Here is a 53,884-nt window from a genome sequence, read left to right on the forward strand (position 1 = left end):
CAGGAGCAAAGCAGTTCGCCAACTCATCCGTTCGGTCGGCGCCAAACTCTTCTTCCTGCCCAAATACTCGCCCGACCTGAACCCGATCGAGCAGGTCTTGCCAAGCTCAAGCATCTGCTCCGCAAAGCTGCCGCGCGAACCGTCGACGCGGTCTGCGCCGCAATCGGCCACGCACTCGATGCCTTCACCTCCGAGGAATGCGCCAATTACCTGAAAAATTCAGGCTATCGAACTTAATGCCATCACGCTTTAGCAGGCGGTGTGGGGACTGGTTCGCGGGGGCAAGACGACCGATGGAAATTTGCTTGCGAAGGCGCGGGTCTTGGGTTGAACGCGCGATCCGTCGATCACCTCGAGCCGGCCGCAGCGGTTCAGCGTGTGCAGCTTTCTGCCGGGCCATGCCGGTCCGGGTCTGAGGGAGTGGCGCACGACCTGCTTGAACGTCGTCGGAGACAGTTCGATCACTTCCGCGAGGCCGAGCGCGGCGCCATATCCGTCGGCGCAATCCTGCACCGGCCGCCACAATTTGCCATCGATGGTGACGAAATTCCCCGCGGGTCGCGTACTTGCGCGATCGATCAGGACGGGGTTGCTGGCATGGGGCAACCAGGGGCCGAGCAGGTGCTCGGCGCAATAGATCGCAAGCGAATCCGAATAGCCGCCGGTTCCGTCTCGCCAGGCTCCGAACAAATAGTTCAGACCGTTGTGCTGCGTGATGGTCACATCGGCCAGTTCGAGGCCCGAGAGCAACGTGGCGTGTCGCTCCCATTTGTCCGGAAACCGAATGCATTTGTAGAGCGCGACGTCCCCGTGGAGCGAGCTCTCCGGGATCATCCACAACTCGCCATTGTCCTCGATCAGGAACGGATAGGACAGGTGCCAGGCCTCCTCCAGCACGGGCACGACCTCTCCGACCGGGCCGGCGTCGCCGAACTCGACGGCCGAAATGATGCCTTTTCCAACCCGATGATCGAGATCTTCGAAGTAGACGAATGTTCGTCCCTGCCATGTGATCGGGAAGGGATCGGCGTAGAAATGATTTCCGGGATCGGCGAGAACGTTCCAGCGAGGCCCGGAGAGATCTCCCGTCTGCCAGACACCCGCGCCATCATTGAAGCGCCATCCGACATGCCAATGCGGCGCATAGCAGCAGAGGCGGTAGATCTCCTTGGCGATCGATACGGCGAGGCCGCGCACGACATAGGCCGCCGGCGGCAGGCCGTTGCCGGCTCGGCGTGCCAGCTGAGGCACGATACGCGGCCGTCCCGACAGGATGGCCGCCACCATGGTCAGGGTTCGCGCCATGACCGTTTCGAGTCCACCGCTCAAACCGGCCGCGATCTCTGCGGAGGGATGGCCGCGATCGAGCACCGCGCCGTCGACCTCGTTGACGATCTCGATCACGGGCAGGTCGCCGGCGAGAATCGCCGCGAGTGCCGCGTTTTCACCTGCAGTTCCGTTGAACTGCGGGCGGAGATACAGCCGGGCCGAACAGTCCGGATCGCGCGCGGCGCTCGTGAAATCGACGATCACATCGGCCGTGCCGGTGCGGGCCTGCGTCTGTTCCGGATCGATCTTCAGCCCGTCGGCGCCGCTGTGCCTGCCTTTACGCAGCACCACGCGCTCGAGCTCGAACAGGGCGTCGAGCCCCGCGGGCCGTGGCTCCGCCGTTGCAGTCAACGCGATTTGAACCGGAACGTCCCGGCCGTCGATCGACAGCGTCTGGCGGTGCATCCACCGCCGCGCATGGTCACGTTCGCAGCGAAACTCGATGATCATGTCGAGCCAACCTATTCCAACGCATCGGTTCAGACGACCCGGTTGAGGATTTGAACGTATTCCTCAACCATCGCATCGACCGAATAGCGCAACCTCAGGCCTTTGGCGTTCTCTTGCAGTTCGTCGCTCAGTGCTTGGTCGGTCAGAAGTCTGGAGACGGCAGCCGACAGCTTCGCTTGATCTGAAGCATCGACAAAGAGGGCAGTGGGCTTTCCTTCGAAAGACAGCACCTCGCGCAGCACGGGAAGATCGGTGACGACCGAGGGAACGCCGGCGTTGGCGGCTTCGACGGCGGCAAGGCCAAAGGTCTCGGCCTGCGTCGGAAACACGAATATGTCGAGACAGGCGAGAAAATCCGCGATCTGGCGTGGCGCGATTTCACCGAGCAGATGCAATCGGTCCGAGACCTTCAGCTCGTCCGCGAGCTGCCGCAGTCGCGCCTCATCGGCGCCCTGGCCGGCGAGTGCAAGGTGCCACGACGGCTCGTCCGGCAAGAGGCGTATCGCCGCATCGAGCCGCTTGTGCGGATGCAGCCTCGCCGCGCAGCCGAGCAGGACGCGGTCCGGCGGCAGGTTGAATTTCTGTCGTGCGGCGCCCTTCGGCAGGATGAGGGCCTTGTCCTCGAAGCCGTGCGGGACATGCACCATGCGCGACCGGTAGGCCTGAGGGTAGCGCGAATACTCGCGCTCCATGTCCTTTGAGTTCAGCGTGATGCGGTCGAAGAAGCCGACGCTGCCCATGACGATGTCGGCCGTGCGGATCGGCCAGCTCATCGACAGCGCGGATGAAACCTGGTTGGCGACGACAGGGGCGCGGCTGACGAGGCGCGTCACGCCCGCGCCGATGACGTTGCCGAAATGCTGGAAGGTCAGGACGGCGTCGGGCCGCGTGGCTCTGATATGACCGCCAAGCGTCCACAGCATCCGCAGCAGCGCAACCGGATTGCTCGGCCGGCTCGATGCGCAATAGAACGTCTCGGGCGGCTCGTCGAACGAATCCGATTTGCGGAAGAAAAACAGGTTGGAGACGCGATGGCCGCGCGCGGAGAGGCCGGCGCCGAGAAGCCTGGAGATCTCCTGCGCGCCCGCGTTCTCGGCCTGGGTCTGTACGAGAAGGACATGCAGCTTTCGTTCGCTGCCGTTCAGCCGCGCCAGTTCTGTCGCGGTCGTCTCGCCCAATTCCTTGTTCGGCTGGTAATGGAGCACGGATCCCGACCGCTAAAGAAACGAAATCTTCACCTTCTTAACCCCGTACCTATCATGCAGGCATCGGGCAGACACCGACTAGCAACAAACGGAGTTAATGCGCGAGCCGCCGATTGCCGCGTTCTCGCGGGAATTCTGCCGATTCCCGGATGGTGCGCAGCGAGCGCGTTAACCAACGGGACCTGCACGCGCCGTCGCGGATCAACCAAGCCGATCGTACGGCTGACGCCTATTCGGCGGAGTCGGCGCCGCGAACCGCATAGCGGCCGCGCCGCCACGCCGAGAAGCGCAACAGCACGAGAACCGAAGGATCGACCCCGGTTCGCCGGCGGCACAAGATATTGAGCGCGATGGTCGTGAGCGCCAGCGACACCGTGGCGGCAATCGCCGCGCCAAGCACGCCGAGCCAGGGGATCAGGACGAGGAATCCGACCAGTCTCAATGCGACATTTGCGGCGACGACGGGGACGTAGATGCGTTCATGGCCGGTCAATTGCAGGATCGCCGCCGACGGACCGCCCGCGGCCTGGATGGCCGTTCCGATCGCCAGCACGATCAGCACCGAGTGCTGCTCGGTGAAATGAGGCCCGAACAGGTTGAGGAGATAGGGGCCGCCGATCCAGATCATGGCGAGCCCCGCGACCACGCAAAGCGCGGTCACTTCCGCCATGAGCTGCAGCGTCCGCTCGAATTCCTGGTGATTTTTGCTGAAGTAGAGCGAAGGAAGCCGGCGCGCGCCGAACGAGTACAGCGCGGCGGAGAGCATGGCGAAGATGTTGGCGAGGCGTGACGCCGCGAAGTAGATGCCGGCGGTCGCCGGATCCAGCATCCAGTAGACCAGAATGACGTCGAAATACTGGTTCGCGACTTCAAGGATGGACGCAAGCCAGAAATGCAGCGCGCTCGATCGCCAGCGCGATGCTTCGGAATTCGCTGCTGTCGTGCGCAAATCCGGCAGCACCCGTACAATCGCAATGATCTGTGCGACGAGGCCCACCGACATCGCAATCGTCATTGCGGCGATCAGCTCGGCGGGATCGAGCTGCCGATGCCCGAACAGCATGGCGAGCAGAAACAGCACGACGAAAACCCGCCAGAAGAACTCGCGGTTGCCTTCGCCCATGATAATGCTGACCAGCGAGCGCGCGATCTGGCTGCCGAGCATCAATCCGGCACTCACGGCGGTGTAGGCCGAGACGGCGAGGATCAGCAGCCACAAATCCCCTCTGAAATGCGCAACCAACGCAACCGCGGCGATCGCGATCAGCATCGCGACGGCGGAATTCCTGAAGCTGGAGAGCAGGAGGCCCTTGGTGAGGTCGGGCCTGTCGCCGACCTCATACTCGTTCAGGAATCGCACCAGCAATGCTTCCTGACCGACCAGTCCTACGACTGCGGCGATCTGGGCAACCGAAAGCCAGGTCGCAAAGATACCGAATCCATCGGGCGTCATCGTTCGCGCGGCCAGCGAGAACAACGCAAACGCGAGCGCGCCGCTGCCAACCTTCAGAAGGATGGTCCCGACGACACCGCGCGTGACGTCACGCCGCAGAAATTGAACAATGGAATCGATCATCGAAGATGCGGAGCGTTCCCCGAAGATGGGCGTTGCAAGGACGGCGAGAGCCTAGCATGCCGGAAAAATGCGAGTGTTAATGCGCGGTCTTGAGGTCCCGTCGTCTGTCGTCGACGAAGGTCGTACGCCGCTGCTTCACTGCGGAACAGCCGCGTCCCCGATGTGCCAGATTGACCGGGCACCGGCTCGATCGAAAAGCGGCGCGATGTCGTGCCGGTGCAAGATGCGGGGCGAAGCCGGCCGGCCTGCGGCTGTTCGAGCATTGGAATGGCCTCTCTGGAACGAATTCGGACGCTTGGTCTGACGAGACAGCAGTATTTCGAGGTCGTTCTGAGCAAGGCGCGTGCCGGGACGGATGTGTCCGGCGACCCGTTAACCTCAATCGCCGGAAATGATCGCGTTTGGCTCTGCGATACGACATCAGGCGAGGGAATTGCACATGGAACCACCGTTAACCGTGGAGCCCTAAACCATGACGACGGATAGACCCGTGACCGAGCCGAGCGATGCAGCTGCGACTGCGGCCATCGTCGCAGACATCGCGATCGTCGGTGGCGGCCTTGCGGGATCGCTCGCCGCGTCCGTGCTTGCGCGGGCGGGGCATCGCGTCGCACTCGTCGACAAGCGCGCGGTGCATCCGGACGAATTCCGGGTCGAGAAGCTCGGTGGCCAGCAGCTCGAGATGTTCCGCAGGCTGGGCTTCCTCCATGCGCTCGAGAACGTCGCCTGCCGGTATGACCGGGTGCTCAATATCCGGGAGGGCAAGGTCGTCGATGTCAGCGTCGGCCAGGCTTACGGGTTTTCCTATGCCGGCCTCGTTGCGATGGCGCGCAGCCAGCTGCCTGATCCGTCCAATCTGATCGTCGACGAAGTCATCGCAATCAGCCCCAGCAATGATGTCCAGCATATCGAGCTTGCGTCCGGACGACGCCTTGAGGCGCGGCTCGTCGTGCTCGCCACGGGCATGGCGGGAGCTCTCGGCTACAAGCTCGGCATCAAGCGGCGCGTGCTGGCCGAGCGCCATTCGGTGTCGTTCGGCTTCACGATCGCCCGCCGCGATGGCACGCCGTTCGATTTCGAGGCGCTGACCTGTTACGGCGAGCGCACCACTGACGGCATCGACTATCTCAGCCTGTTCCCGGTGCCATCAGGTATGCGGGCCAATCTGTTCATGTTCCGCGACCCGACCGATCCGATCATGCGCGAGCTGCGCCGCGAACCGGAAGCGACCGTCCCGCGGCTGCTGCCGGGACTGCGGCCTTACCTCGGCGACTTCCACGTGACCGACAGGGTGCAGAACTGGGTGATGGATCTGACCGTGGTGGAGGGACACCTTCAGCCCGGAATCGTCCTCATCGGCGATGCGTTCCAGACCAATTGTCCCGCCGCCGGCACGGGCGTCGCCCGCCTGCTGGTGGACGTCGATCGCCTTTGCACGGAGTACGCGCCGCGCTGGCTCGCAAGCGCCGGCATGGGCACGGAGAAGATTTCGCAGTTCTATTCCGATCCCGACAAGCTCGCGGCAGACCAGCGGTCGCTGAAAATGGCGCGCTTCCGTCAGGCCCTGACGTCCCGCAACGATATCGAATGGGATGTGCGGCGGCGGTTGCACTTCCTGCGGCGCAGTCTCACGCATCGTGTCGATCAGATGCATCCGGGCTGGCTCGGACGCGTCCGCGGCGCGCTCCGCGCGTGAGCTCTGCGCTCCCTCGCTTGCGCTTCGGCTAGCGCGTGGGCGTCGGGGTGCGGGCCGGCAGGAGCCTGAAATCGGACAGCCGCTTGGCCGCCAGTTTGAGCCAGGGAGCCTGCTTCAGCGCGAACAGGCTGATGGCGCCCGCGGTGCTGCCGGCCTGCGTGACCATCCACATCGGCGAAGGCTGGCCGCCGAACAATTTCTTGTACGGCTCGTCGCCGATCGTGAAGTCGAGCATCTGATCGCCGCGCTCGATGCAATCCCGCGCCACTTGCTCGAACATCAGAGAGCCCAGGGATTGGCTCTTGTAGCCGTCGATATCGAAGGCGCTCATGATGACGAGGAAGCTGCCGCGATGGCGCAGTCCGAGCACGGCGGCGATCACGCCGCCGTCCATCTTCATGGCGTAGAGTCGGACGAACGAGCCGAGACCGCGGGCCGCCACGTCAGAATAGAAGCTGTAATATTCGGGGCGCTGGAGCAGGTCGCCGTCGCCCTGGGCGTGAAAGCGCGGGCCGCGATATTGCTTCATCGCGTCCATCGCCTCGGAGATCGAGGCGCTGTCGTCGCAGCATGAGAAGCTCAATGCTCCCTTCTTCTGGAGCTGGCGATATTTCTTGGCGAGCTCCTTCTGATAGGAGCGATCCAGCGCGCTGGCACGCCATTGCTCGAACGGGGCGACGAGAACGGTCGCGTAGGCGTTCGTCTCCATCGAGACGCGGCGTGGCGCGCCGAGTAAGCTCTCGATCGGAAGCCGTCCGTCGGGCAGCTTGGTCATGCGGAGCAGATCGAACGGGCGGACGAGGCGCCGGATCTCTGCGCAGGCCGCTTCGTCCTCCAGCAGGCTGGAAAACACCTCGGGACTGCAGACCGGCGCCAGATAGTCGGATACGCGCAGATCGGCGAATTCGATGGTGCGGATCGGGCCGCGGCGGATTCGGAGCAGGGGCAGCACCATCGCCAGTGCCCCCGTCGTACGGCGGCGGACCACGACGACCAGCGGCGTCGCGCCTGCATGGGATGCGAGCCTGGCGTAGAGGCTGTCCAGCCAGAGCGGATGCTGAAACGCGGTCGCGGCAGAGCTGTCGAAAAGCGCCGCGTATTCCGAAGACAGGAAGTCGAACGCCTGCTCGATGGCGATATCGAATGTATTGCTCGGCTTATTCATGCGTGACCACGGAAACCAGATAATCCGGAGAAGTCGATCGAGCCGGATCCCACGCTTGTATAGCAGGGTCGTGACGGCCGAGGCACCAGCGGGGTGCGATTTGCATTAACGCATCGAGCAGGGGCCGTATCGTTATCAATCCCCGAAGTTTCGAGATTTCGTGGTGCCGGGGCCCGGGAGATCAACCCGCAGTAGTAGATAATTAACCAAGCTTAAGGGAAAGTCACCGCATGACCATCCTGCAGACCGAGAGAGACTCCGAGGCACTCACGAGCGCGATCTGGAAGACGCGCAGTGCCGGCGTCGAGAAGATCGCCAGGCTCGCCATCTGCGTATCGATCACCGTCAATGTCGTCGCGTCGATGGGGACATTCAATACGGCGATACTGCCGGCGGGACTGACTTATCTGCAACAGGCGGTCGCTCTGCTGATGTGGAGCGTCCTGATCTACGCAAGCGCGTTCGTGCGCCCGCGTCTGCAGCTGGCGTTCAATCCTGATCTGATCGCGCTCCTCGCATTCTACGCGCTGGCGGTCGTCTCGGTGTTGTGGACCACTCTGAATGCCGCAGCCATCATGAAGAGCGCCGCTCTTGCAATGACGACGTTTGGCGCGTTCTGCATGATCACGCGGATCGATATCGACGATGTCGTGAAGGCGACGTCCTCCGGGCTCTTCATATTGGTCGCCGCATCGGCGCTTTGCGCGCTCGCCGTGCCCGATATCGGGATAGATCATAGCTGGATGCACAATGGTCAATGGCAGGGCGTCTATGAATCGAAGCAGACGCTGGGCTTTGTCGGCGCGTATCTGATGTTCTTCTCCTGCTACCGGAAGATGACGGGGCAGGGGTGGTTGGCGTTCCTCGTCGCGTTCCTGCTGGCGTCGACCTGCGTCCTCGCGTCGGAATCGCGCGGCGCCGGTGCTGTCGCCCTGGCGGCTTGTGCGCTGCTCGTGACGTCGATGTGGTCGGTCGGCTGCATGAGGCTCTATGCGATCCTGCCGTTCGTCATGTGCGTTATGGCCGGCTTCCTGATCGTCTATTTTTATGCGACGGGATACGACGCCATCCACATTGGCGATGCGACCGTCAACTTCACCGAGCGGACCTTCATCTGGCACTACGCGATAAGCCATTTCGACGATGCGCCGCTGCTCGGCTTCGGAATCAACGGTTTCTGGACGATCCCGTCGATCTACGATTATTTCGAGCAGAACCACGGTTGGGTGCTCGACAACTATCATAGCGGTTATATCGCGATCCTGATGGAAACAGGATTTCTGGGCTACGTGCTTTTCGCAGCGAGTGTTCTTCTGTTCTCGAACAAGGTTCTCTATTTGATTTCTGCACGATCGATCCACCGGGCGCACTGTGCCCTCATCATCGGATTTGTCGCCCTCAGCTTTCAGACCAATTTCACCGAGACGACGTTCCTTCGCTCGACCATGTTCACGTCGGTGCTCCTCGTGGCGTTCCTCCTTGCAACGTGCAGGCCGGTGCCGGAGACCGATTTCTAACCCTTACGGAATGGAAGCAAGATGACCGCCCCCCGCGCTCGCTGGTCGAGACGCTTCAATCTTGCCGCAGTGGCTTTCGTCTTCGCATCGCTCTGCTCCGACGCACACGGCGCGGGGCAGGTCGTGCCTCGTGATGCCGCAAAATTGGGACGCGGGATCAACATTCTCGGTTATGACGGAATCTGGGAAGGCGGTCAGAACGCGCCGTTTCGTCTGGACAATTTGACGGCGATCAGAAAGGCCGGATTCTCGCACGTCAGGATCAATTTCTTCGGCTTCAAGTTCATGGATCGCGGGAATGTGCTGGATGAGGTCGTGCTGAGAAGGCTTGATGCCGTCATCGAGGAAATTCTCGCCAGGAACCTCGTTCCCATCGTCGACGAGCACGACACGCATGTCTGTCAGCGTGATGTCTCCGAATGCGGCGAGAAGCTCAGGGCATTCTGGCGGCAGATCGCGGAGCGCTATGCCGGAAGATATCCCGGGCTCGTCTTCGAGGTCTTGAACGAGCCGGGGGGACAGATGACGTCCGCCAGCTGGAATTCGCTCCTCAACGAATGTATCGGCATCATCCGCCGCACCAACCCCGAGCGGCGGGTCATTGCTGCCGTTCTCAACACTGACGAGATTCCCATCGACGATCTGGCTCTCCCCGCCGACGACAGGAATCTCATCGTCACCTTTCATTATTACGCGCCGATACGCTTCACGCATCAGGGTGCGCCATGGTCCGAGACGTTCGCGCGCATCGGGCCGCTGGATTGGGGCAGTCCGGACGACGAAGCCAGGGCGGCCGCTGATTTCGAGAAGGTCAGTCGGTGGTCGGAGCGAGAGAAACGCCCGATTTATCTCGGCGAGTTCGGGGTCTACGAACGGGCTCCATCCGAGAGTCGCCAGAGATACCTGTCGTTCGTGGCGCGTAGCGCCGACAGACGCGGCTGGGCATGGGCCTATTGGCAGTTCGACCATGATTTCGCGGCCTTTGACAGCGCCCGTCAGGCCTGGAAGCCCGACATCCTGCGCGCCCTGATCCCGCCGGCCCGTTGAAGCCGCAGTTCAAAGCCAATATCGGCCGGATCACGATCGCCTAGCGGTGACGGCTAACCGCCGTCCCTCGCCCGGCAGAACAGATCGATCCCGCCGACCTGTCCGCCCTTGAGCGCGATCTCGATGTTCGCATGCGCGCGATCCGATGATGCGCGGTTGAGTGGCGCGCCTTCTGCGAGAGGGGCGATCGCGGTCAGCGCATAGATGCCCATCGCCTGCAGCGCATGGCCGGACGTGTCGCCGCCGGCGACCACGGCGCGCGGGAGCCGCGCGGTTTCCAGAATGGCGTCCAGCGCCTGGCCGAGCCCCGCGCCGATGCGCTCGTTCACCGCACTCGCCGTTGCGCCGCTCGCCTCGATGGCTGCGTTGAGCGCGCCGATGGCGGGATCGTCGGGGCCGCTTGCGGTGATCAGGAGCGCATCGCGCCCCGACGCGAGCGCCGCGACCGCACGTTCGGCAGCGCGGCCGATCTCCCTGGTCCATTCAGCCGCGTCGACCGCGCGCGTCGCATCGAGCCGCTCGACGTCGAAGCCGTTGTCCGCGGCATGCGCGATCTGCGCGGCGGTGACGGGCGAGCAGGAGCCGGAGACGCACGCGATGCGCTCGACGCCGGCAAGGCGCAGATCGGGCTTGCTGTCGGCAATCAGGCCGGCCGACCGCCAATAGGCGACCAGGGCCTGCTCGACACCTTGCGAGCCGGCGACAAAGAGGCGCTCGCCGCGATATTCCCAGATCAGGCGGCCGGCTTCGATCAGCGATGCCTGGTCGAGCACGTCGAGCGAGATGATCTCGGTGCCGGCGCCCCTCGCGCGCATCAGCGCCAGATCCGCGCCGCCATTGGCCATGGTGACGAAGTCGATCAGCCCGATCGATCGCGCCGTCTGTTTTGCGAGATGCCGGCCGAGATCGGACTCGTCCATCGGCGTCACCGGATGACGCGACATGGTCGGGTGCCGGTCGAGACGATGGCCGACGCCATTCACGGCCGCGAACAGGTGGCCGAACATCTGATAGCGGCCCATCGCCGGCGATCCCACGAGGAGGGGATGCCAGGCGCCGCCGAGTTGCGGCACCGCGAGGTCGATCGCACGCCCGATCGAGCCGATCTGCGGCGAGGAGTCGAAGGTCGAGCACACTTTGTAGTGTGCGATCGGCGCGCCGATACCTGCGAGCACCGCGAAAGCCGGGGGAAGGTTTTGCTCCATCCAGGCCGGATCCTTCGCGCGCGCCGTGCCGGCGATGCCGATGCCGCGGTACTGCCCGATAGAAGCGAGACGTTCGGGCGTCGGAGTCTCCAGGAACAGGATTGTCGGCAGGCCCGCGAAGGTGAGGGCCTCCATCGCTGCGGACGAGCCAGTGTAATCGTCGCCATAGAAAGCAACGAGTGGACCGTCGGGCAGGGCGGACGCGCCGCTCACGGCTGTGGACTCGCCATCGCGGCGTCCCATGCTGCGCGCAAATCGGCAACGCCGGCGGCCGGTCCGTCGGGATGGGCGAGAATGCCGCCGCCTGCTGCGAAGATCAGATCTGTCGAGCCGAGCGCGCGCCAGGTCGGCGCGGCCTGGGCCGGCGTCTGGCCCGACGAGAACACCGGCATCGCGGTGCACGGCTTGTGCGCGAACATCGGCGTCAGCGCCGCCTTTGCGGATGTGACCACGCTGTCATCGGTCTCGCTGAACTTGTTGCCGATGCCGTTGACGTGCATGTGGTCGGCGCCGGCCAGCCGCCAGATCCTGTGCCACGCCGTATAGTCCCAGCCGAGTGCCGGATGACGATTCAGCGCGCCCCAGCCGTTGCGATGCGCATGAACGGGAAGCTGCGTGTGGCGGCCGAGCTCGACCATGCCTGTGAGCCCGACCGAGTTGATGCTCGCCATCACGCAGGTGCCGCCCTCGCTGAGCACCAGATCGTGCCGGCGGCGCATCTGGTCGATCTCGCCGGTGAGGTTGAAGGCGACCATGACCTTCTTGCCGGTTCGATCAGCGTGGTCGTTGACGACGCGCATCACGGCGCGCACACGCGCGTCGAACGGACAATAGGCGCCGTCCGATTGCAGCTCGTCGTCCTTGATGAAGTCGATGCCGGCCTCGCACAGCGTGGCGACCAGATTGGCCGTCTCGGCCGGGCTGAGCCCGATGCTCGGCTTGATGATGGTGCCGATCAGCGGGCGACCGCTGACACCGGTCAGCTCGCGCGTGCCGGCGACGCCGAACTTCGGTCCGGGATAGGCGGCGGCAAACGCGAGCGGCAGGCGCAGGTCGAGCAGCCGCAGGCCGGTCAGCTGGCGCAACTCCCAGAGATTGCCGGCGATCGCCGTGACGAGATTTGGCAATGACGCGCCGATATTGTCGAGCGGCCATGACAACGTCACGCGCGCGCGATTCCAGGGGCCATCGGGGTTGATCGGGCGGGCGACCGGGAGCGACGGCGCGGAGATTGCATCAAGCAACTCGATGCTCTCGACGCGGGCGGCCGCACGCGCTTTCAGCTCCGGCGTTTCGCCGGGCACCGCAACGAACGTGCCGCTCGACTGCTCGCCCGCCATGGTTTCCGCGGCAAGACGCGGATCTTCAGGCGTTTCGATCAGATAGTCGGCTTCGATGCGAACGGGATTTTGCGTCACGGGAGCGCAGACAATCTAGAGCTTGGTCAGATCGGGGAACGGCCGCACGGGGTCGCGCCCGTCCCAGCCCCTGGCGGCTGCGCGGATGAGATCGAACATCTTGCCCTTGGGTCCCGAGACTTCAGACAGTTCGATCACCGTTCCCGGATGATACTCCGTGTCGAAATAGACGAAGCGACCGCGCGCGCCGACTTCGCCGCTCATGACCGGCTTGAAACCCTCAGCTTCGAGACGGGAGAGATCGGCGTCGTAGTCTTCGGTCCAGTAGGCGACGTGCTGCAGACCCTTATGTCCGGCTTTCAGGAAGTCGGCATACATCGACGGCGCATCGTTGCGGATCTGGATCAGCTCCATCTGCAGCGGACCGGAATTGGCCAGCGCCACCGAATTGTGCGGCTCATAGGCCTTGCCGCGATAGTGGTAGTTCACGATTGGAACCCGCGGATTATAGAACCACGGCCCGATGCCGAGCTCGCGGCTCCAATAATCCATGGCCTTCTCGATGTCGTCAACGACGTAGCCGGCTTGCCGGATCTCACCAAAAAAACGGCTCATTGCATGATTCCCATGATCTTCAGAATTTGAGGAAGCCGATCGACAGCCACGGCACGGCTGCGACGATGGCGAGGCCGATGAAGAGCGCCGCGACATAGCCCCAGATGTGCTTGAGGCCTTCGTCCGGCGATATCTTGCTGATCGCGCAGGCGCCGTAGTAGCCGACGCCGAACGGCGGCGCGAACAGGCCGATGCCCATCGCGAGGATCACGACCATCGCATAGTGCACTTCATGCACGCCGGCCTGCTTGGCAATCGGAAACAGCAATGGGCCGAACAGCACGATGGCCGGAATGCCTTCGAGCACGCTGCCGAGCACGACGAAGGCCACAATCGAGATCGCGAGGAAGCCGTAGGCGCCGCCGGGGATCGCCGCCATCGCCTTCGCCAGCTGTTGCGAGAAGCCCGATTGCGTCAGTCCCCAGGCCATCGCCGTGGCGCAGCCGATGATGAAGATGATTGCGCCCGTCAGCGAGGCCGTCTCGACCAGCATGGATTTCAGCCGCCGCCAGGGAAACTGGCGGTAGACCACAAGGCCCATCAGCACGGCGTAGGCGATGCCGATGGTCGAGACCTCCGTGGCAGTGGCAACACCTTCGACCACGGCAGTGCGGATCACGAAGGGCAGCAGGATGGCGGGCAGAGCGATCATTGTGAGCTTTGCGATCTCGCGCTTCGAGGCACGCCGCACATGGCTCAGATCCTCGTTCCGGTAGCGTCGCCACACCACCACGCAGAGCGCGGTGCCCACGACCAGGGCCGGCAGCAGCCCGCCCGCGAACAGCGCTGCGATCGAGACACCGGTCACCGAGCCGATGGTGATCAGCACGATGCTCGGCGGAATGGTCTCGGTCTGCGCGCCGGTGGCCGACAGCAGCGCGACGAGGTCGCCGGGCTTGGCGCCGCGCCGCTGCATCTCCGGCAGCAGCACCGGCGCGATCGCGGCCATGTCGGCGATCTTCGAGCCGGAGATGCCGGAGACCAGATACATGGCCCCGATCAGCACGTAGGACAGTCCGCCCCTGACATGTCCGAGCAGGCTGGCCAGAAACTGGATCATGGCCCGCGCCATGCCGGTCATCTCGATCAACGCGCCGAGGAAAATGAACAGCGGCACCGCGAGCAGGATCAGGTGCGACATGCCTTCATCGAGACGGCCGACCATCACCATCATCGGGACGCTGGTTGTCAGCGCCAGATAGCCGAAGGTCGCGAGCGCAAAGGAGAAGGCGATCGGTACGCCGGCGAACACGTTGGCTGCGACCACGCCGACGAAGAAAATGATGAGATTGTAGCGTCCGAGCGGGGCGAGCAGCGGTCCGGCAAGCCAGAATGCGGCAATCAGGACGGCTGTGATGATGAGGGCCGCGACGATCAACGCGGGGCGGTGATGCGTCGCGAGCCGGATCGCGGCGACGACGGCCATCAGGGTCATCCCGACGGGAATTGCGGCTGCGCGCCAGGCATTGCTGATCTCCAGCGCCGGGGTGACGATGACCTGTTCCTCGCTCGCATAATCGAAGGCGGGATGCAGGATCAGCGCCAGCAGGGCTAGCGGCGCCACCGCCGCGATCGTGTCGAGAAAGGCGCGCGCGCCCGGGCCGACATGGCTGACGAGCCCTGTCATGCGCATGTGCTCGCCCCGGCGCAGCGCGATCACCGCGCCCAGCATCGAGAGCCAGAGAAACAGGATCGAGGCCAGCTCGTCCGACCAGATCAGCGGGCTGTGGAAGACGTATCGCATGATGACGCCGGCGAGCATGATGCCGATCTCGACCAGCACGACACCGGCCGCGGCGGTCTCGACCACCGCACCGAGCCAGCGGTCGACGGTGCCAAAGGCGCTCGCAAGCTTGCGCGTGCCCGCAGCGGAAGCAGGGTGCGCGGCCGCCGCCAGATAGTCCGTCATCTGATGCTCTGCGATCGTCATCGCGCTCAGGCCAGCTTGCCGACGGCGCCTTCGAGCAGCGCCCAGGCTTCGTCGCCGAAGCGGCCCTTCCATTCGCCGTAGAAGCCGGAGTCGCGCAGTTTTGCGCGGAACGAGTCCGGTGAAGGCGTGGTGAATTTCATTCCATTGCGCTGGAGATCGGCCTGCACGGTCGCATTGAACGTCTTGATGTCCTCGCGCTGCTTCAAGCCGGCATCGTTGATGGCGTTGCTGACGATGGTCCTGAGATCGGCGGGAAGGGCGTTGAAGGCGCGGGCGTTGGCGATGAACCAGAAGCCGTCCCAGATGTGGTTGCTGATCGCGCAGTACTTCTGCACCTCGTAGAGCTTCGCCACCTGGATGATCGGCAGCGGATTTTCCTGCGCGTCGACAATGCGTGTCTGCAGCGACGAATAGACCTCGCTGAATTGCAGGCTGGTCGGCGAGGACGAGAGCGCCTTGAACATGGAGATGCTGAGCGGAGACACGGGCACGCGGATCTTGAGGCCGTCCATGTCCTTGGCGCTCTCGATCGGCTTGGCGCCGCTGGTGATCTGGCGGAAGCCGTTGTCCCACATCTTCTCGAACGTATGGAGGCCGACCTTGGCCATAGCGGCACGGATATGCGCGCCGAGCCCGCCGTCCATCGCTTTCCAGACCTGATCGTAATCGGCAAAGGCAAAGCCGACCGCATTGATCGCGGCGATCGGCACCAGGGTCGCGACCACGAGCGCGGAGGGCGTGAAGAAGTTCAGCGCGCCGTTGCGCACCTGGGCGAGCATGTCGGTGTCGCCGCCGAGCTGGTTGTTCGGGAAGATGGCGATCTCGACCCGGCCATTGCTCTCCTTGGCGACGCGGTCGGCGGCTTCCTGGGCGCGGATGTTGAGGGGGTGCGTCAGCGGCAGGTTGTTGCCGTATTTCAGCGAAAAGTCGGCCGCCCGGGCCGGGCGCGAGAGACCGCCGATCAAGCCCGCGGCGGGGAGGACGGACAGGGCTTGCAAGGCGCGCCGACGGGTCAGGGACATGGGCTTCTCCTCCAACAGCGATTTGATGTTATTTGATGTTTCTGTGACAATGTTGATGCGAAAATTGCGACTTTGAGCTAGCATGTCAAACGATAAAGGTGATGGTTTTTGATGTATTCGACGATTGGGCCCCGGAATGAATAAACCAGTGGCTCCTTCGCTGAGCCGCATCGTTGACGTGGCGCGCCGGGCCGGCGTCTCCACGGCGACGGTGGACCGCGTGCTGAATCGTCGGCCCGGTGTGCGGGCGATGACGCAGCAGCGGGTGCTCGCTGCCGCGTCCGAGCTCGACTACATGCCGGCCGAGAACCTCCTGGCGGCGATGCGGCCCAAGCCGATGCGGCTGCTGTTCCTGCTGCCGGCCGGCACCAACCGCTTCCTGTCCACGCTCGGGCAGCTGATCGCGCATTCCGACGGCCGGCTCGCGCCCTTCAACGTCCATTGTCAGGTCGACACCATCAAGGGCTTCAATCCCGACCTGCTGGCACGTCAGCTCTGGCGGGCCCGCGACAAGGCCGACGGCATCGCTTTCATGGCGCTCGAGCATCCCGTCGTGAGGGAAGCCGTCGACCGATTAGCGGAGCACGGGGTGCCGACGGTGACGCTGATCTCGGATATCCTGAATGCGCGCCGCGCGGCCTATATCGGACTGGACAATCGCTCGATCGGACGCACCGCCGGCTATCTGATCGCGCGTTTTCTGGGCGAGCGTCCGGCCAAGGTCGCGATGATCGCGGGCAGCCGCAGCTACCGCGCGCACGAAGAACGCGAAATGGGCTTTCTGCACGTCTTCGAAGAACTATTCCCGGCGATCAAGGTCGTGGGCCTGCGTGAAGGCCACGATGACGCCGACCGCAACTATCGCCAGACGCGCATGCTGCTGGGCCAGCATCCGGATCTTGCCGGAATCTACAACATCGGCGGCGCCGCCGACGGTGTCGCTCGCGCCCTGAACGAAATGAACCGGGCGCACGACGTGGTCTTCATTGGCCATGGTCTGACCTCGGATACGCGCAGCTTTCTGCTCGATGGGACGATGGATGCCGTCATCACTCAAAATCAGCTCAACACGATGATGAGCTGTGTCGGCATCTTCGACAATTTGCGCGCCGGCCGCAGCGCCATGCACGGCATCGAGGCGCCGCGCAGCGAAATCATCTTTCGCGAAAATATTCCGGCGCTTGGGGGCTAGGATCCAAGGAGGCGGCTTGCTGGACCCATGGTCGGCCTGGTCGAGCGCATCCATGGCCTGATTGGCACGATGCAATTTTGCCGGTGTTTTGCCCGACGAGTCAAATGACCGGCGTCTGAAGACATCGGACTCGTCGAGCGGCTCAACGTGCGTTGCAGGAGAGATGCCTCTCGTTCTGCGCGCGCAAGGCAATTCACCCAAGCCTCATCTCGACTTAAGCCGCGCCACCGCGACCAACCGGCCAAGGGCGGTTCTACTGTGCATGGGGTTGTTTTTCAGTTTTTTGTTTGGCGAGGCGCCGGCAGGCGCTCTACAGGCCGGCCGCGACGCCCAGGCGGCCGATGCCGGGGAGCTTGAGCGCCGGCCGCCGGATGTCGATGCCCAGCACCGCGCCGAAGAAATTGATCTCGAACCCTTCGACCCAGCCGATCGTCATGCCGAGGTAACCCGATAGCGAGGCGTAGGCGCCGGTGCGGGAAGGGGTGATGCCGGCCCAGCGTCCGCTGTACGGATAGTCCTTGCCGACCGCGGTGGGTGGAAGGACGGCACGAAGCTCGGGAACGGCGTCCAGCGCCGCCTGCACGAAGGTGTTGGAATTCGGTCCGGGCCAGGCGCTGTAATCGCCGTAGGCGCGGAACTTGTAGGTCTCGACGACGTGGCGGATCTTGGGGATCAGCGCTTCGGCCCGTGCGCCGTCGACCGCCACGACGGTTTCGGGCATGGCGCCGAACCAGCGGCCGTCGGGTGCAAATCCGTTGCTCCGGATCGGGTCGCCCCACGCCGTGTAGTCGTATCGGCTGTAGGTGCTGGCACCTTTCTCCTTGACGACGATCCAGCTGTGGACGGCGAAAATGCTGCGCCACCGCACCGTGCGCGCGGCAAAGACCCGGATCAGCGCGTCCGGATTGGCCGATGCCGGCGGCAACAGGCCGGCGCTCGAGCGATCCGCCGTCTGCCAATTGCCCCGGCCATCGCCGAACAGATAATAGCGTCCGGCCGACAGTCCTATCGGCACGGAGACCAGCAGCAGGAAGAGAATCAAGAGTTTCCTCAAGGGCAGACGGGGGCAGGCGGGACGACACGATATAGTTCGCCCGGCGGGTCGCGCCAGCACGCTTCCGCTCTTGCATTTGGGAGGTGCGCCCCCATGTTCCCGATTATGATGAAACTGTCCCTCATCGAAGACCAAGCCATCCAGGCGCGAATCGCGGGCATCGCGGGCGCCGAGACGTTCGATCGCATCTTCGCCGGCATCCGATTCGACGAGATCGACGGCAATCTGCTGTTCGCCATTGCCAGGGACGAAGACTGCGCGAGCGAGATCGAGGACGAGTTCTCGCATCACCTCGCGGTGGTTGCGACTCAAGTCCTCGGGCAGAGCGTCGACGTGGTCGTGGTGCTGCCGAAGGTCCTGCAGTAGGCCTTATTTTGCCGTGCAAGCGGCCTCCCGGGCTTGCATCCATGCTTTCCAACGCAATCGTGAAATTGTAATGACGTGCTTGGGCGCTTAGGCCCAGTCCGCGTTGTCGACCGAGCTCTACGGCAGGGCTCGTCGGCGCGCGACTCTATTTCTAAAACAAAATTGGATACACATTGGCGTCCACCAAAAAAGCCCGGGCCGCGACCGGCGCGAAAAAGACCAAGGCCAAAAGCTCGAAAGGCGAGAGCCCGAAGACCAAGAGCTCGAAGAGCAAGGGTTCAAAGAGCAAGGGTTCGAAGAGCACAGAGAGCAAGGGCTCGAAAGGCAAGAGCGCGTCGCGTTCTACGGTCTCGTCCTCATCGCCGCTCGGCATGCTGGCGCTGCATCTGCGCGAGCAATGGGAGAAGTCTGGCCGCGACGGCCTCGTGTTCCTCTGCGACAATGAGAACAGGGCGGAGCGGCTGGGCGGCGTGATCCACGCGCTCGACCCTTCGGTCGACGTGCTGGTGTTCCCGCGACTGAACAATCTGCCATTCGATGGTCTGGAGCCGTCGCGCGAGATCGCGGGCAGGCGGAGCTCGGTGTTGCGGCGCCTTGCCAAGGCAAGGAAGCCGGTCTTCCTCGTATCGACCGCAGAAGCCATCATGGAGCGGCTGCCACTGCCGGCGAGCTGGTCAAAGACCAGCCTCAGCCTGAAAGTGGGCGCGGCCTATTCGGAAGCCGAGCTGGAGCGCCGTCTGGAAGCTCTCGGCTACGACCTCGACGAAGAGGCAGAATATCCGGGCGGCGTCCTGTTCCACGGCAAGACGTTCGAGGTGTTTCCCGCGGGCGGACTTGGTCCTTTCAGGATCGAACATTCCGACGGTGTTATCCGTAAGATCGTTGCCGTCGATCCGGTCGAGCATGAGGTCGTCTACGAGACCAGGGAATTGCTGATCGATCCGATGTCCGAACAGATTGCGCTCGGAGGCAAGCGCGGACAGCGGGCGACGCTGCCGGATTATTGCGCTCGCGCGCGGTGGATCGTGGATGCCGGCGTACCGGGCCATGCCGATATCTGGCTGGGCACCATCGAGGAGGCCGCTGGCCGCAGGGATGCGGAGCGCGAGTATCTCGGACGGGCGGACTGGAAGCGGCTGAAGAAGAGCATCAGCGTGCTTCCGCAAAAATCGGCCTTCACGCCGACGCCCGATTTCTCGAAAGCCTCATCGCCAAGAAAGATCCTCCGCGCATTTATTGACGACATGCAACGCGCCGGGTCGCGGGTGCTGTTCGTCGCGGCCGTCGAGGATGACCTTCGCGCAATGGAGCGGATGAGCGGCATCAAGGCGGAGCGCTGCGCCGATTGGAGCGAGGCGACGGAGGGACGGGATCGCGAAACGGCGTTCCTGGCCGACTTCGATGCCGGCTTCGTCGGGGCCGGCCGCAAGCCTCTCGTCATCGTCACCGCGTCCGACGTGCTCGGCAGCAGAGCCCATCATCCCCAGCCCATGGCGAGAGCCTGGACGGCCGCGTTCGATCATCCGGACGTCCCGGAGCGCGGCGCGGCGGTGGTGCATTTGCAGCGTGGGCTCGCTCTGCTCGACGGCTTGCAGACCCTCGCCATGGGGACGGGATCGCGGCGCGAGATGGTCAGGCTTGCGTTCGCGGGAGACAACGCCGTTCTCGTGCCGCCGGCCGATCTTGCCTTGATCTGGCCGTATGCGGCCGAGCCCGGCAAGCTGGCACGGGACAAGGCGGACGGAAGCACATGGTGGGCGCGGCGGACCGAGGCCGAGGCGGAGATTCAGGTCGCCGCCAAGGCGCTCGCGAAGCACATCAGCCAGCGCCACCGCCGCCGCGCGCCGAAACTGGTCGCGCCCGGGCCACTCTATGAAAGGTTCGTTGCGCGTTTTCCGTATTTCCCGACGGTCGATCAGGCGAAGGCCATTCAGGACGTGCTCGATGATCTCGCGGTAGGTCATCCCATGGACAGGGTGGTGTGCGGCGACGTCGGATTTGGAAAGACCGAGGTGGCGTTGCGCGCGGCAGCCGCCGTGGCGCTGTCCGGGAAACAGGTGGCGATCGCGGTGCCGACCACGGTCCTGGCGCGGCAGCATGTCGAAACCTTCCGCAAGCGCTTCGGTCCTCTCGGTATCGACGTCGGAAGCCTGTCGCGAGCGACCTCCGGCCCGGAGACGCGAGGGATCAAGGAGGGCCTGCGAAGCGGCAGGCTGAAAGTCGTTGTCGGCACGCAGGCGCTCTCTGCAAAGGATGTGAAGTTCGCCGATCTTGGCCTCGTCATCATCGACGAAGAGCAGCACTTCGGAGCGGCGGAGAAGGCGAAGCTTTCAGGCCTGGCAAAGAATGCCCATACGCTCTGGATGAGCGCGACGCCCATCCCGCGCACGCTCGCTGCTGGTCTTGCGGGCTTCCGGGATCTCAGCGTGATCGCAACGCCGCCGGTTCACCGGCTTCCGATCGTGACCAAGATCGCTCCGCTTTCGGATGCGGCCATTGCCGGAGCATTGCTTCGCGAGCGGCGGCGGCACGGACAGAGTTTTCTGATTTGCCCGCGCATCCAGGATCTGGAGCCGATGCTGGCGCGCGTGCAATCACTGGCGCCCGACCTCCGCATCGTCTGCCTTCATGGCAAGATGCCCGTCGACGACCTCGACGACCGCATGATGAGTTTCGTCGATGGCGAGGCGGACGTCCTCCTGGCGACCAACATCGTGGAAAGCGGTCTCGATATCCCGCGCGCGAATACCATCGTGGTGTGCTGGCCCGAAAAGTTCGGCCTCGCACAGCTCCATCAGCTCAGGGGGCGGGTGGGACGCGGCGGAACGCGCGCCTTCGCCTATCTGCTGACGGAGTCGACCTCGGAACAGTCCGAGAAGCGTTTGGCCGTCCTCGAGGAGTTCAGCAAGCCCGGCGCCGGCTTTGCCATCAGCGAGCGCGACCTGGACCTCAGGGGCGCCGGCGATCTGTTTTCCGAACAGCAGTCCGGGCACGTGCAGGTGTTCGGACCGGTGCTCTACAGTCATCTCCTGAAGCTCGCCTCGGAAAGAGTGAACGACTCGGGCGCCTTTCTGTGGGTGCCGGATCTCAATCTGCCTGTCGGCGACATGTTGCCTGAAGGTTATGTGCAATCGGAAGCAATGCGGCTCGAGATCTATGGTCGCGCCGCCAGATGCCGGAGCGACGACGATCTGGAAGACCTGGAGGAGGAGACCTCGCGCCGTTTCGGCAGGCTCCCGCCGGAGGCGCGCGATTTCTTTGCGGCCGCCAGGCTCAGGATCGATTGCAAGCGGCGTGGCATCGTCAGGCTCGATGTCGGGCCCGAGGCCGTCGCCGCGACTTTCCTCCCCGGGCGGCTGCGGAAATCCAGGGCGCGATCGCTCCAGCGCGACGGCGATCGCGTCGTCTGCGCCGCCCGCGGGCACGCGGACCCGTTCGGCCGGATCGAGGAATTCCTGGAGCTTCTGGACGAGTGAAGCAGGCGGGACCTACTGCGGTTCGATTCCGGCTGCCTTGATGATCCGGCCCCATTTGGCGATCTCCGCCTTCAGGAAGGCTTCGAGCGCAGCCGGCGTCGCGCGCTCGGCCTCAACCGGAGCCATGCTGAGCTCGGCGAAGCGGCTGATCAACGCAGGGTCCTTGAGTGCCGTCTGGAGCGCGCCGACGAGCTGGTCGATCACGGGCTTCGGCGTGCCGCGCGGCGCGTAGAGGCCATACCAGGTCGTCACATCGAATTCGGGAACGCCGGCCTCGGCCGAGGTCGGCACGCCAGGCAGTGTCGCGACGCGCGTCTTGCTCGTGATCGCGTAGCCCTTGATCGTGTTCGACTGGATATAGGGCGTCGGTCCCGTCGCGGGATCGCAATAGACGTCGATATGGCCGGCGATGACGTCGTTCAGTGCGGGCCCGCCGCCCTTGTAGTAGATTTGCGAGAGTTTCGTATCGGTGGTGCTCATGAACATCAGGCCGCAGAGCTGCGAGGCTGAGCCGAGACCGACATTGCCGAAAGTCATCTTGTCGCCCTCGCTGCGGATGCGCGCGATCATCTCGCCGAGATCCTTGGCCGGGAAATTCGGCCGGGCCACCAGGATCATTGGTACGTCCGTGACGAGCCCGATCATGGCGAAGTCGCCGACGGGATCGAACGGCAGTTTTGCGTAGAGCGCGGGCGCAGTGGCCTGGCCGACATGCATCAGGAGCAGCGTGTAGCCATCAGGCGCGGCCTTGGCGACACGGTTGGTGCCGAGTGTGCCGCCGGCACCGACGACATTCTCGATGACGATGGACTGCTTCAGCGTAGCGCTCATGGCGTTGCCGAGAATTCGCGCGATGACGTCGCCGGGGCCGCCGGCGGAGAACGGCACGATCATCGTTACCGGGCGGGTGGGGTAGTCGTCTGCGATTGCCGCGCCGCAGGGCAAGAGCAGGAGACACAGGATCAGCGATCGTACCAGAGACAACATCGAACACTCCCTGAATTCTTGTTTTTCTAGTCGTCGGAAGGCGCCGTCTCCTTGGCGGCGTTTCGTTCAATCATGTCGAGCGCGGCCACCGCAGCCGCATTGATGTGATCGACGCAGCAGCGCTCGGCGAGATCTGGATCGCCGTTCTGGATCGCGCGCCAGATCGCGGTGACCTCGCGGAGGCTCTTGTTGATCCGTTTCGGCTGCGACATCGACGTGATCCGCAACAGTTGGATCCGGTCGTGCAGCGGCTTGAGCATGCGCTCGATGAAGGCGTTGCGGCAGCCGCCGATCAGCGCGGCGTAGAAGTCGGTCTTGGCTTCGAGGCTTCCGACGAGATCCTGCTTGGCCGCGGCCGCCTTCAGCCGCGTCAAGGCTTCCCCGATCCGCCGAGCCACTTCCGGATCGTGGATTCTGGCGCATTCGCGGCCGGCGAATCCTTCGAGCACCGCGCGCGCCGCGTAGAGCTGCCGGGCTTCCTCGAGGCTGATCGTGGAGACCACGGGGCCGCGGTGCGGGACGATGTTGACGAGGCCGTCGGCTTCGAGGGCGCGCAGCGCTTCACGGATCGAGGGCCGGCTGACGCCCATCATCTCGCAAAGCTCGCGCTCGACCAGGCGCTGGCCCGGTTTGAGTGTTCCGGACATGATCGCCTCGCGCAGCTTTTGCGCGACCATCGCCCGGACGGTCGGGACGTCCTCGATGCGGAGTGTCGACTGCAATTCGCTACGTCTTTCCATGTCCGGACCCTGGTTGGGAAAAGTCAGTACCGGTTTACAGGCAGAATCATCATTTCGGCAATTTGAACGTGCGCGGGCTGGTCCAGGGCGAAGACGATCGAACGGGCAATATCGGCAGGCTCGAGCGCCATCCTGAACTGGTCGAAATAGTCCTTTTCCTTCTGCCTGTCGCCGCGGTAGCGGGTCAGGATGATGTTGGTCCGGGTCAGGCCTGGCTGGAGTTCGGTGACCCGGATGCCGGTTTCCGCCAGTTCGCCCCGCAGCGTCTCGGTGAACATGTGCACGCCCGCCTTGCTGGTGCTGTAGGCGGCCATATCGGGGACGATGCGGACGGCGTTGATGGAGCTGATGTTGACGACATGGCCGGCGTTGCGCCTGACCATGTCGGGCAGGATTGCGCGGGTGACGCGCATCAGGCCGATCAGATTGGTCTGGATGATGTTGGACCAGTCGTCGGCGGAGCCGGCATCGAACCGCGTCCGCCCGCCGATATCGTGCCCGGCGTTGTTGATGAGGACGTCGACCGGCTTGAACTGCGCGGGAATGGCGTCCGGCAGGCGATCCACGGCCTGCCCATCGCTAATGTCGAGCTGGATCGGAAACACCGCGTTGCCCGCCGTGGACGCGAGTTCGTCAAGCGCCTTGGCGTCGCGATCGACCAGCACGACGCGGCGGCCGCTTTCCAGCAAGGCCTTGGTGATGGCGCGTCCCATGCCGCCGGCGGCACCCGTCAGCACGACGCTCTGGCCCGATTGTTCAGTCATCGCAACACTCCCAATGCTTTCATGCGACCGACCAGCCGCCGTCGATCGGCAGGCTGGCGCCGGTGATATCGTTTGCTGCGGGCCCACAGAGAAAGACGACCATGGCGGCGACCGCATTCATTTCGACGAAACGCTGCGTCGGCTGGCGCTCGCCGAGATATTCCTTGGTCACATCGTCGACGGGACGGCCGCTGTTCGACGCGATCGTTGCGATCTTATTCAGGATCGCGGGCGTCGGCAGCGTGCCCGGGCAGAGCGTGTTGCAGGTGATGCCGCTCCGCGCCGTCTCGATCGCCACCGCACGGGTCATGCCCAAAATCGCAGTCTTGGTGGTGACGTAGTCGATGCGGTCTTCGACCGCGCGGCTCGAATAGATCGAGCCCATGCTGATGATCCGGCCCCAGCCGCGCTGCTTCATCGCCGGCAGCGCCAGGCGGATCAAATGGAACGGCGCCGAGAGATTGACCGCCAGCGCCTGCTCCCAGCGATCGGGCGGAAACTGCTCGATCGCGGAGAAATGCCTGACCACGGCGTTGTTGACGAGGATATCGATGGCACCGCAGCGGGCGAGCAGATCGGCCATCATGGCCTCGATCGCCTCGCGCCGGGACAGATCGACGGCGGCCGAGACGACCTCGACGCCGAAGCGGGCGCGGAGGTCATCCGCGGCCTGCTTCGGCGCGACGAGATCATGAAGGACGATATTGGCGCCCGCGCCGGCAAGGCCTTCCGCGACGGCGAGGCCAAGGCCCGCGGTCGCACCGGTCACGAGTGCCCATTTGCCCTTCATCGTCGTCACGCTCCGTTATTTCTTGTCGAGCTCGACGAAGACTTCCTTCGCGTTCCGGAACGCATCCACGCCGGCCGGCACGCCGCAATAGATCGCGACCTGCATGAAGACCTCGCGGATCTCCTCCTTGGTGGCGCCGTTGGCGAGCGCGCCGCGGACATGGGTCTTCAGCTCGTGTGGGCGGTTGAGCGCGCAGAGCATCGCCAGATTGAGGAAGCTGCGGGTCTTGCGCGTCAGGCCGTCGCGTCCCCAGACGTAGCCCCAGCAATATTCCGTGGTAAGGTCCTGCATCGGACGGTTGAACTCGTCCGCGGATGCGATCGCCTTGTCGACGAACTCGTTGCCGAGCACGCTCTTGCGGATTTCGAGCCCGCGGTCGTAGGTCGCCTTGTCCATGTTGTCCTCCGTTTCTCTTTCCGGCGTTGTCAGTTCTCAGTTCAGTTTTTGGGCCAGAACGGCTGCGCCAGCGCGAGCTGGGGCGGGAACACCGTCACCGGCACGCCGGACTGCCACTGCACGATGGTCATGCCGGCGCCGACGCGGCGGCCCTTCTCGTCGAACTTGATCTCGCCCAGCGGATAGTATTTCGAGGGGCCGGCATCCATGGTGCGCAGCGCCTCGCCGACGGCAACGCGGTCGGCCTTGCCGGCCTTCTCGAGCGCGTCCTTGATCACCCACATGTCGCCATAGGTGGAGATCGCATTCTGCGTCATCCACGGCTCCTTGTAGCGGGTCTTCAACTCGGCGATCAGCGCCTCGTGGCCCTTGGCGCCCCAGCTTGCGACGCAGGTCAGCACGCCCTGGAGGAGTTCGGGACTGACGGTTTGCAGCATGTCGGGCTCGGCGATCGCGATGCCGAACGAGATGGTCGGAATCTTGCCCTGGCCGAGGCCGAACTCGTTCATCTTCTCGAGCAGCAGTTTCGCGTCCGAGATCACCGTCGGCAGGAAGAACAGCAGATCGGGCTTGGCCGAACGGATTTTCTGCACCAGCGACGTCGCATCGGCCAGCGGCGGCGTGAACGTCTCGTCGACGATCAGCTGCAACTGGTTCTCCGCCAGCAGGCCCTCGCGCATCGCCTTTGCGGACGCGATCGAGGCCCCCGTGTTGTCGGTCAGGATCGCGACCGTCTTCGGCCGCTTGCCTGAGGCCGTCTCCGCCAGCTTGATGATTTGGGGCAACGCCTGCCGTGCCTGCGAACCTGCGGTAGCCGCGGTCTGGAACACGTATTTGAAGCCGCGGTCGGTGATCAGGTCGGAATAGGAGAGGGTGAGGACGGGCAGGCTGGCGCGCTCGGTGACTTCGGTCACCGCGAGCGTGAACGAGGACAGGTATGCGCCGCTGGCCGCAACCAGATCGGTCTCCTGCGCGACCATGCGCTGGGCGGCGTTCTTGGCCTTTTCCGTGGTGTCGCCGGAATCGAGCACGACCAGCTTCAGCTTGGCGCCGCCGAGCGCCTTGATGCCGCCTTGCGCGTTGATGTGGTCGACCGCCATCTCGGCGCCCTCACGCATCACCGTTCCCGGGCGGGCGTAGAGGCCGGAGATCGGCACCAGCAGGCCGACCTTCACCTCAGAAGGTTGCTGCGCCCAGGCCCGGGATGCGATCAGCGTACCGGAGGCGCCGGCAAGCAATGTTCGCCGCGAGATCGTGATCTTGCTCTTTGCAGTCATGACAATTCTCCTCCCTGAAAAATATCGCGACGCATCATGATTTCTTCGGCCAGAACGGCTGCGCCTGCGCGAGTTCGGGCGGATAGACGGTGACAGGCACGCCCGATTGCCATTGCACGATGACGACGCCGGCGCCGACGCGGCGGCCCTTCTCGTCGAATTTGAGCTGACCGCCCGGATAGTATTTCGACGGGCCGGCATCCATGGTGCGGAAGGCCTGTGCGACCGAATTGCGGTCGGCCTTGCCGGCCTTCTCCAGTGCTTCCTTCATCAGCCACATGTCGCCATAGGTCGAGATGACGTTCTGCGTCATCCAGGGCTCCTTGTATTTGGCCTTGAGCTCGGCGATCAGCGCCTCGTGGCCTTTCGAGCCCCAGTTGGCGACGATGGTCATGATGCCCTGCACGGTCTCCGGGCTCACGCTCTGGAGCATGTCGGGCTCGGCGATGGTGATGCTGAACGACACCGTCGGGATCTTGCCCTGGCCGAGGCCGAACTCGCTGATCTTCTCCAACCCCAGCTTGGCATCCGACACTGCATTCGGCATGAACAGGAGCAGATCGGGCTTGGTCGAGCGGACCTTCTGGATCAGCGGGGTGGCATCCGACAGCGGCGGGGTCCAGACTTCCTCGACGACAAGCTGGAGGCCTTCCTGTGCGAGCAGCTTTTCCTTGAGTGCCTTGGCGGTGGCGACGGATGTCGCGGTGTTGTCCATCAGCATCGCCACGGTCTTGGGCTTCTTGCCCGACGCGTTCTCGGCGAGCTTCATCAGCGTCGGCAGGCCCAGCTCGGACTGGCGGCTGGCGGTCGCGGCGGTCTGGAAGATGTATTTGAAGCCGCGGTCGGTCAGCAGGTCCGAATAGGACAGCGTCAGCACCGGCAGTTCGGCGCGCTCGGTGACTTCAGTGACGGCGAGGGTGAAGGACGAGAGATAAGAGCCGGTGGCGGCGACCAGATCGGGTTCCTGCGCCACCATGCGTTGCGCCGCGTTCTTGGCCTTCTCGGTGGTGTCGCCGCAGTCGATCACCACCAGCTTCAGCTTGGCGCCGCCGAGCGCCTTGATGCCTCCTTGCGCGTTGATGTGCTCGATGCCCATCTCGGCGCCCATTTTCATCACCTGGCCGGGGCGGGTGTAGATGCCCGACAGCGGCACGATCAGTCCGACCTTGACCTCGGCCGGCGCCTGCGCACGTGCCACGCCGGCGAGGCCGACGGCGGCGGCACCCGACAGCACGGTCCGGCGCGTCAGTCCTTTTGATATCCTGCCCTTCGATGTCTTGTTCATCTTGTTGTCTCCCTGCTCTTTGTTTTTGTTCGTCACATGCCGAGATAGGCTTTGCGCACGCGATCATCGGCGCGCAGCGTGTCGTTGTTGCCTTCGAGCACGACGTGTCCGGCTTCGAGGACATAGCCGTGGTCGGCTGACTCCAGCGCTTCCGCGACGCGCTGCTCGACCAGCAGCATGGTCAGCCCGGACTGACGCCGGATATCGATCAGCCGCTCGAAGATGAAGTCCGCTGTCGACGGCGCGAGACCCATCGAGGGCTCGTCCAGCATCAACAGCTTCGGCGAGGAGGCGAGGCCGCGGCCGATCGCGAGCATCTGCTGCTGGCCGCCGGACATCGTACCCGCGAACTGATTGCGGCGTTCCTTCAGCACCGGCAGCCATTCGAAGATGCGCTCGATATTGGCCTGCCAGTCGCGCCGGCCGCTTTCGGTCATCGCGCCCATTTCGAGGTTCTCCATCACCGTCAGCGACGGGAACACCTGGCGGCCCTCGGGGACGTGGGCGATGCCGAGATGGGCGCGCTGCGGCGGCGGCACGGCAAGAAGGTCGACGCCGTCGAACGTAATTGCCCCGCCGCTCGGCTTCACGATGCCGGAGATCGTCTTGAACAGGGTGGTCTTGCCGGCGCCGTTAGGCCCGACGATCGCAACGAACTGGCCGGCGCCGACATTGATCGACACGTCGTTCAGGACGGGCTTGGCCGAATAGCCCGCGCTCAGTCCCTCAATTCGCAGCATGGCCCACCCACTTCTTGCCGAGATAGGCCTCGATCACCCGGTTGTCGCGCGTCACCACTTCCGGCAGGCCCTCGGTGATGACGGCGCCGTGGTCGAGCACGAGGAATCTGTCGACCAGGCGGACCATCGCCTGCATGGTGTGCTCGATGATGGCGATGGTCGTGCCGTCGCGTGCGAGTTGCTGGATCACGGCGACGACCTCGTCCGCCTCGCCGTGGCCGAGGCCCGCAAGCGTCTCGTCGAGCAGCAGGATGCGGGGCTGGCCGGCGATTGCGCGGGCGAGCTCCATCAGCCGCAGCTCCTTGGTCGAGAGTTCGCCGGCGACACGGTTAGCCACGGCGGAGAGCCCGACGCGGGCGACCGCGTCGGCGGCAAGCTTGCGGGCCTCCGCGTCGGAGCCGGCGCGCACATAGGCCCCCACCACGACATTGTCGAGGATCGACATGCGCAGGAATGGGCGCATGACCTGGAAGGTTCGCCCGATGCCGGCCTCGCAGATCACGTGCGGCCGTTGGCCGGACATGTTGCGGCCGTCGATCAGCACCTCGCCCTCGCTCGGTTTCAGGAAGCCGTTGAGGAGGTTGAACAGCGTGGTCTTGCCGGCCCCGTTCGGGCCGATGATGCCGAGGATCTCGTTCTTGTGCAGCTTGAAGCTGACGTCCTGAACGGCTTTGAGTCCGCCGAAGGAGCGCGAGAGGTTGCGAACCTCGAGCATCACCTCGCCGGTGGCCGCACGCTGCCGCGCGGCGGGCTTCAGCGCCGTGACGTTGGCGACGGCCGTTTCCGGAGTGACGCTAGCCGTGGCCCTGGATGCATTTCGCTTGCGCAGGAGATCGCGCAGTTTCCAGAACAGGCCTTCCGGCGCGAGCAGGATGACGCAGACGATAGCAAGGCCGAAGATGACGCCCTGAATGCCGGGGATGCGTGCACCGGCCTCTGCGTGCAGGATCTCGGCGAGTGGGATCAGGATGACGGAGCCGATGACCGGCCCCCAGACCGTGCCGACGCCGCCGAACATCGCGACCGTGAGCGCCTGCGCCGACACCAGCATGCCGAACACCGATTGCGGGGTCACGACCAGCAGCACCTGCACATAGAACCCGCCGATGGCGGCGGCGATCGCGCCGCTCAGCGTGATCGCGCGCAGCTTCCAGGCCAGCGTGTTGATGCCTGCGGCTTCTGCCGCAGCCTCGTTCTGCTTGATCGCGAGCAGCGCCATGCCGAAGCGGGATCGCTCGATCACCTGCGTCAGCACGATGGTGGCAAGCATGATCGCAAGCCCCAGCAGCGTGTAGATGTGGGGATCGGAGAACTGCATATAGGCGATCGGCGCGTCGCGCTTGATCGGAAGCGTCACCTCTTGGAAGCCGAGCCACTCGAACACGTAGAGAATAGCGAGCGGGTAGGCGAGCATCGCGAGCGCGAAGTAGTGGCCCTGGAGGCGGAAGGTCGGGAATCCGATCAGCAGCCCGGCGATGCCGCCGAGCATGGCGGCGACCGGGATCAGCAGCCAGGGGGAGATATCGAAATAGATCTGCCCGAGCGCGGTCGCATAGGCGCCGATCCCAAAGAAAGCGGCGTGGCCGAACGAGATCAGCCCGGTGTAGCCGCTGAGCAGATTCCAGGACAGGCCGAACACTGCCCACACCGGCACCAGCGTCAGGATGAGCTGGTAGTAGGAGTTGGTGACGCCGAGTGAGATCCCGGCGTAAGCGAGCGTGAAGAGCAGGGGAGGCAGCAGTGAACGCATCCGGAGCATGGTCACGTCCTCTCGACCATGCGCCCGAAGAAACCTTGCGGACGGAAGAAGATGATGAGGAGGAAGACGGCGAAGATCGCGGCGTTCTGCAATTGCGTCGGCAGGATCAGCGTGGACATCTGCTGCACGAGCCCGATCGTCATGCCGCCCCAGAAGGCACCGATGATGCTGCCCATGCCGCCGAGCACGACGCCGGCATACATGACGATCACGTATTCGAGGCCGACGAAGGGGTGGAACGGATAGTTGGTCGCGAGCAGGCCGCCGGCAATCGCGGTGATGCCGCAGCCGAGCGCGAAGGCCGTGCGGTGCGCGCGGTCGACGTCGATGCCCATATAGGTCGCGGCGGTCGGATTGTCGGCGGCGGCGCGCAGCGACTTGCCGATCCGGGTCCGCGTGATCAGCAGCGAGAGCAGAATCATGATCGCGAGCGAAACGATCGCGTCGATGCTGCGCGCCTTGTTGAGGAAGATGCTGATGTCGAAGAAGGGAACGAGCTCCCAGGCCGAGCTCGACAGCGGCGTACGGATCGAGGCCAGCACCGATCCGAAAACGATCAGGCCGCCATTCTGCAGGATCAGCGCGATGCCGAGCGTCAGGATGAGCTGGGCGTAATGCCCTTCGCCTTCCAGCGAGGCGGTGCGTGTACCCGAGACGCGCGAGATCAGGGCCAGATGGACGAAATAGCCGAACACGGCGAGCACGGGGCCGGCCAGCAGGATGGCCACGAACGGCCCCACCGTGTTGCCGAACAGCGCCTGGATGCCGGCGGCGGTGAAGAGATAGAAGGCGGCATACATGCCGAGCATCATGAAATCGCCATGGGCGAAGTTGATGACGCGCATGACGCCGAAGATCAGGCCGAGCCCGACACACATCAGGCCGTAGACGGCGCCGATCAAAAGGCCCGCAGCGAGCGCTTGAAAGAAGCCTTCCATCAGCCCCGCCTCCGCGCGGCGCGAGCGCCGGCTTGCTGGCGATTGTGCGCCGTCGGCACTGCTAGGCTGGTCTCCCGGTCGACCATGTTTCCCCCGTATTGTTTGGCATTTCTTATGATGCCGATCGTAAAACTCGTTCCGGCGCATCCAGACGACACCGCGCTGCGATGTCGCCGGCATTGCCGAGCTGCTCGCAGCCGTCGATGAGTTGCTCGAGCCGGTGCGCGCGATCGTCGCCAAGGACTCTGGTTGCGGCGGCGCGGAAGCGCGCACGAATATCTGAAGGCGTTGCGGCGATGACGTCGGGCAAAGCGTGCCGGATCGTCCGGCCGCTGCGCAGATGCACGGTCACCTCTGCGCCCTGCTTGCCGGGGAAGGCGGCGGTGAAGCCTGGATCTGCCCCGAGATCGGTGACCGCGACCAGGCGAATGATGTCGGCATCATCGAGTTCGGAATAGTTCTCTTCCTCGATCTCGCCCCGCGTCAGCGTCGCAGCAACGCTGAAGGGAATGCTCATCTTGGCCTGAAGCGCGTTGCGATAGGGCCCCATGGAGTCGCAGCCGGGATAGCGAACGGCGGCATCGGGTGCGCGAATGATGACGCGGTCGATCTCCTCAGTGCTGGCGAGCTCGTGCGAGACGCGAAGCGCTGCTTGGGCCGCGGTCTGCGCGAAATTGCAGGCCGGGACCGGCTTGTTGTAGACGGCCATGATCTCGCTCTCGCCATCGGGGAAGAGCGTCATGCTGTCGGGCGCGGCCTGGCGGCGATAGGCGGCGAACAGGCCGGCTTCGCCCTCCAGTATGGTTTCCGAGCCGAATGCGCCGGCCGCGGCAAGACCGATCGCCTTGATGGCGTTGCTGGAGGCAAAGCCGGGATGAAAATACATGTCGGAGCCGCCGGCATGCGGCCACTCGTTCAGCCCGCTGGACGTATTGGCCGCGATCGCGACGGCGCTGGTTGCGGCGTCCTCGGAGAGGCCAAGCGCGAAACTTCCCGCCAGCGCCGCGCCCGGAGGTGCGACCAGCCCAGTCGGGCGATAGAGGCGTGCGAGGTCGGAGGTCAGGAGCGCGCGGCCGATCCGCGCGCCGGTCTCATAGCCGATGATGGCGGCAGCGAGCAGCCTGGCTCCGTGCAGCGGCGTCTGCTCCGACAGCGCGAGCAGCGTCGGCCAGATCACGACGCCGTGGTGCGCGATGCTGGCCGCGTGCATGTCCTCGCGGACGAGGCCGTGCCCCATGACGGCATTGGCAAAGGCGGCATCGGCCGACGAGGAGAGTTGTGACGTCCCGATGATCGTTGCAGTGCCGCCGGCTTGTGCGATCGCAACCGCCTGACGGCTCCAGGGATGCTGGCCCGCCTCGAAGGCGCAGGACAAGAAGTCGAGCAGGCAGAGCTTTGCCTTCGCGACGACCTCCGGCCCGAAATCTCCAAGATCAAGCGCAAGCACGCTCCGCGCCATCTGGCGCGCGAGCGAGACCTTGCCTGATCCGGTCGGGCCGATCGTCATCGCAATCGCTCTCCCTGAAGGCTTGCGTGATCAGCCGCGCATCTCGACCCCGGCCCACTCCTCGAGCACCTTGGCGATCGAGGTGAAGTCGGACGACGCGCCATACTTGGCGTTGGTGATCGCGAGCATCTGCCGCACCACCGCGCCGCAGACCATCGGCACGCCCATGGCCTCGGCCTCGTCGACGCAGAGCCGAACGTCCTTGTAGGAAAGGCCGGTGGCGAAGCCGAAATCGAACGTGCCGGGCAGCACCGCGCGGGGGAACTTGTCTTCGGACGCGCTGTTGCGGCCGCTGCTGGCGTTGATGATGTCGATCAGCACTTTTGCGTTGACGCCGCCCTTGACGCCCATCGCGACGGCTTCGGACGTGATGACCAGCGCCGCGGCCGCCATCAGGTTGTTGGCGAGCTTGGCCGTCTGTGCCACGCCGGGCTTGTCACCGGTGTAGAACAGCTTGCCGAAATTCTTCAGGATCGGCTGCACGGTCTCGTAGGTCGCCTGCGGGCAGGACACCATCACGGCCAGCGTGCCGTTGACGGCGCCCTTGATGCCGCCGCTCACGGGCGCATCGACCAGCGTCATGCCTTTGGCCTTCAGGCCTTCGGCAACGATCTTCGCGGCGCCGGGACCCGAGGTCGAGAGATCGATGACGATCTTGGCGCGGTTGCCGCTGCTGATACCGTCTTGTCCGAGCGTGACGGCCTTGACGATGTCGGGCGTCGGCAGGCTGGCGAGCACGATATCGGCGCGCGAGGCGACGTCGGCCGGCGATTTGCCGAGCTGCGCGCCGCGCTTGACCAGCGGCTGGGTTGCATCAGCTTGCGTGTCATAGATCACGAGCGAATAGCCCGCGTCGATCAATCGCCCCGCCATGGGGCCGCCCATGCGGCCCGTGCCGATTACGCCGAGAATCTCTCCCGCCATCGTCTACTCCCTGTCGCGCGACCCGTGACGGGCGCGCCTTCTTGATCTCGTTGGTCAAACGCTTTCGCCGGCCGGCCTTCTCGGCCGCCGTCGTCGTGGCAGCGGGATCCCGCGCCAACGGGCCGGATTGTTATGATTGTCAGACAAGCTGTCAAGCATAACATTTGGGGTCGACAGTTTGCCGCGGATCGTCATATGGTCCGGGAAAACGAGGAAGACGCCCCGCGTGCCGCAAGCTTCAATTCCGAGTGTGAGCAAGACGCTCGCCGATTTCGTCGCGTCCTCGTCGTGGGCGGACGTGGAGGCGCAGAGCCCTGAGGCGAAGCGATCGATCCTCAATTTCTTTGCGACCGCGCTCGGCTCCGCACGCGATCCGGTGGTCACGGCCGCGATGCGCACGCTGTCGCCGTTCAGCGGCGCCGCGACATCGACAATCATCGGCCATTCGCAGTCCATGGACGCGCTGTGCGCGTCGTTTCTCAATGCCATCTCGGCGAATCTGCTCGACTTCGACGACACGCATCCTGAAACGATCATCCATCCGGCCGCGCCGGTCGCCGCGCCGATATTGGCGCTGGCAGAGACGCGCAAGCTGACGGGGCGCGCGGTGCTGACCGCGTTTATCCTTGGCGTGGATGTGGAGTGCCGCATCGGCAATGCAGTCTCGCCGCGTCATTATGCCCGCGGCTGGCACATCACCTCGACCTGCGGGATTTTTGGCGCTGCGGCGGCGTGCGCGAAGCTGTTGGGCCTGCCCGCGGAAGGGATTGCGAACGCGATCGGACTTGCGGCGAGCCAGTCGGCCGGCAATGTCGAGAATCTGCCAAGCGCCGCCAAGAATGTCAGCGTCGGCAATGCCGCACGTAACGGGTTGTTCGCCGCGCTGCTCGCGCAGCAGGGCTATGAGGCTGCGCCCCACGCCATCGAAGGTCCGCTCGGCTGGGCGCGTACCATGGGGGATGAGCCGGATCTCGCCCGCATGCTCGATGGCCTCGGAAAGACCTGGGAGATCGCGAAGAGCACCTACAAGCCCTATCCCGCCGGCATCGTGTTCCATTCGGTCATCGACGCCTGCCTGCTGTTGCGCGAACGAATTGGACGACGCGTTGACCGGATCGAGTCGGTGACAGTGCAGGGCTCGGCACTGCTGCTCGCGCGCGGTGATCGCCCCGTGAACAACGAGCGCGATGCGCGCGTCAGCATCCATCATTGCGTGGCTTGCGGACTGTTGCTCGGCGCGGCCGGTGTGGCCGAGTTCGCGCAGGAGACCGTGGTCCGGCCCGATATCGTGCGGCTGCGGCAGAAGGTGAGGGCGGAGCTTGATGCTCAGATGCCCGACGGCGCTGCGCGCGTCACCTTGCGCCTGTCGTCTGGTGAAATTCTCACAGAGACCGTGACTTCGCCGCGCGGCAGCCGGGCTGCGCCGCTTACAGACGGCGATCTCGAGGCCAAGCTGCGCGAAGGCGTGCGGACCGATCGAAGTGACTGGGACGCGGACCGCGTCATCGACGCAGTCTGGCGGCTCGACGCGGCGGATGACGTCGGCGCGCTGCTGCAATCACTGCGGCCGCCATCGGCGTCGCGCCAAACAATTTCCAACTAGAATCTCTCAAGACCGGAAAGGGACGATCATGAGCAAGACCGAACTGTTCGAAAAGGGCCTCAAGGTTCGTAAAGAGGTGCTGGGCGAGGACTACGTCAACAAGTCGATCGCCGGTGCCGACGAGTTCACGCGCACGATGGCGGAGTGGTCGACCGAATTCTGCTGGGGCGCGCTGTGGACGCGGCCCGGCGTCGACCGCCGCACGCGCTCGATCGTCAATCTGGCGATGCTGGGCGCACTGAACCGCCCGCACGAACTGAAGCTGCACGTCAAGGGCGCCCTGAAGAACGGGCTGACCAAGGAGGAGATCAAGGAGATCCTGCTCCAGGTCGCGGTCTATTGCGGCGTGCCCGCCGGCATCGACGCCTTCCGCAACGCGCGCGAGGCCTTCAACGAGGTCGACGCGGGGTCCTGAGTCCGCTTGATTGGAAGCCCCATGGCTGACCCGGAATACGAGCTCTTCGCCATCCGCTATGCAACGCGGGATGCCCAGCGGAGCGAGCACTTCATCGGCGGCGACCCGCATGACGGACCGATGCCGATGGACTATTTCATGTGGCTGGCGAAGGGAGAGGGGCGTACCTTCGTCATCGACACCGGGTTCAACGCCGAAATCGCAAAGCAGCGCAGGCGAACATTCCTGCGCTGCCCGGTGGAGACGCTTGCCGCGTTCGATATCGACGTGGCCGACGTCAAGGATGTGATCCTCACGCATCTGCACTACGACCACGCCGGCAATTTCGACCGGTTTCCGAATGCGCGGTTTCATCTTCAGGAGCGCGAGCTCGCATACGCCACCGGGCGCTATATGCAGTATCCGAGGCTGTCGCATTCCTTCGAGGTCGAGGACGTCTGCGGGATCGTGCGGCTGAGCTATGCGCGCCGGGTGCTGTTCTACGACGGCGACGCCGAGATCGCGCCCGGACTGACGGTCCACGCGGCCGGCGGACATTCAGCCGGTCTTCAGTTCGTCCGCGTCAACACGCGCCGCGGCCCGGTCGTGCTCGCCTCCGACGTCAGTCATTTCTACGAGAACATGATGAGCGAGCGTCCGTTCACGACAGCATTTCATGTCGGTGACATGCTGGTGGGCTTTGACAAGCTGCGAGCCGCGGCGCCGGACGCGGACCATATCGTTCCCGGCCATGATCCGCTCGTCATGAAGCTCTACCCGGCGCCAGGCCCGGATTTGAAGGGTGTAGCGGTTCGTCTCGACGTGGCGCCATCCAGGGCCGTGCATTCCCAGGACGTTGGGCAAGGCGTAGCGTAACCTAGGCTAGAAAAAATCGATTTTCGATTTTCTGTTGACCCGCGGCCGCCGCCTTGCAATCATCCGACCATGGGTCCGCTTCAGTTCCAGTTGTCCGGAAGCCCCGGGGATGGTCCGCGCAGCCTGACGTCGGCGCTGCACGAACGTTTGCGCGCCGACATCCTGGCGACGCGGCTGCCTCCGGGCCAGAAGCTGCATATCGCGGGGCTCGCCAAACAGTTTTCCGTGAGCCTCGCCGCCGTGCGCGAGGCGCTGTCGCGACTTGTCGCGGACGGGCTCGTGCAGGCGTCGGACCAGCGTGGCTTTCGCGTGAGCCCGGTGTCGCTCGCCGATCTTGCCGACGTGACGCAGACCCGCATCGACATCGAGGGGCTTGCGCTCCGTCGCTCGATCGAGCGGGGCGATGAGGCCTGGCTCGCATCGGTGAAATCCGCCTGGGCGGATTTGAAGGCCGTTCCCCATCGTTATCCCGACGATCCGACCGTGCACTACGAGGAGTGGGTGATCCGTCACCGCATCTTCCATCGTGCGCTGGTCAACGCGTGCGGCTCGCCATGGCTGCTCGGCTTCCGCGACGTGCTGCACGAGCAGAGCGAGCGTTATCGCCGCCTCTCGATCCGGCGAGAGGCCGGTGGCAAGCCACGCAACGTCGAAGCCGAACACAAGGCGATCGTCGCCGCCGTGATCAGGCGCGATGCGGATGCGGCAGTTCGCGCCTTGTCAAAGCACTTCGGCACCACCAAAGAATTCGTCGAGCTCGCCGCCTCTCGCATTGCGGAGGTGAGCCGTACGACCTGACGTCCGGAAAATTCCGGCACACAAAAAACAGAGACCGGGAGGAAACCAATAATGAAGATCAATCACGCGTTGATGTCGCTGATCGCCGCCGCAATTCTGGCGGGGCCTGCGAGCGCCGCCGACACCATCCGCGTCGGCCTGCCGACGAAAACCTATTGGCCGACGACGATTGCCGAGACGGCGGTGCGGCAGAAACTGTTCGAGAAGGAAGGCATCCAGGCGGAGTTGACGATCTACCGCAGCGGCGCGGAGACGTTCGAAGGCATGGCTGCGGGCGCGGCCGACATCATTCTCGATCCGCCGTCGCTGGTCTCCGCCGGACGCAAGAAGGGTGTCATGTCGCGGATCGTCGCCAATGCCGCGATGGGCAATTTCGGCTGGCAATTGATGGTCCCGACCAAGTCGACGCTCGACGTCAAGGACCTCAACGGCAAGAAGGTGGCGATCACCGCGGCCGGCTCCGGCTCCGACCTGCTCGCGCTGTGGACCATCCAGGACAAGAAGATCGATTTTACGCGCGTTCCCGTCGGCGGCGGTGGCTTGGTGCCGAACCTGCTGGCCGGAAATGTCGAGGCGGCCGTGGTCTATTCGCCTCTGAGCTTCCAGATATCGAAGTCCGGCGAGGCGAAGCCCATCCTCGATTACGCGACCGCGGTCCCGCCGAACCTCACTGCGGGCTGGATCGTGCTCGACAAATTCGCCGAGGCCAAGCCCCAGATGGTGCAGAAGGCGGTGAACGCCCTCTATGGTGCGGTCGCGTTCATGCGCGCCAACCGCGACGTCACCGTCAAGCTGATCGCTGAGCTCTATGAAATGCCGCCGGAGATCGCGGGCCTTGAGTACGACAACACGATCATGAAGCTCGAGACCAGCGGCGACATGGGCGCGGCCGACGTCAATGCGGCCGTGCAGCTCTCGCTCGACCTCGCCAAGCTCGGCGGGCTCAAGGACATCGTGCCGGTCGAGGACGTGATCTCGGCCAAGTTCAAGCCCGTCCCGACCAAGCCGTAACGATGCAAAGCACGTTCGTCATCAACCTTGCGCGGATCGCGATCATCATCGCGGTCCTGGCGCTGTGGGAGGTGCTGTCGCGCACCGGCATCGTCAATCCGCGCCTGCTGCCGTCGGCGTCCGACACGTTTGCAACGCTCGGCGATCTCCTGCAGCGCGCGGCGGTGCAGAAGGATTTGATGGTGACCGCGACCGAGGTGCTGGCCGCGTTCGCGCTGGCCATGCCGTTCGGTGCGGTGATCGGCTTCCTGGTCGCGGAGAACCGCTACTTTGCGGACGTGGCCAAGCCGCTTTTGTTCTTTGCCTTCAGCATCCCGAAGTCGATCTTCCTGCCGATGTTCATCCTGGTGTTCGGCGTCGGCTTTGCCCAGAAGGTGGGATTCGGTTTCTTTTCGACGATCTTCATCGTGATCATGTCGACCACCACGGCGGTGGAATCGGTCAAGGTCGAGCATCTGACAGTGGCGCGTTCATACGGCGCCACGCCGATGCAGACTGCGTTCCGGGTCTATCTGCCGAGCATGCTGCCGGTGCTGCTGGAGGCCTTGCGGATCTCCATGATCTTCAACCTCACCGGCGTGATTTTGGCCGAAATGTACGCCTCGCGTGACGGCATCGGTCACCAGATCGCGACCTGGGGCGAGAACTTCCAGATGAAGCAGCTCCTCGCCGGCGTCGTGATGGTCGCCGCGATCGCCATGACCTTCAACGAGCTTGTCAGATGGGTGGAAACGCGATGCAGCCATTGGCGAACGTGACCCCGTTGAAGCCCGCCGCGCGGGCCGGCGCGATCGAGGTGAAGAACGTCGGTCAGGTCTTCAAGACCCGGTCGCAGGACGTCGTCGCGCTGGAGGGCGTCTCGCTCGAGGTCAAGCCCGGCCGCTTCGTCGTCCTGGTCGGCCCGAGCGGCTGCGGCAAGTCGACCCTTTTGATGATGATGGCGGGCCTGCGCCAGCAGACCTCCGGCACGATCACCATCAGCGGCGCGCCGATCCTTCAGCCCGACCCCGACAGGGTCGGCGTGGTGTTCCAGGAAGCGAGCTTGTTCCCGTGGCTGACGGCGGAGGACAATGTCGAGTTTCCGCTGGCGCTGCGGGGCGTGCCCAAGGCCGAGCGCCGCGCCAAGGCGCAGGACGCGCTCAAGCTGGTCGGCCTCGACGGCTTCGGCAGGCGTCATCCCCACGAATTGTCCGGCGGCATGAAGCAGCGCGTCTCGATCGCGCGCGGGCTGGTGCAGGACCCGCCAGTGCTGCTGATGGACGAGCCGTTCGCCGCCCTCGACGAGCAGACGCGCATGACCATGGGCGACGAGCTGCTGCGGATCTGGGCTGCGACCGGCAAGACGGTCGTTTTCGTCACGCACAGCCTCACCGAAGCCGTCTATCTCGCCGACGAGGTGATCGTGATGTCGGCGCGGCCCGGCCGCATCGTCGACCATCTCCAGGTCCAGCTGCCACGGCCCCGCACCTACGAGATGCTGAGCGGCGACGCCTTTGGCGCGCTGCGCGACCGCATCTGGCGGCACATCCGCAAATCGGCGTGAGGCGGAGATGAGCGCCAAAACGCTGCGATATCTGATCGTGATCGGCCTGATCGCGCTGTGGGAACTGTTGCCGCGCACCGGTCTCATTCCCGAGCTGTTCCTGCCGTCGCTGTCGTCGACGCTGATCGCCGGACGGACCGATGCCGCCGAATACGGTCATGCGCTCGCGGTGACGCTCTACGAGGTCGTAATCTCCATGGCATTCGCTTGCGGTGGCGGCATCCTGCTCGGTGCCATCGTCGGCAGCCTGCCGCGTCCGCGCGTCCTGATCATGCCGATGGTGTCGAGCCTGTATGCGGTGCCGCTCGTGATCCTCTATCCCGTCTTCACGGTGTGGCTCGGCATTGGCTCGGAGTCCAAGATCGCGTTCGCCTCGATCTATGGCTTCCTGCCGACGATGCTCGCCACCGCCGCCGGCATCCAGACCATCGACCCGCAGCTCCTGCTCGCGGCACGCAGCATGGGCGCCACGCTGAGCCAGCGGCTGGTGCGAGTCATCATCCCCGCCGCGATCCCGACCGTGCTGTCGGGCCTACGTGTCGGCGGCGCGCTGGTGATCGTCGGCGTCGTCGTCTCGGAGATGCTGATCTCGTCGGCCGGCATCGGCTATCTGATCTCGCGCTATCGGACAATTCTCGACAGTCCGCACGTGTTCGCGGGCGTGCTGCTCGTGCTGTTCCTCGCTATCGCCTTCAACGCCGCGATCCGCTGGATCGAGCGCAAGGCGGCGATCTGGCAGACCGGCACGCGCGCCGGTCAGGCCAATGACGAGATCGCGTCGGGCGCGATGCAGCCGGCGACCTGAGGTACCAGTGTGTACGATTTGACCCTGACATTCGACAACGGCCCCGATCCTGATGTGACGCCGCGTGTGCTCGACATTCTCGCCGAGCGCGGCATCAAGACCACCTTCTTCGTCATCGGCGAGAAGCTCGCTGATCCCGCGCGGCGCGGCCTTGCGGCGCGTGCGCACGGGGAGGGGCACTGGATCGGCAATCACACGTTTACGCACACCATTCCGCTCGGTGAGCAGGCGGATCGCTGGACGGCAGAGAACGAAATCGGGCGCACGCAGTCTGCGATCTCCGATCTCGCGCATCCCCAGCGCTGGTTCCGGCCGTTCGGCGGCGGCGGCAATCTTGATGCGCGGCTGTTGAAATCCTCCGTCGTGGACTATCTCGCCCGCAACAAGCACAGCTGCGTGCTCTGGAATGCGATCCCGCGCGATTGGGACGACCCCGAGGGCTGGACCGAGCGCGCACTCGACCAGTGCAGCCGGCAGCCCTGGACGCTGATGGTGCTGCACGATCTTCCGACTGGCGCGATGAACCATCTCGAGCGTTTCCTCGACGCTGCCGAGGCGGCCGGCGCCCGCTTCCGCAAGGACTTCCCGCCGCAATGCGTTCCGATCCGCAACGGCGAGATCGCGCTTCCGATCAACGACTATGTTTCCTCCATCGAAGAGAGTGTTTGACTGATGAAAGTTGCAAGCTTCACGATCGCCGGCACCGCGAGCTATGGCATCGTCACCGACAAGGGCGTCATCGATGCCGGCAAGCGCCTGAAGGCCTATCCGACGCTGAAGGCGCTGCTGGCGAAGGGATCGCTCGACGAGCTCAAGAAATTCGCCGGCGAGAAGCCCGATTACGCGCTGCAGGATGTCGCGCTGCTGCCGACGGTACCCGATCCCGACAAGATCTTCTGCATCGGCGTCAACTACGCCACGCATCTGGCCGAGAGCGGCCATCCGACGCCGGCGCATCCGATGATCTTCACCCGCTTCGCCAACAGCCAGGTCGGCCATGGCCAGCCGATGATCCGGCCGCTGGAATCGGAGCGTTTCGATTATGAGGGCGAGATGGCCGTCATCATCGGCAAGGCCGGCCGCCGCATCTCACGCGATGCCGCGCTCAGCCATGTCGCCGGCTATGCCTGCTACAATGACGGCAGCATCCGTGACTGGCAGCGCCACACCTCGCAATTCGCGCCGGGCAAGAATTTTGCCGGCACCGGCGGCTTCGGGCCCTGGATGGTCACAACCGACGAATTGACCGACGTGACCAAGCAGACGCTGATCACCCGGCTCAACGGTGTCGAGGTGCAGAAGGCCCCGATCTCCGATCTCGTTTTCGACGTGCAGGCCTTGATTGCTTACTGCTCGACGTTCACCGAGCTTGCGCCCGGCGATGTCATCGTCACAGGCACGACCGGCGGCGTCGGCGCCTATCGCACGCCGCCGCTGTGGATGAAGGGCGGCGACGTCGTGGAGATCGAGATCTCCGGCATCGGCATCCTGCGCAACCCCGTCAAGGACGAGGGATCGGCCACGGCGACGCGCGCGGCCTGAGAGCCGCGCTCTATAACAATAAGAAGGAGAATCCCGTGCCCATGCCAACGCACATCTTGCCGACCACGGTGGTCGGCAGCTACCCGCAGCCGGAATGGCTGGTGAATCGCGCCATGCTGTCGAAGGTGGTGCCGCGCACGCGCCTGCACGACATGTGGCGGTTGCCGGCGGAGCATCTGGAGGAGGCGCAGGACGATGCGACCATCGTCGCGATCCGCGACATGGAGCGCGCCGGCGTCGACATCGTGACCGACGGCGAAATCCGCCGCGAGAGCTACTCCAACCGCTTCGCCACCGCGCTCGACGGCATCGACGGGGACAATCCCGCGATGATCGTGGCGCGCACCGGCAACACCCAGACCCCGGTGCCGCGCGTCGTGGGTCCCGTGAAGCGCAAGGGACCGGTCGAGCTGCACGACATGCAGTTCCTGCGCAAGAACACCGATCGCGCCGCCAAGATCACGCTGCCGGGCCCGTTCACCATGAGCCAGCAGGCCAAGAACGAGTTCTACAAGGACGAGGAGGAGCTCGCGATGGCCCTGGCCGAGGCCGTCAATGCCGAGGCGCTCGATCTGCAAAAGGCAGGTGCGGATGTGATCCAGCTCGACGAGCCCTGGGTGCGCAACAATCCGGACCTCGCCAAGCGCTATGCGGTTAAGGCAATTAACCGCGCGCTGCAGGGCATCACGGTGCCGACCGTCGTGCATCTCTGCTTCGGCTATGCCGCGGTCGTGCCGGGCTCGAACAAGCCGGCCGGCTATTCCTTCCTCGCCGAGCTCGACGACACCATTGCCGACCAGATCTCGATCGAGGCCGCGCAACCGAAGCTCGACCTCGGCGTGCTCAAGGACCTGTCGTCGAAGAAGATCATGCTCGGCGTGCTCGACCTCGCGGATCCCGCGATCGAGAGCGTCGACACTGTTGCCGCCCGTATCCGCAACGGCCTGAAATACGTCTCGCCGGACCGCCTGGTCCCGGCGCCCGATTGCGGCATGAAGTACATGCCGCGCGCAACCGCTTTCGGAAAGCTGAAGGCGATGTGCGATGCGGCGGCCATGGTCCGGCGGGAGATCGGCTGAACAAAGCTGGGCCGGCGAGGATGGTTCGTTCGCCGGCCATCGCCTGGCCATGGCCAGACTGGTCGAAATCTGCGCGGGCGTCGGCTCAAAGGCCAGTTTCACCGCGTTGAACATTCGTCCTCATTGGCGAGGACGACATCGCCGCGGAGGTGCGGCCGCCGTTCAAGCCGACAGGAATTTGGTTAGAAGCTCCGTTGTGTCGGTGGGGTTTTCCTCAGGAAAGAAGTGACCGCCCTTGACGGCCCGACCTTGTACGTTGTCGGCCCACTTCTTCCAAATTCCCAATGCGCCGCCATTCTGCTCGTAGAATGTATCGAGCGGCCCGCCGGAGGCCCAGAGGTGCAGCATAGGGCACTTAATGCGCCGCCCTTCCTTCTGGTCCGCCTTGTCATGCTCGATATCCAGGGTTGCGGCCGCGCGGTACTCTTCGCAGATCGCATGCACCCGAGCCGGATCGCGATAGGTTTCGGTGTATTCCGCTTTCACTTCGGGGCCGAATGAGCCCTGGCCGAAGGCATTGTCGAATACCGCGTCCGGCGCACCGATCAGGTATTTTTCCGGAAGCGGTGCTTTCTGCGAGAGTAGACTCCATGGCCAGTAGGTCATGGCGAACTTTGCGTCGGCGTGGCCCCAGGCTTCCGAGATCGGCAGCACGTCAAACACTGCGAGACGCTGCACCTTCTCCGGGTGATCGAGCGCAAGGCGGTAGGAAACGCGACCGCCGCGATCGTGTCCAACCAGATCGAATTTGGAAAAGCCAAGCTTATCCATCACGGCGACAAGCTCATTCGCCATCGCCCGCTTTGTATAGGGATAGTGATCCTCCGTGGATGCGGGAACGCCGCTGCGGCCATATCCACGAAGATCGACGCAGATGACCGTGCGATTACCGGCGAGGCGCGGCGCGACATGACGCCACATCAGGCTGGTTCGAGGAAATCCATGGACCATGAGCAGTGGCGATCCGCTCCCGTAGCGCCTGATGAAAATGGTGTTGTCATCGGTCTTGATCTCCTTTGTCTCGAAGAGATCGGAAGCGTTCGAGGTGGAGTTGTTTGGGGATTGGCCGGCCGCGCGTCGCGGTAGAAGCGACAGTGATAGAGCGGCGCTCGATGCAGCGGTCATCACCTGGACGAAGGTGCGGCGCTTGATCTTTGTCTTTTCTGTCATCCCTGAGGTCCTTCGAGGTTCGCGCGATGCTCCTGGCAAACGCCCCCTCAATGACGACGCGGTGAGACATGTTAGCACCTCCGTGAAAACGCGCTTTCGCAGGATTAGCGTCTCTGAACCGTTCGTGCTGATGATTTCGGTCATCCGGCTGGCGCGATGGGGCAGAGGCGGGGAGCAGTCGGGAAGTGATCGCTGGAATGATCCTCCGCCTGTAACCAATTTGGTCGCGTCGCCGAATGGCGGGAGGTCAGGGTAGGCGGAGGTGCGTCAACGCAAGCCGCCAGAGCAATGGAGGATCCATGTCCGACGAAATCAACCACGATCGCCGGCGTTTCGTTGGTGCTGCGGCAACGACAGTTGCTGCAGCACAATTCGGCGTGATCGCGCCCGCGGTTGCAAATGCCCGAGTGAGCAAGAAGGTCGTCCGCGACGTCAATGGAAGATCGGAAGCGGCGGGGATGGACGCCACCGTCGTTCTCGTCCACGGCGCCTGGGCCGACGGTTCAAGCTGGGCGCACGTCATCACGCTGCTGCAGTCCGAGGGATTGAAGACGATGGCGGCGCCGATTCCGCTCACTTCGCTATCGGATGATGTCGCGGCGCTTGAACGCGCGCTGGAGCGGACCGACGGACCGGTTGTCCTTGTCGCGCATGCCTATGCCGGCGCCGTCATAGGTGCGGTCACGCAGGAGAGAGTGCGGTCGCTGGTCTTCATTTCGGCTCTCTCTCCCGACGAAGGCGAAACAGTCGCGCAAGTGTTCTATCGCGACAAGCCGTCGCCGGAGGCGCCGAAACTCACCCCCGACAGTCATGGTTTCCTCTGGATGCCGAACGACCGGTTTGGCGCAGCCTGGTGCCAGCATGCCCGACCTGAGCAGGCTGCGCTCCTTGCTGCGATCCAGCGTCCCATTGCCGTCGCGGCAATCCAGGAAAAGGCGCCGAAAGCGGCCTGGAAGGCAAAGCCGTCGTGGTACTTGGTCGCCGAGGAGGATCGAATGATCAATCCGGCGACACAGCTATTCCTGGCACGACGGATGGGTGCGCAGGTTCGCTCCGAGAAAGTCGATCATGCATCGCCGATCACCGCGCCGAAGCTGGTCGCCGGAATGATACGCGAGGCCGTCGCCAACGCAGGTCCGAACGCCACGCAGCAACACGGCTGAACTGTCGCTATCGGCGCGATATGGTTGAACGTGCCATTGGCATCTTTTCCAATAGGCTTCGCGACCTCGGCTTGTGCAAACAACTGGACGGAGTCACCAGCTGACTCTTAATCAGCGGGTCCCAGGTTCGAGCCTTGGTGCGCCCACCATATAAATCAAGACCTTAGCAAGAGAAACCGTTTGAGAAGGCCGAACTAAAACGGTTTTTCAAACGGTGTTTTTGACGGCCGGGTAGCGAGCCCACTCTCGGCATTGTGATGTGTTCTCCTTGTCTCGTCGGAGGCCAACGGCGTCTCGATGGCTGCCCGACAGAACTGCTTCCTCACGTGTATCTGGGTCAGAGCTGCCCGACATGGCCGGCATCTTCCCACTTCTGTTCAATGTCATCGGCGACGCATTGGGGCAGCTGCGCTGCGCTCCCATCGAAATAGTGCTCGAAGTCGACGTGGACCCTCATGTTGTCCGGCCGGTAGGCTGCGATGCGATCGTAGAGAAGAACGGCCGCCGCCTCGAAACGCCGATAGACCGATTTGTGCATCGGTGATCTCGATTCTTCCGTCTCGGGATCAATCGGCAGCTCACGAACTCCGGCCTTGAGGAAGCCTCCCGCCTGCTCATTGTGCTGGGGACCCGCGGCATTGGGCGACAGCCGTAGCACACTGCCGTCGTGTTTCAGGCCGCCCGGAATGAGCGAAGCTCCGGCGAGCAACCAATTGAGCGCGACGTCTGAGAGCCGAGCCTCGTTCTCGATATAGCCGCCGCCGACATCGGCGTGCACGCCCGGAAACCAGACCTGCTCGAAGTAAAGATTGCCGTGCGCGTCTCGTTTGTCCTGCTTCTCGGCCGTGGGCGACCAGCCGACGCGCTTGAAATCGGCGCGGTTCTCGTCGATCGAGATCGCATGTTTGGCGTAGCCCACGTTGGGATTGAGGGTCGTGTCGTAGAATTTGTGCTTCGGCGGAGCGAGATGCACGGTCTGAAGGCGCTTCCAGAATCCATAGCCGGGCAAGGATGGCGCGATCTTCAGATAGTTCATGAGAAAAACAATCAGCACTGTGGCGATGCCGAGGTAGCTCAGAATCCAGGCCACCCATCCGGCCCATGGAAAGACCGGCTGAAGGAAGCCACCGAGCCAGTGCAAACCGATCAGGAGCGCACTGCCAGCGGTCACGAGCACCGCGCCCAGATATTTGTGGCCGAGGGCGGCGACGGTATCGAACACGCCGATGAAGTAGGGAAAAACGTTAGCGTGCTCGGCGCCGTTGACGGTGGTTGTACTGCCGTACTGCTGTCTAAATTGTGCAGCGATTGCATCTCGAGTCTCCAGCAGGAACCGACGGTATCTTGCGGGAGTAGGATGGACAGAATTGATAGACATCCTTGACCGCATGCTCGGCCAGCTTGTGGATGCTCTTTGGATCGCGGCGCAAGGGCGAGCCATCGGGCATATGGCGAGGGACGCCGCAATAAGTCATGACCCCTGCCACCGATCGGACCGTGTAGGCGCCCCGGCTGAAACCGATCAGGAAGATCCGATCGCCTTCCTCATACAGGGCGATGATAGCGGCGTAGCAATCGACAATGTTCCGAGTGATCCCGAGGCCCGTCGCCATGCTGGCGAGATTGTACAGCCATCGCATCCAGCCAATCTTGAAATGACCGCCATCAGACGCAGAACCGAGACCGGCATCGTAGAAGGCGACCTGTTCGGATGGTTCGACCTTCGTGTCCGGGCCGACGCGGCAGGCGCGGTAGAGCTTGTAAACGTTTGTCCGCGCTTCGTCGAAATTGATGCCGCCGGCCTGACCTGTGCCGTCGGAAAAGATCACAATGTTCTTCGGCATTCACACCATCCCTCAAAAGTGCGCCAAAAGCCAATCTATATCACAGATTGAAGCCCAACTCTGAGCTGGCCCACTTGCTGACAGCGCGCCCGGACCAGGGTTCAGAGTCAACTGATCGAGAGTTGCGCCTCAATGCGGCTGTGCTAGTACGCCCACTCTCGAATCGAGGAGCTAAAAGTGGCGAAGAACGCAAAGAAGACGGCTACAAAGAAGAAAACTGTGCGCCGTGAATACACAAAGGCGGACGTGAAAGAGCTGCGTGCTCATTCGAAAGCAAAGACGCCCGTTGCAAAAATCGCGAAGCTCACAAAGCGCTCCGAAGGCTCACTCCGCCAAAAGGCACTCAAGCTTGGAATCCGACTCGGTCACCAGCGCTAAAGGCGGCATTATGGCGCTCCTCAATAGAGTGTTCTCCACCAGAACGTTGTTGCAAATCATCTGCGTTCTCGTTGCTGTCGTCGCAATGAAGTTGTTGAGCGCTCACTATGATTTCAGCTGGGCAGCCGCAGTTGGCGGTTGACTAAAAGAACGCCCTGGAAGGCTGAGCAGAAAAAGCCCGTCTAGTGGCGAAGCTATCACGCGGCGGTCGAGCGTTCGAAGTAATGGCGGCTTCAAAGCCGCAGGGTTAAAGAGGCTAGTCAAATCGAGGGCGAACGATCTCCCGACGTTTGCGGCACGCCTTCAACCAGCAACCAGACCGTTATGAGCCGCAGAATATCGATCGCCTTCGTTGATTTTTCTGCTTTTTCGTTCGGAGGGATCGCGTTCGTGGCGTTTCGCTAGCGCTGTTTCTGGTGCGAAATTGGTGCGGTCTAATCTTGACCTTCGTTCTGTGGAACAGGAGGTCGGTGGTTCGAGCCCACCCAACTGTACCACTGTTGCGGATAACTCCGCTTTCTCAGCATCTTATTGATAGACCTGACCTATTTTGCGCCGCCTAAAATACAAAAGGCGCTACAAATGGCATTGCGGATGTGGCTGTCATTGGGCGTCTTCCCGTATTGCCGTGCTGAGCAGTCGTCACGAACTTCGTGCCAGCATCAGCTTGATCGCGGTTGGCGCGTACGGCTTGCCCATCTTTGTGGTGTGTCCAGCTTCGGCAAGGGCGGCCGAGATTTCTCTTAGGGAGCGTTTGCCTCCCTTGGGCCTCGCACGTGCCAGCCTGCGCGCAAGCTCAACGGTCTCTGGCCGCTCCTCGCCAATCGACTTTCGCCCTTCGACTTTGACACCTGTGCGCCGCTTACGATCCCGGGCACCCTTTAGTTTTACCACCAGCATCGCCTTCTCAAACTCAGAGATAGCGCCGAGAACCTGCCTGATCAGACGAGCGGTCGGGGTGTCGTCCAGGAATGACGTTGGACTATTTGCGGCGATCAGATCGATGCCCCGCGCCTTGAGCATCGCGAACCCTACCTCTTGAACCATGAGGTCCCGAGCGAAGCAGTTATCTTCCACACCCACGAGACCCTGTGGCCCACCCAGGACGGGCCGTATTCAAGTAGGCCCAACGGCCCCAAGCGATTAATAATTTGCCGCGCGTGTCTGGCGCTGCTTCCATCGCAGGATCTCCCGATGCCGATACACTACTGGTGGGAGCAGCAAGCCGATAAATCGTCGCCGCCCTTGAGAGACCAAGTTGGCCGGGAGGCTTGCAAGTAATCCCGACATCACGGCGTTGGCTTGGCGAAGCTGGCAGATGACCTACCCGCACAGTTGATGGCGGAGTGGACTGAGGAGACCGAGAGGCCCTTTGATCCCGATGACGGAGGCGAAGACGCGGAATTTTGACGTTCTGCCCAAACACTACATGCCCATTTGGGCATGGGTTTCTCACCGCCCCGTCTATTGTGCGTAAGGGAAAGGGATAAAAGAGCCTCCATGAAGCCCGTTTGCCCTCAGGTGCCCCTGTGAGCGCGTGAAAATCCTTCGCGTTCCTACAAGCTACCCGAGCGGCCCGCACTGTGCGGCTCTCCTGCGGCTCCCTCAGCTTCACCGCAGCGAGATGTAAACGGTTTTTTGCGGGGACCGACGTGAGGCTTGGTGTTCCTAGGGTGCTCGGGTCCTGCGCACTGTGGGCGCCTTGGGGACTACCACACCAGCCGTGCGTGCGAAGCGGACGTCGCAGTGGCCTGCGCTACGACCGAGTTGGACCGACACGGGACATTAGCCTTCTGGTACGCCGGCGAGGCGCAAGCCTACACACAGCCGCTCGAGCCCAGCAACGAAAGTCGGATTGTAGCTTGATTGGCCGGTGAGCACGCGACGGATGGTGAAGCCTGGATCGAGCGCTAGCCCCGCCTTTGCAGCGTTTCGCGCCTCATCCCGTGCGCCGAGCAAACCCGAGGCAGCGGCGAACCAAAAATGGGCGAGAGGATACGTGCGATTGGCCTCAATGCTTCGTCGTAACCAATCGGCGGCTTCTGCATCCGCACCGAGCTGTAGCTTGGCTGCGCCCACAAAAAACATCCACCTGAAGGCAGAGACATCGCGAGGGGAGAGACGGAGAGCCTCGACTATGTGGCCTTCGGTCTCGGCAGCGCGACCCATAAAGTACTTGGCTAAACCGATATTGGCATGAGCTTCAGCCAAATTGCGATCAAGCGCTAATGCCCGCTCGCATTCAGCAATCCCCTGAGCCGCGCGGTTTGTTAAAGTATAGGCGATACCCAAGACCAAGTGGGCCGTCGCATTGTTCGGAGCTAGTGAAAGAGCTTTGATCGCAGTAGCTTCGGCTGTCGCAAGCCGTGCCAACCGGTCGTCCGTTAACCGGGAGGAACCCATTGTCAGATCGACGATGGCCGTGCCGACGAGCGCTCCAACACTTTGGGGCTCGATTGCCAAAGCACGTTCGAAAAAGCCGCGCGCCTGGGTCATGTGCTCAGGGGTCGGCTCCTTGTTTAGCGCGGCAAAACCTTGAAAGACTAGGTCCAGTGCACTGGGATGCTGTGAGCGTTCCGCTCGTCGTGCCTCGGCTGCAACGAGTTGGGCGCCCAATGTGTTGGCGAGCCTCGATGAGATTTCGTCCTGCAAATCGAAAAGGTCGGCGACGGGCTTTTCGAAACGCTCGGCCCAAAGATGTTTGCCGCTTTCCGCATCGATCAGCTGCACGTTCACCCGAAGCCGGTTGCCACCACGCTGCACCGAGCCCTCGAGCACGTAGCGGACGTTCAATTCGCGGCCAACTTGCCGTACGTCGATTGGTTTTCCCTTATACGAGAACGCGCTGTTCCTCGCGATTACGAAGGAGCCACCGATGCGCGACAGGTCCGTGGTCAGGCTCTCGGTCACGCCATCGACGAAGTAATTTTGCTCCGGATCACCGCTGAGATTGGCGAACGGGAGCACTACAATGGAAAGATGAGCGGCCGGATGGAGATGAGCGCCTGGGTCCATCTCTCCACGCCAGTACCAAGCCACACCACTGACCGCCATCAGCAGGACGACAACAGCCGCCACCATGCGGGTGATGCGCCATTTTTGGCCTGCTGTTACGGCGTGTAATGTCGTATCGGCATGACGAGAGAGTGTCCCCGCGCCCAATCCATCCCGGATGACGGAATAGGCCCGTACCGGACGTGCGATATTCTTGAGGCTACGCTCGCCCAGATCGCTGAACTCGACCGCGACCTTGCCGCGTACCTGATCATAGGCGGAAGATGAGATGGAGATGCCGCCCGGTTCCGCGATGCCCTCGAGCCGAGCCGCGATATTGACGCCGTCACCAAAGATGTCATGAGCCTCTACGATTACGTCGCCGATATTAATGCCCACACGGAAAGCAATGCGCCTGTCTTCCACCTCACCGATTGTAAGTTCCTTGATGCGGGCCTGGAACTGTAAAGCAGCTCGGACCGCTTCGACAGCGCTCGGAAACTCCGCCAAGAACCCGTCGCCTGTATTTTTCACGACGTGGCCCCCGTGGTCCGCGATTGCTGGCTCTACAGCGTCCGCTAGAAGCGCGGCCAGTTTGGCGTGCGTAGCCTCTTCGTCATTGTGCATGAGCCGCGAATAGCCAGCCACGTCGGCGGCCAAAATCGCCGACAACCTACGCACGACCCGACCTCGCGGTTCCTGCACCATGGCTCGCAGTCCAACCCATAGATACTGTACGACGGATCGGCTGAGAAATCCCGAGGTTCGTATAGCACTGCTTCAGCCGTTCCAGCAGCCGGGCTAAAGTCCGTAATTGGGCCCTTTTCGGACCTCGCAAGATGTTCGAACTTGTGTCCGTACATTGTGTGTACCGAAAATTCAAGCTCGGGCGTAGTGGTGATGAAGTCCGCCGAGGATGGCGTGTGATTTGATGCTTCCTGTTCGCTGAACCGGACGAGAAACCGGCGCATCCTTGTTCAAGGATCGATGAGTTCTGAAATTATTATAGTAATCGGCGTAGGATTTCAGAATCCGGCACAGATGCGCCTCGCTCAGGACAATGATGTGATCCAAACACTCACGCCGGATCGATCCGATCAACCGTTCGGCAAAGCCGTTCTGCCAGGGTGAGGCCGGTGCAATAGGCTTGTCCCGAATGCCCATGGCGCGCAATCGTCGTGTGACGACGGTGCCGTAGATCCGATCCCGATCGCGGATGAGATAGTGCGGAGCCTCATCCCAAGGAAATGCCTCCGTGATTTGACGTGCAACCCATTCCGCCGTCGGATTTGCTGTGACGTTGATCCAGACGAGGTCTCTGCGGTCGAGCCGCACGATGATGAAGGCATAGAGCAGGTCGAAGCCAATGGTCGGAACAACAAACAAGTCCATGGCGGCAATGTCCGGCGCATGGTTACACAAGAAGGTTCGCCATCCTTGGCCAGGTGGCTGCCGTCGTTTGACCATGTACTTGGCGACGCTCGACTGCGCGACCTCAAACCCGAGCTTAAGCAATTCGCCGTGAATGCGTGGCGCGCCCCAAAGCGGATTCTCGACGCTCATCCGCCGGATCAATACGCGCAACTCCATGTCGATCGGCGGTCGCCCTCCCAATGGGCGCGATTTCCAACGCCAGTAACACAGAAAGCCGGCCCGATGCCAACGCAGGAGCGTCTCAGGCCGGATGATCGTGAAAGCCTGCAAGATTGATGGAAACCAGCGATACAGCTGGATAAAGAACCAGCGATCATGGCTGGTGAGCCGGACGCGACCATGCAGCCTGCGCCTCAAGACAATCACCTGATGTCGAAGCACCGTGTTCTCGGCCTCAAGCCGCAACTTGGACTTGAATGGCGAGGTCAGGACGGCCAGCACGAACCAGAGCAGCCCGATCATCCCGCCAGCTTAGGCGATTCCACTGTGTCTTCAACCCGGATGAGGTTTTCGGTACACACAGGGCTCGGATAGACGCATCGATGCACCTCATGCGGGCGCGACAGCAATTGCTGGCATTTTTGCTGCGCCACGGCCGCGCCTACGATACCGGCAAACACTGGACTCAACGACACCGCTCGTGGCTTGCAGGCCAGACATTCGATCAGCCCGCGCACCAGATTGTCTTCCAGGACTATCTAGAAGCAGTTTTGACACCCCTGGAACGGCGCGACCAACTCGTCGGCCGCATCAGCGCCATAGCTGCCGATTGGACGATGGGACCTCTCGTGGAAGCGCTACGCGCGTTGCGAGGGCTTGATTGTCATTCGGCCTGCAATATTGGCTCTGACGCAATTTTGGTGCAGCTCCGATTATTCTGCACCGATTAGCCTGGCCTGAAGGAGATCGATTTTCCCGCGACCGTACATCTGCCTTCTCA

General features: G+C 63.4%; 48 protein-coding genes and 1 pseudogene. 21 read left to right on the plus strand and 28 right to left on the minus strand.

All coding sequences use genetic code 11. From position 1 onward, the window contains the following. A pseudogene (locus CT676_RS36530) lies at positions 1–237 on the plus strand (transposase); the annotation flags it as partial. 12 nt (positions 238–249) lie between these two features. On the opposite strand, the gene CT676_RS36535 reads toward CT676_RS36530, so the two are convergent. The 3 genes from CT676_RS36535 to CT676_RS36545 form a co-directional block, all read right to left on the minus strand. Beyond that, entirely contained in the window at positions 250–1,779 is a 1,530-nt protein-coding gene (locus CT676_RS36535; protein WP_135216542.1) for a hypothetical protein, read from the minus strand. Between the two features lie 29 nt (positions 1,780–1,808). Continuing rightward, positions 1,809–2,984, minus strand: coding sequence for a glycosyltransferase family 4 protein (locus CT676_RS36540; RefSeq protein WP_135216543.1), 1,176 nt, complete (start codon positions 2,982–2,984; stop codon positions 1,809–1,811). A gap of 229 nt (positions 2,985–3,213) precedes the next feature. Next, on the minus strand, positions 3,214–4,560 hold the full coding sequence (locus tag CT676_RS36545; protein ID WP_135216544.1) for a polysaccharide biosynthesis C-terminal domain-containing protein: 1,347 nt from the start codon (positions 4,558–4,560) through the stop codon (positions 3,214–3,216). Positions 4,561–5,032: 472 nt separating this feature from the next. Between CT676_RS36545 and CT676_RS36550 the strand changes: the two genes are divergently transcribed. Further along, positions 5,033–6,256, plus strand: coding sequence for an FAD-dependent monooxygenase (locus CT676_RS36550; RefSeq protein ID WP_135216545.1), 1,224 nt, complete (start codon positions 5,033–5,035; stop codon positions 6,254–6,256). A gap of 28 nt (positions 6,257–6,284) precedes the next feature. Here the strand turns inward: CT676_RS36550 and CT676_RS36555 are convergent, their stop codons facing one another. Further along, complete coding sequence (locus CT676_RS36555; protein ID WP_135216546.1) at positions 6,285–7,421, minus strand: GNAT family N-acetyltransferase; 1,137 nt, start codon at positions 7,419–7,421, stop codon at positions 6,285–6,287. Positions 7,422–7,651: 230 nt separating this feature from the next. Between CT676_RS36555 and CT676_RS36560 the strand changes: the two genes are divergently transcribed. Continuing rightward, complete coding sequence (locus CT676_RS36560) at positions 7,652–8,938, plus strand: O-antigen ligase family protein (RefSeq protein WP_135216547.1); 1,287 nt, start codon at positions 7,652–7,654, stop codon at positions 8,936–8,938. Between the two features lie 21 nt (positions 8,939–8,959). Then, complete coding sequence (locus tag CT676_RS36565) at positions 8,960–9,985, plus strand: cellulase family glycosylhydrolase (protein ID WP_135216548.1); 1,026 nt, start codon at positions 8,960–8,962, stop codon at positions 9,983–9,985. 53 nt (positions 9,986–10,038) lie between these two features. Here the strand turns inward: CT676_RS36565 and CT676_RS36570 are convergent, their stop codons facing one another. From CT676_RS36570 to CT676_RS36590, 5 genes are read right to left on the minus strand one after another with little or no spacing between them, the layout of a single operon-like run. Next, on the minus strand, positions 10,039–11,403 hold the full coding sequence (locus tag CT676_RS36570; protein WP_244623384.1) for a four-carbon acid sugar kinase family protein: 1,365 nt from the start codon (positions 11,401–11,403) through the stop codon (positions 10,039–10,041). Then, positions 11,400–12,608: a ribulose-bisphosphate carboxylase large subunit family protein gene (locus CT676_RS36575; protein ID WP_135216550.1), complete on the minus strand. Its 1,209-nt coding sequence runs from the start codon at positions 12,606–12,608 to the stop codon at positions 11,400–11,402. The genes CT676_RS36570 and CT676_RS36575 overlap by 4 nt, the downstream gene beginning before the upstream one ends. Before the next feature lie 15 nt (positions 12,609–12,623). Further along, positions 12,624–13,163 carry a VOC family protein gene (locus CT676_RS36580; RefSeq protein ID WP_135216551.1) on the minus strand — a complete coding sequence of 180 codons (540 nt, stop codon included), beginning with the start codon at positions 13,161–13,163 and terminating at the stop codon, positions 12,624–12,626. 19 nt (positions 13,164–13,182) lie between these two features. Beyond that, positions 13,183–15,093 carry a TRAP transporter large permease subunit gene (locus CT676_RS36585; RefSeq protein WP_135216552.1) on the minus strand — a complete coding sequence of 637 codons (1,911 nt, stop codon included), beginning with the start codon at positions 15,091–15,093 and terminating at the stop codon, positions 13,183–13,185. Between the two features lie 5 nt (positions 15,094–15,098). Next, complete coding sequence (locus CT676_RS36590) at positions 15,099–16,115, minus strand: TRAP transporter substrate-binding protein (RefSeq protein WP_135216553.1); 1,017 nt, start codon at positions 16,113–16,115, stop codon at positions 15,099–15,101. A gap of 136 nt (positions 16,116–16,251) precedes the next feature. On the opposite strand from CT676_RS36590, the gene CT676_RS36595 reads away from it, so the two are divergent. After that, positions 16,252–17,307, plus strand: a complete 1,056-nt coding sequence (locus CT676_RS36595; protein WP_135216554.1) for a LacI family DNA-binding transcriptional regulator — start codon at positions 16,252–16,254, stop codon at positions 17,305–17,307. 310 nt (positions 17,308–17,617) lie between these two features. On the opposite strand, the gene CT676_RS36600 is transcribed toward CT676_RS36595, so the two are convergent. Continuing rightward, entirely contained in the window at positions 17,618–18,349 is a 732-nt protein-coding gene (locus CT676_RS36600) for a DUF3750 domain-containing protein (RefSeq protein WP_135216555.1), read from the minus strand. 117 nt (positions 18,350–18,466) lie between these two features. On the opposite strand from CT676_RS36600, the gene CT676_RS36605 reads away from it, so the two are divergent. Together CT676_RS36605 and CT676_RS36615 are read left to right on the plus strand one after the other, a co-directional pair. Beyond that, positions 18,467–18,727, plus strand: coding sequence for a hypothetical protein (locus CT676_RS36605; RefSeq protein WP_071917581.1), 261 nt, complete (start codon positions 18,467–18,469; stop codon positions 18,725–18,727). A gap of 371 nt (positions 18,728–19,098) precedes the next feature. Continuing rightward, positions 19,099–22,203 carry a DEAD/DEAH box helicase gene (locus tag CT676_RS36615; RefSeq protein WP_135216557.1) on the plus strand — a complete coding sequence of 1,035 codons (3,105 nt, stop codon included), beginning with the start codon at positions 19,099–19,101 and terminating at the stop codon, positions 22,201–22,203. Positions 22,204–22,215: 12 nt separating this feature from the next. Here CT676_RS36615 and CT676_RS36620 read toward each other — a convergent pair whose 3' ends face one another. The 12 genes from CT676_RS36620 to CT676_RS36675 form a co-directional block, all read right to left on the minus strand. Continuing rightward, complete coding sequence (locus CT676_RS36620) at positions 22,216–23,190, minus strand: tripartite tricarboxylate transporter substrate-binding protein (RefSeq protein WP_038941751.1); 975 nt, start codon at positions 23,188–23,190, stop codon at positions 22,216–22,218. A 26-nt stretch (positions 23,191–23,216) separates the two neighbouring features. Then, on the minus strand, positions 23,217–23,930 hold the full coding sequence (locus CT676_RS36625) for a GntR family transcriptional regulator (protein WP_135216558.1): 714 nt from the start codon (positions 23,928–23,930) through the stop codon (positions 23,217–23,219). A 23-nt stretch (positions 23,931–23,953) separates the two neighbouring features. Next, a complete protein-coding gene (locus CT676_RS36630; protein WP_135216559.1) occupies positions 23,954–24,694 on the minus strand; it encodes an SDR family oxidoreductase in 741 nt (246 codons plus the stop codon). Between the two features lie 19 nt (positions 24,695–24,713). Continuing rightward, on the minus strand, positions 24,714–25,484 hold the full coding sequence (locus CT676_RS36635; protein ID WP_135216582.1) for an SDR family oxidoreductase: 771 nt from the start codon (positions 25,482–25,484) through the stop codon (positions 24,714–24,716). A 15-nt stretch (positions 25,485–25,499) separates the two neighbouring features. Continuing rightward, entirely contained in the window at positions 25,500–25,880 is a 381-nt protein-coding gene (locus CT676_RS36640) for a carboxymuconolactone decarboxylase family protein (RefSeq protein WP_135216560.1), read from the minus strand. A gap of 41 nt (positions 25,881–25,921) precedes the next feature. Next, positions 25,922–27,157, minus strand: coding sequence for an ABC transporter substrate-binding protein (locus CT676_RS36645; RefSeq protein WP_028155747.1), 1,236 nt, complete (start codon positions 27,155–27,157; stop codon positions 25,922–25,924). A 34-nt stretch (positions 27,158–27,191) separates the two neighbouring features. Beyond that, the gene (locus CT676_RS36650; RefSeq protein WP_135216561.1) at positions 27,192–28,442 is read right to left on the minus strand and encodes an ABC transporter substrate-binding protein; all 1,251 of its coding nucleotides are present in this window, start codon (positions 28,440–28,442) and stop codon (positions 27,192–27,194) included. A gap of 32 nt (positions 28,443–28,474) precedes the next feature. Continuing rightward, on the minus strand, positions 28,475–29,182 hold the full coding sequence (locus CT676_RS36655) for an ABC transporter ATP-binding protein (RefSeq protein ID WP_014496464.1): 708 nt from the start codon (positions 29,180–29,182) through the stop codon (positions 28,475–28,477). Next, positions 29,169–30,941: a branched-chain amino acid ABC transporter ATP-binding protein/permease gene (locus CT676_RS36660; protein ID WP_193560930.1), complete on the minus strand. Its 1,773-nt coding sequence runs from the start codon at positions 30,939–30,941 to the stop codon at positions 29,169–29,171. The genes CT676_RS36655 and CT676_RS36660 overlap by 14 nt, the downstream gene beginning before the upstream one ends. Before the next feature lie 2 nt (positions 30,942–30,943). Continuing rightward, positions 30,944–31,879 carry a branched-chain amino acid ABC transporter permease gene (locus CT676_RS36665; protein WP_135216563.1) on the minus strand — a complete coding sequence of 312 codons (936 nt, stop codon included), beginning with the start codon at positions 31,877–31,879 and terminating at the stop codon, positions 30,944–30,946. 112 nt (positions 31,880–31,991) lie between these two features. Next, on the minus strand, positions 31,992–33,386 hold the full coding sequence (locus tag CT676_RS36670; protein ID WP_135216564.1) for an MmgE/PrpD family protein: 1,395 nt from the start codon (positions 33,384–33,386) through the stop codon (positions 31,992–31,994). A 30-nt stretch (positions 33,387–33,416) separates the two neighbouring features. Then, the gene (locus CT676_RS36675) at positions 33,417–34,310 is read right to left on the minus strand and encodes an NAD(P)-dependent oxidoreductase (RefSeq protein ID WP_135216565.1); all 894 of its coding nucleotides are present in this window, start codon (positions 34,308–34,310) and stop codon (positions 33,417–33,419) included. 226 nt (positions 34,311–34,536) lie between these two features. On the opposite strand from CT676_RS36675, the gene CT676_RS36680 reads away from it, so the two are divergent. The 11 genes from CT676_RS36680 to CT676_RS36730 all read left to right on the plus strand — a co-directional run bounded on the left by CT676_RS36680 (position 34,537) and on the right by CT676_RS36730 (position 43,961). Further along, positions 34,537–35,913 (plus strand): MmgE/PrpD family protein, encoded by a 1,377-nt coding sequence (locus CT676_RS36680; protein WP_135216566.1) that lies wholly within the window; start codon positions 34,537–34,539, stop codon positions 35,911–35,913. Between the two features lie 28 nt (positions 35,914–35,941). Next, positions 35,942–36,328: a carboxymuconolactone decarboxylase family protein gene (locus tag CT676_RS36685; RefSeq protein ID WP_027575101.1), complete on the plus strand. Its 387-nt coding sequence runs from the start codon at positions 35,942–35,944 to the stop codon at positions 36,326–36,328. Between the two features lie 21 nt (positions 36,329–36,349). After that, positions 36,350–37,183, plus strand: coding sequence for an N-acyl homoserine lactonase family protein (locus CT676_RS36690; protein WP_135216567.1), 834 nt, complete (start codon positions 36,350–36,352; stop codon positions 37,181–37,183). Positions 37,184–37,252: 69 nt separating this feature from the next. Continuing rightward, positions 37,253–37,981 carry a GntR family transcriptional regulator gene (locus CT676_RS36695; protein ID WP_071915391.1) on the plus strand — a complete coding sequence of 243 codons (729 nt, stop codon included), beginning with the start codon at positions 37,253–37,255 and terminating at the stop codon, positions 37,979–37,981. 51 nt (positions 37,982–38,032) lie between these two features. Beyond that, positions 38,033–38,992 carry an ABC transporter substrate-binding protein gene (locus tag CT676_RS36700; protein WP_135216568.1) on the plus strand — a complete coding sequence of 320 codons (960 nt, stop codon included), beginning with the start codon at positions 38,033–38,035 and terminating at the stop codon, positions 38,990–38,992. A gap of 2 nt (positions 38,993–38,994) precedes the next feature. Then, entirely contained in the window at positions 38,995–39,750 is a 756-nt protein-coding gene (locus CT676_RS36705; RefSeq protein WP_135216569.1) for an ABC transporter permease, read from the plus strand. Beyond that, entirely contained in the window at positions 39,729–40,535 is an 807-nt protein-coding gene (locus CT676_RS36710; RefSeq protein ID WP_225004965.1) for an ABC transporter ATP-binding protein, read from the plus strand. Before CT676_RS36705 ends, CT676_RS36710 begins: the two co-directional genes overlap by 22 nt. A gap of 7 nt (positions 40,536–40,542) precedes the next feature. Next, positions 40,543–41,340, plus strand: coding sequence for an ABC transporter permease (locus CT676_RS36715; RefSeq protein WP_135216571.1), 798 nt, complete (start codon positions 40,543–40,545; stop codon positions 41,338–41,340). A 9-nt stretch (positions 41,341–41,349) separates the two neighbouring features. After that, positions 41,350–42,009: a polysaccharide deacetylase family protein gene (locus CT676_RS36720; RefSeq protein WP_135216572.1), complete on the plus strand. Its 660-nt coding sequence runs from the start codon at positions 41,350–41,352 to the stop codon at positions 42,007–42,009. 3 nt (positions 42,010–42,012) lie between these two features. After that, a complete protein-coding gene (locus tag CT676_RS36725; protein ID WP_135216573.1) occupies positions 42,013–42,882 on the plus strand; it encodes a fumarylacetoacetate hydrolase family protein in 870 nt (289 codons plus the stop codon). 41 nt (positions 42,883–42,923) lie between these two features. Beyond that, entirely contained in the window at positions 42,924–43,961 is a 1,038-nt protein-coding gene (locus CT676_RS36730; RefSeq protein WP_135216574.1) for a 5-methyltetrahydropteroyltriglutamate--homocysteine methyltransferase, read from the plus strand. Positions 43,962–44,123: 162 nt separating this feature from the next. Here the strand turns inward: CT676_RS36730 and CT676_RS36735 are convergent, their stop codons facing one another. Then, the gene (locus CT676_RS36735; RefSeq protein WP_135216575.1) at positions 44,124–45,131 is read right to left on the minus strand and encodes an alpha/beta hydrolase; all 1,008 of its coding nucleotides are present in this window, start codon (positions 45,129–45,131) and stop codon (positions 44,124–44,126) included. A gap of 458 nt (positions 45,132–45,589) precedes the next feature. Between CT676_RS36735 and CT676_RS36740 the strand changes: the two genes are divergently transcribed. Beyond that, complete coding sequence (locus tag CT676_RS36740; protein ID WP_244623386.1) at positions 45,590–46,294, plus strand: alpha/beta hydrolase; 705 nt, start codon at positions 45,590–45,592, stop codon at positions 46,292–46,294. A gap of 337 nt (positions 46,295–46,631) precedes the next feature. Here the strand turns inward: CT676_RS36740 and CT676_RS36745 are convergent, their stop codons facing one another. Both CT676_RS36745 and CT676_RS36750 read right to left on the minus strand, forming a co-directional pair. After that, a complete protein-coding gene (locus tag CT676_RS36745) occupies positions 46,632–47,672 on the minus strand; it encodes a DUF2235 domain-containing protein (RefSeq protein ID WP_167768288.1) in 1,041 nt (346 codons plus the stop codon). Then, on the minus strand, positions 47,587–48,138 hold the full coding sequence (locus tag CT676_RS36750; RefSeq protein ID WP_135216578.1) for a DUF2235 domain-containing protein: 552 nt from the start codon (positions 48,136–48,138) through the stop codon (positions 47,587–47,589). The genes CT676_RS36745 and CT676_RS36750 overlap by 86 nt, the downstream gene beginning before the upstream one ends. A gap of 177 nt (positions 48,139–48,315) precedes the next feature. Here CT676_RS36750 and CT676_RS36755 point away from each other — a divergent pair, with 177 nt between their 5' ends. Next, positions 48,316–48,516, plus strand: a complete 201-nt coding sequence (locus tag CT676_RS36755; RefSeq protein ID WP_084301864.1) for a hypothetical protein — start codon at positions 48,316–48,318, stop codon at positions 48,514–48,516. A gap of 642 nt (positions 48,517–49,158) precedes the next feature. On the opposite strand, the gene CT676_RS36760 is transcribed toward CT676_RS36755, so the two are convergent. From CT676_RS36760 to CT676_RS45565, 3 genes are all read right to left on the minus strand, one after another. Then, entirely contained in the window at positions 49,159–49,563 is a 405-nt protein-coding gene (locus tag CT676_RS36760) for a recombinase family protein (protein ID WP_135216579.1), read from the minus strand. Between the two features lie 738 nt (positions 49,564–50,301). Continuing rightward, positions 50,302–52,218 carry an adenylate/guanylate cyclase domain-containing protein gene (locus CT676_RS36765; RefSeq protein ID WP_135216580.1) on the minus strand — a complete coding sequence of 639 codons (1,917 nt, stop codon included), beginning with the start codon at positions 52,216–52,218 and terminating at the stop codon, positions 50,302–50,304. Between the two features lie 171 nt (positions 52,219–52,389). After that, positions 52,390–53,406, minus strand: coding sequence for an integrase core domain-containing protein (locus CT676_RS45565; RefSeq protein WP_135216581.1), 1,017 nt, complete (start codon positions 53,404–53,406; stop codon positions 52,390–52,392). An 80-nt stretch (positions 53,407–53,486) separates the two neighbouring features. On the opposite strand from CT676_RS45565, the gene CT676_RS36775 reads away from it, so the two are divergent. Next, positions 53,487–53,834 carry a hypothetical protein gene (locus CT676_RS36775; protein ID WP_193560931.1) on the plus strand — a complete coding sequence of 116 codons (348 nt, stop codon included), beginning with the start codon at positions 53,487–53,489 and terminating at the stop codon, positions 53,832–53,834. Positions 53,835–53,884 lie beyond the last annotated feature (50 nt).

Origin of the sequence: Bradyrhizobium sp. MOS001 (assembly GCF_004634465.1) — a bacterium.
In the GTDB taxonomy this organism is placed as follows: Bacteria; Pseudomonadota; Alphaproteobacteria; order Rhizobiales; family Xanthobacteraceae; genus Bradyrhizobium; species Bradyrhizobium barranii.

Bases quoted from the DNA above. Each gene is read 5' to 3' on its own strand.
- CT676_RS36535 (WP_135216542.1), bottom strand. From the start codon at position 1,779: ATGATCATCGAGTTTCGCTGCGAACGTGACCATGCGCGGCGGTGGATG.
- CT676_RS36545 (WP_135216544.1), bottom strand. From the start codon at position 4,560: ATGATCGATTCCATTGTTCAATTTCTGCGGCGTGACGTCACGCGCGGT.
- CT676_RS36550 (WP_135216545.1), top strand. From the start codon at position 5,033: ATGACGACGGATAGACCCGTGACCGAGCCGAGCGATGCAGCTGCGACT.
- CT676_RS36555 (WP_135216546.1), bottom strand. From the start codon at position 7,421: ATGAATAAGCCGAGCAATACATTCGATATCGCCATCGAGCAGGCGTTC.
- CT676_RS36560 (WP_135216547.1), top strand. From the start codon at position 7,652: ATGACCATCCTGCAGACCGAGAGAGACTCCGAGGCACTCACGAGCGCG.
- CT676_RS36565 (WP_135216548.1), top strand. From the start codon at position 8,960: ATGACCGCCCCCCGCGCTCGCTGGTCGAGACGCTTCAATCTTGCCGCA.
- CT676_RS36580 (WP_135216551.1), bottom strand. From the start codon at position 13,163: ATGAGCCGTTTTTTTGGTGAGATCCGGCAAGCCGGCTACGTCGTTGAC.
- CT676_RS36585 (WP_135216552.1), bottom strand. From the start codon at position 15,093: ATGACGATCGCAGAGCATCAGATGACGGACTATCTGGCGGCGGCCGCG.
- CT676_RS36590 (WP_135216553.1), bottom strand. From the start codon at position 16,115: ATGTCCCTGACCCGTCGGCGCGCCTTGCAAGCCCTGTCCGTCCTCCCC.
- CT676_RS36595 (WP_135216554.1), top strand. From the start codon at position 16,252: ATGAATAAACCAGTGGCTCCTTCGCTGAGCCGCATCGTTGACGTGGCG.
- CT676_RS36605 (WP_071917581.1), top strand. From the start codon at position 18,467: ATGATGAAACTGTCCCTCATCGAAGACCAAGCCATCCAGGCGCGAATC.
- CT676_RS36615 (WP_135216557.1), top strand. From the start codon at position 19,099: ATGCTGGCGCTGCATCTGCGCGAGCAATGGGAGAAGTCTGGCCGCGAC.
- CT676_RS36620 (WP_038941751.1), bottom strand. From the start codon at position 23,190: ATGTTGTCTCTGGTACGATCGCTGATCCTGTGTCTCCTGCTCTTGCCC.
- CT676_RS36625 (WP_135216558.1), bottom strand. From the start codon at position 23,930: ATGGAAAGACGTAGCGAATTGCAGTCGACACTCCGCATCGAGGACGTC.
- CT676_RS36630 (WP_135216559.1), bottom strand. From the start codon at position 24,694: ATGACTGAACAATCGGGCCAGAGCGTCGTGCTGACGGGTGCCGCCGGC.
- CT676_RS36635 (WP_135216582.1), bottom strand. From the start codon at position 25,484: ATGAAGGGCAAATGGGCACTCGTGACCGGTGCGACCGCGGGCCTTGGC.
- CT676_RS36640 (WP_135216560.1), bottom strand. From the start codon at position 25,880: ATGGACAAGGCGACCTACGACCGCGGGCTCGAAATCCGCAAGAGCGTG.
- CT676_RS36645 (WP_028155747.1), bottom strand. From the start codon at position 27,157: ATGACTGCAAAGAGCAAGATCACGATCTCGCGGCGAACATTGCTTGCC.
- CT676_RS36650 (WP_135216561.1), bottom strand. From the start codon at position 28,442: ATGAACAAGACATCGAAGGGCAGGATATCAAAAGGACTGACGCGCCGG.
- CT676_RS36655 (WP_014496464.1), bottom strand. From the start codon at position 29,182: ATGCTGCGAATTGAGGGACTGAGCGCGGGCTATTCGGCCAAGCCCGTC.
- CT676_RS36660 (WP_193560930.1), bottom strand. From the start codon at position 30,941: ATGCTCCGGATGCGTTCACTGCTGCCTCCCCTGCTCTTCACGCTCGCT.
- CT676_RS36665 (WP_135216563.1), bottom strand. From the start codon at position 31,879: ATGGAAGGCTTCTTTCAAGCGCTCGCTGCGGGCCTTTTGATCGGCGCC.
- CT676_RS36670 (WP_135216564.1), bottom strand. From the start codon at position 33,386: ATGACGATCGGCCCGACCGGATCAGGCAAGGTCTCGCTCGCGCGCCAG.
- CT676_RS36675 (WP_135216565.1), bottom strand. From the start codon at position 34,310: ATGGCGGGAGAGATTCTCGGCGTAATCGGCACGGGCCGCATGGGCGGC.
- CT676_RS36685 (WP_027575101.1), top strand. From the start codon at position 35,942: ATGAGCAAGACCGAACTGTTCGAAAAGGGCCTCAAGGTTCGTAAAGAG.
- CT676_RS36690 (WP_135216567.1), top strand. From the start codon at position 36,350: ATGGCTGACCCGGAATACGAGCTCTTCGCCATCCGCTATGCAACGCGG.
- CT676_RS36695 (WP_071915391.1), top strand. From the start codon at position 37,253: ATGGGTCCGCTTCAGTTCCAGTTGTCCGGAAGCCCCGGGGATGGTCCG.
- CT676_RS36700 (WP_135216568.1), top strand. From the start codon at position 38,033: ATGAAGATCAATCACGCGTTGATGTCGCTGATCGCCGCCGCAATTCTG.
- CT676_RS36705 (WP_135216569.1), top strand. From the start codon at position 38,995: ATGCAAAGCACGTTCGTCATCAACCTTGCGCGGATCGCGATCATCATC.
- CT676_RS36710 (WP_225004965.1), top strand. From the start codon at position 39,729: ATGCAGCCATTGGCGAACGTGACCCCGTTGAAGCCCGCCGCGCGGGCC.
- CT676_RS36715 (WP_135216571.1), top strand. From the start codon at position 40,543: ATGAGCGCCAAAACGCTGCGATATCTGATCGTGATCGGCCTGATCGCG.
- CT676_RS36725 (WP_135216573.1), top strand. From the start codon at position 42,013: ATGAAAGTTGCAAGCTTCACGATCGCCGGCACCGCGAGCTATGGCATC.
- CT676_RS36730 (WP_135216574.1), top strand. From the start codon at position 42,924: ATGCCAACGCACATCTTGCCGACCACGGTGGTCGGCAGCTACCCGCAG.
- CT676_RS36735 (WP_135216575.1), bottom strand. From the start codon at position 45,131: ATGACAGAAAAGACAAAGATCAAGCGCCGCACCTTCGTCCAGGTGATG.
- CT676_RS36740 (WP_244623386.1), top strand. From the start codon at position 45,590: ATGGACGCCACCGTCGTTCTCGTCCACGGCGCCTGGGCCGACGGTTCA.
- CT676_RS36745 (WP_167768288.1), bottom strand. From the start codon at position 47,672: ATGTCTATCAATTCTGTCCATCCTACTCCCGCAAGATACCGTCGGTTC.
- CT676_RS36750 (WP_135216578.1), bottom strand. From the start codon at position 48,138: ATGCCGAAGAACATTGTGATCTTTTCCGACGGCACAGGTCAGGCCGGC.
- CT676_RS36760 (WP_135216579.1), bottom strand. From the start codon at position 49,563: ATGGTTCAAGAGGTAGGGTTCGCGATGCTCAAGGCGCGGGGCATCGAT.
- CT676_RS36765 (WP_135216580.1), bottom strand. From the start codon at position 52,218: ATGGTGCAGGAACCGCGAGGTCGGGTCGTGCGTAGGTTGTCGGCGATT.
- CT676_RS45565 (WP_135216581.1), bottom strand. From the start codon at position 53,406: ATGATCGGGCTGCTCTGGTTCGTGCTGGCCGTCCTGACCTCGCCATTC.
- CT676_RS36775 (WP_193560931.1), top strand. From the start codon at position 53,487: ATGCACCTCATGCGGGCGCGACAGCAATTGCTGGCATTTTTGCTGCGC.